Source organism: Halomonas sp. 25-S5 (assembly GCF_029889845.1).
Classification (GTDB): Bacteria; Pseudomonadota; Gammaproteobacteria; order Pseudomonadales; family Halomonadaceae; genus Halomonas.
On record NZ_JARANV010000003.1, the window covers coordinates 169,398 to 223,519 of the forward strand.

58 protein-coding genes (2 of these 58 cut by a window edge) are annotated in these 54,122 nt (G+C 67.7%); 28 read left to right on the forward strand and 30 right to left on the reverse strand.

All coding sequences use genetic code 11. From position 1 onward, the window contains the following. Positions 1-643, forward strand: the 3' portion of a protein-coding gene (gene djlA, locus OP498_RS04020) for a co-chaperone DjlA (RefSeq protein WP_280547149.1). It extends 116 nt beyond the left edge of the window; the window shows 643 of its 759 coding nt (coding positions 117-759); its start codon lies off the left edge, out of view; its stop codon occupies positions 641-643. Between the two features lie 6 nt (positions 644-649). Here djlA and OP498_RS04025 read toward each other — a convergent pair whose 3' ends face one another. Further along, entirely contained in the window at positions 650-1,321 is a 672-nt protein-coding gene (locus OP498_RS04025; protein WP_280547148.1) for a hemolysin III family protein, read from the reverse strand. 49 nt (positions 1,322-1,370) lie between these two features. After that, positions 1,371-2,006: a GTP cyclohydrolase II gene (gene ribA / locus OP498_RS04030; RefSeq protein ID WP_280547146.1), complete on the reverse strand. Its 636-nt coding sequence runs from the start codon at positions 2,004-2,006 to the stop codon at positions 1,371-1,373. Positions 2,007-2,160: 154 nt separating this feature from the next. On the opposite strand from ribA, the gene hemE reads away from it, so the two are divergent. After that, a complete protein-coding gene (hemE, locus tag OP498_RS04035) occupies positions 2,161-3,237 on the forward strand; it encodes a uroporphyrinogen decarboxylase (RefSeq protein WP_280552655.1) in 1,077 nt (358 codons plus the stop codon). Next, a complete protein-coding gene (locus tag OP498_RS04040; RefSeq protein ID WP_280547144.1) occupies positions 3,230-3,637 on the forward strand; it encodes a VanZ family protein in 408 nt (135 codons plus the stop codon). Before hemE ends, OP498_RS04040 begins: the two co-directional genes overlap by 8 nt. Here the strand turns inward: OP498_RS04040 and OP498_RS04045 are convergent. Beyond that, positions 3,634-4,137, reverse strand: a complete 504-nt coding sequence (locus OP498_RS04045) for a hypothetical protein (RefSeq protein ID WP_280547143.1) — start codon at positions 4,135-4,137, stop codon at positions 3,634-3,636. The genes OP498_RS04040 and OP498_RS04045 overlap by 4 nt on opposite strands. Positions 4,138-4,351: 214 nt before the next feature. Here OP498_RS04045 and OP498_RS04050 point away from each other — a divergent pair, with 214 nt between their 5' ends. Then, on the forward strand, positions 4,352-4,780 hold the full coding sequence (locus OP498_RS04050) for a host attachment protein (protein ID WP_280552658.1): 429 nt from the start codon (positions 4,352-4,354) through the stop codon (positions 4,778-4,780). Positions 4,781-4,833: 53 nt separating this feature from the next. Here OP498_RS04050 and OP498_RS04055 read toward each other — a convergent pair whose 3' ends face one another. Further along, positions 4,834-5,760 carry a LysR family transcriptional regulator gene (locus tag OP498_RS04055; protein WP_280547139.1) on the reverse strand — a complete coding sequence of 309 codons (927 nt, stop codon included), beginning with the start codon at positions 5,758-5,760 and terminating at the stop codon, positions 4,834-4,836. A gap of 156 nt (positions 5,761-5,916) precedes the next feature. On the opposite strand from OP498_RS04055, the gene OP498_RS04060 reads away from it, so the two are divergent. After that, a complete protein-coding gene (locus OP498_RS04060) occupies positions 5,917-6,693 on the forward strand; it encodes a ferredoxin--NADP reductase (protein WP_280547137.1) in 777 nt (258 codons plus the stop codon). 213 nt (positions 6,694-6,906) lie between these two features. Here the strand turns inward: OP498_RS04060 and glnK are convergent, their stop codons facing one another. From glnK to OP498_RS04075, 3 genes are all read right to left on the reverse strand, one after another. Next, positions 6,907-7,245 (reverse strand): P-II family nitrogen regulator, encoded by a 339-nt coding sequence (gene glnK, locus OP498_RS04065; protein ID WP_151442144.1) that lies wholly within the window; start codon positions 7,243-7,245, stop codon positions 6,907-6,909. A 153-nt stretch (positions 7,246-7,398) separates the two neighbouring features. Further along, complete coding sequence (locus OP498_RS04070; protein WP_280547135.1) at positions 7,399-8,649, reverse strand: ammonium transporter; 1,251 nt, start codon at positions 8,647-8,649, stop codon at positions 7,399-7,401. A gap of 39 nt (positions 8,650-8,688) precedes the next feature. Then, the gene (locus tag OP498_RS04075) at positions 8,689-9,027 is read right to left on the reverse strand and encodes a P-II family nitrogen regulator (RefSeq protein ID WP_280547134.1); all 339 of its coding nucleotides are present in this window, start codon (positions 9,025-9,027) and stop codon (positions 8,689-8,691) included. Between the two features lie 290 nt (positions 9,028-9,317). On the opposite strand from OP498_RS04075, the gene OP498_RS04080 reads away from it, so the two are divergent. Together OP498_RS04080 and OP498_RS04085 are read left to right on the forward strand one after the other, a co-directional pair. Then, complete coding sequence (locus tag OP498_RS04080; protein ID WP_280552660.1) at positions 9,318-9,659, forward strand: accessory factor UbiK family protein; 342 nt, start codon at positions 9,318-9,320, stop codon at positions 9,657-9,659. A 73-nt stretch (positions 9,660-9,732) separates the two neighbouring features. Continuing rightward, the gene (locus tag OP498_RS04085; RefSeq protein WP_280552662.1) at positions 9,733-11,235 is read left to right on the forward strand and encodes a YifB family Mg chelatase-like AAA ATPase; all 1,503 of its coding nucleotides are present in this window, start codon (positions 9,733-9,735) and stop codon (positions 11,233-11,235) included. Positions 11,236-11,249: 14 nt separating this feature from the next. Here the strand turns inward: OP498_RS04085 and OP498_RS04090 are convergent, their stop codons facing one another. Both OP498_RS04090 and OP498_RS04095 read right to left on the reverse strand, forming a co-directional pair. Next, on the reverse strand, positions 11,250-11,732 hold the full coding sequence (locus OP498_RS04090; RefSeq protein ID WP_280547128.1) for a hypothetical protein: 483 nt from the start codon (positions 11,730-11,732) through the stop codon (positions 11,250-11,252). Next, complete coding sequence (locus OP498_RS04095) at positions 11,729-12,703, reverse strand: alpha/beta hydrolase (protein ID WP_280547126.1); 975 nt, start codon at positions 12,701-12,703, stop codon at positions 11,729-11,731. The genes OP498_RS04090 and OP498_RS04095 overlap by 4 nt, the downstream gene beginning before the upstream one ends. 231 nt (positions 12,704-12,934) lie before the next feature. Here OP498_RS04095 and OP498_RS04100 point away from each other — a divergent pair, with 231 nt between their 5' ends. Together OP498_RS04100 and OP498_RS04105 are read left to right on the forward strand one after the other, a co-directional pair. Then, positions 12,935-15,109, forward strand: a complete 2,175-nt coding sequence (locus OP498_RS04100; RefSeq protein WP_280547124.1) for a malate synthase G — start codon at positions 12,935-12,937, stop codon at positions 15,107-15,109. A 166-nt stretch (positions 15,110-15,275) separates the two neighbouring features. Beyond that, positions 15,276-15,689 carry a PaaI family thioesterase gene (locus tag OP498_RS04105; protein ID WP_280547123.1) on the forward strand — a complete coding sequence of 138 codons (414 nt, stop codon included), beginning with the start codon at positions 15,276-15,278 and terminating at the stop codon, positions 15,687-15,689. On the opposite strand, the gene OP498_RS04110 is transcribed toward OP498_RS04105, so the two are convergent. Next, entirely contained in the window at positions 15,686-16,069 is a 384-nt protein-coding gene (locus OP498_RS04110) for a DUF423 domain-containing protein (RefSeq protein WP_280547121.1), read from the reverse strand. The two genes, OP498_RS04105 and OP498_RS04110, sit on opposite strands and share 4 nt — an antisense overlap. A gap of 340 nt (positions 16,070-16,409) precedes the next feature. Between OP498_RS04110 and trmB the strand changes: the two genes are divergently transcribed. Further along, positions 16,410-17,150, forward strand: a complete 741-nt coding sequence (trmB, locus tag OP498_RS04115) for a tRNA (guanosine(46)-N7)-methyltransferase TrmB (RefSeq protein WP_280552665.1) — start codon at positions 16,410-16,412, stop codon at positions 17,148-17,150. A 198-nt stretch (positions 17,151-17,348) separates the two neighbouring features. Here the strand turns inward: trmB and OP498_RS04120 are convergent, their stop codons facing one another. Then, positions 17,349-18,263 carry an AEC family transporter gene (locus tag OP498_RS04120; RefSeq protein ID WP_280547108.1) on the reverse strand — a complete coding sequence of 305 codons (915 nt, stop codon included), beginning with the start codon at positions 18,261-18,263 and terminating at the stop codon, positions 17,349-17,351. Between the two features lie 111 nt (positions 18,264-18,374). On the opposite strand from OP498_RS04120, the gene OP498_RS04125 reads away from it, so the two are divergent. Then, the gene (locus OP498_RS04125) at positions 18,375-18,884 is read left to right on the forward strand and encodes a hypothetical protein (protein ID WP_280552667.1); all 510 of its coding nucleotides are present in this window, start codon (positions 18,375-18,377) and stop codon (positions 18,882-18,884) included. A 2-nt stretch (positions 18,885-18,886) separates the two neighbouring features. Next, positions 18,887-19,483, forward strand: coding sequence for an SCO family protein (locus OP498_RS04130; protein ID WP_280547106.1), 597 nt, complete (start codon positions 18,887-18,889; stop codon positions 19,481-19,483). Between the two features lie 24 nt (positions 19,484-19,507). Here OP498_RS04130 and OP498_RS04135 read toward each other — a convergent pair whose 3' ends face one another. The 7 genes from OP498_RS04135 to OP498_RS04165 all read right to left on the reverse strand — a co-directional run bounded on the left by OP498_RS04135 (position 19,508) and on the right by OP498_RS04165 (position 25,616). After that, positions 19,508-20,557 (reverse strand): PHB depolymerase family esterase, encoded by a 1,050-nt coding sequence (locus tag OP498_RS04135; protein WP_280552668.1) that lies wholly within the window; start codon positions 20,555-20,557, stop codon positions 19,508-19,510. Between the two features lie 10 nt (positions 20,558-20,567). Next, complete coding sequence (locus OP498_RS04140; protein ID WP_280552670.1) at positions 20,568-21,257, reverse strand: FKBP-type peptidyl-prolyl cis-trans isomerase; 690 nt, start codon at positions 21,255-21,257, stop codon at positions 20,568-20,570. A 147-nt stretch (positions 21,258-21,404) separates the two neighbouring features. Beyond that, positions 21,405-21,848 (reverse strand): universal stress protein, encoded by a 444-nt coding sequence (locus OP498_RS04145; RefSeq protein WP_280552672.1) that lies wholly within the window; start codon positions 21,846-21,848, stop codon positions 21,405-21,407. Between the two features lie 18 nt (positions 21,849-21,866). Next, entirely contained in the window at positions 21,867-23,150 is a 1,284-nt protein-coding gene (locus OP498_RS04150) for a TRAP transporter large permease (RefSeq protein ID WP_280547102.1), read from the reverse strand. A 30-nt stretch (positions 23,151-23,180) separates the two neighbouring features. Continuing rightward, complete coding sequence (locus OP498_RS04155; protein ID WP_280547100.1) at positions 23,181-23,759, reverse strand: TRAP transporter small permease; 579 nt, start codon at positions 23,757-23,759, stop codon at positions 23,181-23,183. Positions 23,760-23,972: 213 nt separating this feature from the next. Beyond that, a complete protein-coding gene (dctP, locus tag OP498_RS04160) occupies positions 23,973-24,995 on the reverse strand; it encodes a TRAP transporter substrate-binding protein DctP (protein ID WP_280547099.1) in 1,023 nt (340 codons plus the stop codon). 93 nt (positions 24,996-25,088) lie between these two features. Beyond that, positions 25,089-25,616: a TIGR02444 family protein gene (locus OP498_RS04165; RefSeq protein WP_280547098.1), complete on the reverse strand. Its 528-nt coding sequence runs from the start codon at positions 25,614-25,616 to the stop codon at positions 25,089-25,091. 56 nt (positions 25,617-25,672) lie between these two features. On the opposite strand from OP498_RS04165, the gene OP498_RS04170 reads away from it, so the two are divergent. Next, positions 25,673-27,616, forward strand: coding sequence for an ATP-binding cassette domain-containing protein (locus OP498_RS04170; RefSeq protein ID WP_280547097.1), 1,944 nt, complete (start codon positions 25,673-25,675; stop codon positions 27,614-27,616). Between the two features lie 136 nt (positions 27,617-27,752). Here the strand turns inward: OP498_RS04170 and dtd are convergent, their stop codons facing one another. The 3 genes from dtd to thiD form a co-directional block, all read right to left on the reverse strand. Beyond that, on the reverse strand, positions 27,753-28,190 hold the full coding sequence (gene dtd / locus OP498_RS04175; protein ID WP_280552674.1) for a D-aminoacyl-tRNA deacylase: 438 nt from the start codon (positions 28,188-28,190) through the stop codon (positions 27,753-27,755). 67 nt (positions 28,191-28,257) lie between these two features. Further along, positions 28,258-29,103 carry a universal stress protein gene (locus tag OP498_RS04180; RefSeq protein ID WP_280547095.1) on the reverse strand — a complete coding sequence of 282 codons (846 nt, stop codon included), beginning with the start codon at positions 29,101-29,103 and terminating at the stop codon, positions 28,258-28,260. Positions 29,104-29,186: 83 nt separating this feature from the next. Then, complete coding sequence (gene thiD / locus OP498_RS04185) at positions 29,187-29,999, reverse strand: bifunctional hydroxymethylpyrimidine kinase/phosphomethylpyrimidine kinase (protein ID WP_280552725.1); 813 nt, start codon at positions 29,997-29,999, stop codon at positions 29,187-29,189. Between the two features lie 63 nt (positions 30,000-30,062). Between thiD and OP498_RS04190 the strand changes: the two genes are divergently transcribed. From OP498_RS04190 to nuoN, 14 genes are all read left to right on the forward strand, one after another. Beyond that, complete coding sequence (locus OP498_RS04190) at positions 30,063-30,491, forward strand: YqaA family protein (RefSeq protein ID WP_280552676.1); 429 nt, start codon at positions 30,063-30,065, stop codon at positions 30,489-30,491. A 186-nt stretch (positions 30,492-30,677) separates the two neighbouring features. Next, complete coding sequence (gene ndhC, locus OP498_RS04195; protein WP_280547093.1) at positions 30,678-31,073, forward strand: NADH-quinone oxidoreductase subunit A; 396 nt, start codon at positions 30,678-30,680, stop codon at positions 31,071-31,073. Between the two features lie 74 nt (positions 31,074-31,147). After that, the gene (locus OP498_RS04200; RefSeq protein ID WP_280547092.1) at positions 31,148-31,828 is read left to right on the forward strand and encodes an NADH-quinone oxidoreductase subunit B; all 681 of its coding nucleotides are present in this window, start codon (positions 31,148-31,150) and stop codon (positions 31,826-31,828) included. 31 nt (positions 31,829-31,859) lie between these two features. Beyond that, the gene (gene nuoC / locus OP498_RS04205) at positions 31,860-33,635 is read left to right on the forward strand and encodes an NADH-quinone oxidoreductase subunit C/D (protein WP_280552678.1); all 1,776 of its coding nucleotides are present in this window, start codon (positions 31,860-31,862) and stop codon (positions 33,633-33,635) included. Between the two features lie 3 nt (positions 33,636-33,638). Further along, positions 33,639-34,148 carry an NADH-quinone oxidoreductase subunit NuoE gene (nuoE, locus tag OP498_RS04210; RefSeq protein WP_280552682.1) on the forward strand — a complete coding sequence of 170 codons (510 nt, stop codon included), beginning with the start codon at positions 33,639-33,641 and terminating at the stop codon, positions 34,146-34,148. Continuing rightward, positions 34,145-35,503 carry an NADH-quinone oxidoreductase subunit NuoF gene (gene nuoF, locus OP498_RS04215; RefSeq protein WP_280552684.1) on the forward strand — a complete coding sequence of 453 codons (1,359 nt, stop codon included), beginning with the start codon at positions 34,145-34,147 and terminating at the stop codon, positions 35,501-35,503. Before nuoE ends, nuoF begins: the two co-directional genes overlap by 4 nt. A 33-nt stretch (positions 35,504-35,536) precedes the next feature. Then, the gene (gene nuoG / locus OP498_RS04220) at positions 35,537-38,287 is read left to right on the forward strand and encodes an NADH-quinone oxidoreductase subunit NuoG (RefSeq protein ID WP_280552687.1); all 2,751 of its coding nucleotides are present in this window, start codon (positions 35,537-35,539) and stop codon (positions 38,285-38,287) included. Next, positions 38,284-39,264: an NADH-quinone oxidoreductase subunit NuoH gene (gene nuoH, locus OP498_RS04225; RefSeq protein ID WP_280552689.1), complete on the forward strand. Its 981-nt coding sequence runs from the start codon at positions 38,284-38,286 to the stop codon at positions 39,262-39,264. The genes nuoG and nuoH overlap by 4 nt, the downstream gene beginning before the upstream one ends. A 16-nt stretch (positions 39,265-39,280) precedes the next feature. After that, positions 39,281-39,820, forward strand: coding sequence for an NADH-quinone oxidoreductase subunit NuoI (gene nuoI / locus OP498_RS04230; RefSeq protein WP_280547085.1), 540 nt, complete (start codon positions 39,281-39,283; stop codon positions 39,818-39,820). Between the two features lie 18 nt (positions 39,821-39,838). Beyond that, positions 39,839-40,381 carry an NADH-quinone oxidoreductase subunit J gene (gene nuoJ, locus OP498_RS04235; RefSeq protein ID WP_280552692.1) on the forward strand — a complete coding sequence of 181 codons (543 nt, stop codon included), beginning with the start codon at positions 39,839-39,841 and terminating at the stop codon, positions 40,379-40,381. Beyond that, positions 40,378-40,686: an NADH-quinone oxidoreductase subunit NuoK gene (gene nuoK, locus OP498_RS04240; protein ID WP_280547083.1), complete on the forward strand. Its 309-nt coding sequence runs from the start codon at positions 40,378-40,380 to the stop codon at positions 40,684-40,686. The genes nuoJ and nuoK overlap by 4 nt, the downstream gene beginning before the upstream one ends. A gap of 10 nt (positions 40,687-40,696) precedes the next feature. After that, on the forward strand, positions 40,697-42,559 hold the full coding sequence (gene nuoL / locus OP498_RS04245; RefSeq protein ID WP_280552694.1) for an NADH-quinone oxidoreductase subunit L: 1,863 nt from the start codon (positions 40,697-40,699) through the stop codon (positions 42,557-42,559). A gap of 70 nt (positions 42,560-42,629) precedes the next feature. Beyond that, the gene (nuoM, locus tag OP498_RS04250) at positions 42,630-44,174 is read left to right on the forward strand and encodes an NADH-quinone oxidoreductase subunit M (protein ID WP_280547081.1); all 1,545 of its coding nucleotides are present in this window, start codon (positions 42,630-42,632) and stop codon (positions 44,172-44,174) included. Beyond that, entirely contained in the window at positions 44,171-45,634 is a 1,464-nt protein-coding gene (gene nuoN / locus OP498_RS04255) for an NADH-quinone oxidoreductase subunit NuoN (protein WP_280547080.1), read from the forward strand. The genes nuoM and nuoN overlap by 4 nt, the downstream gene beginning before the upstream one ends. 64 nt (positions 45,635-45,698) lie before the next feature. Here the strand turns inward: nuoN and OP498_RS04260 are convergent, their stop codons facing one another. The 6 genes from OP498_RS04260 to OP498_RS04285 all read right to left on the reverse strand — a co-directional run bounded on the left by OP498_RS04260 (position 45,699) and on the right by OP498_RS04285 (position 51,311). After that, positions 45,699-46,808, reverse strand: coding sequence for a TRAP transporter substrate-binding protein (locus OP498_RS04260; RefSeq protein WP_280547079.1), 1,110 nt, complete (start codon positions 46,806-46,808; stop codon positions 45,699-45,701). A 175-nt stretch (positions 46,809-46,983) separates the two neighbouring features. Then, complete coding sequence (locus OP498_RS04265; protein WP_280547077.1) at positions 46,984-48,387, reverse strand: TRAP transporter large permease subunit; 1,404 nt, start codon at positions 48,385-48,387, stop codon at positions 46,984-46,986. Next, a complete protein-coding gene (locus OP498_RS04270; RefSeq protein ID WP_280547074.1) occupies positions 48,387-48,947 on the reverse strand; it encodes a TRAP transporter small permease subunit in 561 nt (186 codons plus the stop codon). The genes OP498_RS04265 and OP498_RS04270 overlap by 1 nt, the downstream gene beginning before the upstream one ends. A 116-nt stretch (positions 48,948-49,063) precedes the next feature. After that, positions 49,064-49,909 (reverse strand): endonuclease/exonuclease/phosphatase family protein, encoded by an 846-nt coding sequence (locus tag OP498_RS04275; protein ID WP_280552696.1) that lies wholly within the window; start codon positions 49,907-49,909, stop codon positions 49,064-49,066. A 1-nt stretch (position 49,910) separates the two neighbouring features. Further along, positions 49,911-50,543, reverse strand: a complete 633-nt coding sequence (locus OP498_RS04280; RefSeq protein ID WP_280552698.1) for a thiol:disulfide interchange protein DsbA/DsbL — start codon at positions 50,541-50,543, stop codon at positions 49,911-49,913. 147 nt (positions 50,544-50,690) lie between these two features. Next, positions 50,691-51,311, reverse strand: coding sequence for a c-type cytochrome (locus OP498_RS04285; protein WP_280547070.1), 621 nt, complete (start codon positions 51,309-51,311; stop codon positions 50,691-50,693). Between the two features lie 243 nt (positions 51,312-51,554). Here OP498_RS04285 and yihA point away from each other — a divergent pair, with 243 nt between their 5' ends. After that, positions 51,555-52,196: a ribosome biogenesis GTP-binding protein YihA/YsxC gene (gene yihA / locus OP498_RS04290; protein ID WP_280547068.1), complete on the forward strand. Its 642-nt coding sequence runs from the start codon at positions 51,555-51,557 to the stop codon at positions 52,194-52,196. Between the two features lie 12 nt (positions 52,197-52,208). On the opposite strand, the gene OP498_RS04295 is transcribed toward yihA, so the two are convergent. The 3 genes in view from OP498_RS04295 to OP498_RS04305 are tightly spaced (each overlapping or abutting the next) and all read right to left on the reverse strand, a layout consistent with a single transcriptional unit that may run on beyond the window. Beyond that, positions 52,209-52,952 (reverse strand): HAD family hydrolase, encoded by a 744-nt coding sequence (locus OP498_RS04295; RefSeq protein ID WP_280552700.1) that lies wholly within the window; start codon positions 52,950-52,952, stop codon positions 52,209-52,211. Then, entirely contained in the window at positions 52,949-53,866 is a 918-nt protein-coding gene (locus tag OP498_RS04300; RefSeq protein WP_280547065.1) for a tyrosine recombinase XerC, read from the reverse strand. The genes OP498_RS04295 and OP498_RS04300 overlap by 4 nt, the downstream gene beginning before the upstream one ends. Then, positions 53,863-54,122, reverse strand: the final stretch of a protein-coding gene (locus OP498_RS04305) for a DUF484 family protein (protein WP_280547063.1). 457 nt of this gene lie beyond the right edge of the window; 260 of the gene's 717 nt are visible here — the last part of the coding sequence; the start codon falls outside the window, past its right edge; it ends in the stop codon at positions 53,863-53,865. Before OP498_RS04305 ends, OP498_RS04300 begins: the two co-directional genes overlap by 4 nt.

Below are 54,122 nucleotides of genomic sequence, written 5' to 3' on the forward strand. Positions count from 1 at the left end.
GCTGAACAAGCTGGTTGGCGTCCAGTCACAGTTCCTAGAATCGACCTTCGCCGTCATGGGGTGCCTGTGCAAGGCCGATGGCCAGGTCTCCGAGGACGAGCTGGAAACCTCCCGGCAGCTGTGGGAACGGCTGCGGCTCAGCGAGGTCCAGCGCGCGCAGGCCCGCGCTGACTTTACCCGCGGCAAGGGCGACGACTTCGACCTGGACGCTGAGCTCGCCAGGGTTCGCCGCATTGCGGCACACCAGCCCGCGCTGCGTCAGGTCTTCCTGCAGGTGCAGCTGGCCGCGGTCGCCGCCGATGGCGAGCTGCACCCTGCCGAGCACGAGATGCTGATGCGGGTGGTGCGGGGCCTGGGCTGTTCCGAGGCCGAGATTGCCCAGGTCGAGGCGATGCTGCGCGGTGGCCCTCGGGGGGAGGACGAACAGGGCCCGTCGCTGGAGGATGCCTACCGGGTGCTGGGCGTCGACCAGGACGCCAGCGACGCCGAGATCAAGAAGGCCTACCGCCGCCTGATGAGCGAGAATCATCCTGACAAGCTTGCCGCCAAGGGCCTGCCCGAGAGCATGCGCGAGGTCGCCAAGGAGCGTACCAGCGAGATCGGCAGCGCCTACGAACGCATCCGCAAGGCCCGCGCCGCCTGACGATGCTCAGGCGGCGAAGGGCAGCACCGCGGTGTAGACCGCGAAGTAGTGGCAGGTGCTGCCGCCCATCACGAACAGGTGCCAGATCGCGTGGTTGTAGGGGATGGCGCTGATGGCATAGAAGGCCACGCCCAGGGTGTAGGTGACGCCGCCGGCGACCAGCAGGGCGAGGCTGGTATCGGACAGGCGGGCCGCCAGTTCGTCGCCGGCGAAGACGATCAGCCAGCCCATCAGCAGGTAGATGGCGACCCGCAGCGTGGCGAAACGGTGGGGCCAGGCCAGCTTGCAGGCGATGCCGGCCAGCGCCAGGGACCAGACGGTGGCGAACAGTGTCCAGCCCGTGGGGCCGCGCAGGTTGACCAGCAGGAAGGGCGTGTAGGTGCCGGCGATCAGCAGGTAGATCGCGCAGTGGTCGAGCAACTGGAACAGGCCCTTCAGGCGCGGGTGGCGGACCCCATGGTAGAGGGTAGAGGCGGCGTAGAGCAGCACCAGGCTGACGCCATAGCAGCCGATGCCGACGAGCTTCCAGGGGTCGACCCGGGCAGTCAGGCTGGCCAGCACGAGCAGCACCACGACCCCCGCGAGGCTGAGCGCCGCGCCGATGCCATGGCTGATACTGTGAAGGAGTTCCTCGAGGCTACTGAAGGGCGTCTCGTCGTCGCGGGTGGGATGCGTCATCGGGGGAGCCTCCTGCCGAGGAGCCAGACCGATGCCGGGGTCCGGTGGCTCAGGGCTTGCGTTCGATATCCACATCGCTTGCCTGGGTGAAGTCGCCCAGCGCCATCATGTGGCCCAGTTTGCCGGCCTTGGTGGTGAGGTACTGCTCGTTATGCGGGTTTAGACCGGTGGTCAGCGGGACGCGTTCCACCACCACCACGCCGGCCTGGGTCAGGGCGTCGACCTTGCGGGGGTTGTTGGTCATCAGGCGCAGCGCCTTGACCCCCAGGTGATCGAGCATCGGCACGCAGAGGTCATAGCGGCGCAGGTCGGCGGCGAAGCCCAGCTGCTCGTTGGCTTCCACGGTGTCGGCGCCGGCATCCTGGAGGTGATAGGCGCGGATCTTGTTGAGCAGGCCGATGCCGCGGCCTTCCTGACGCAGGTACAGCAGCACGCCCCGCCCTGCCTCGGCGATGCGCTTGAGCGCTTCCTGCAGCTGGAAGCCACAGTCGCAGCGCATGGAGAAGAGGGCATCGCCGGTCAGGCACTCGGAGTGGACCCGTCCCAGCACCGCTTCGCCATCGGCCACGTCACCCAGGGTCAGGGCGATGTGATCCTTGCCGGTGGCATCATCCTCGAAGCCGTGCATGGTGAAGGTGGCCCAGGGGGTGGGCAGCCGGGAGGCGGCGATGAATCGAATCGTCACGATGTACCTCGGTGGAAGACCACGGCGTTGTCGACGGGTGGAGGGCCATTCTATCAGGAAGGCCGGGCTGGCTCACCGTTGTGTCACGGGGCTCATCCCCGGGCCATTCGATGGGGTACAATGGCGCTCACATTTTCCGTGGACGAGCGAGCGCATGGAACTCAAGAACGACCGCTTTCTGCGCGCCCTGGCGCGTCAACCCGTCGACCGCACGCCGGTGTGGATGATGCGCCAGGCCGGCCGCTACCTGCCGGAGTATCGCGAGGTGCGTGGCCATGCCGGCAGCTTCATGGGCCTGTGCCGCAACCAGGAGCTGGCCTGCGAGGTCACCCTGCAGCCGCTGGAGCGCTACCCCCTGGATGCGGCCATCCTCTTCTCGGACATCCTGACCATCCCCGATGCCATGGGGCTGGGGCTCTACTTCGAGACCGGCGAGGGCCCGAAATTCCGCAAGCCGGTACGCACTTCGGCCGAGGTGGAGGCCCTGCAGGCACCGGACGCCGAGCGAGACCTGGACTACGTGATGCGGGCGGTCGCGACCATCCGCCGCGAACTCAACGGCCGGATGCCGCTGATCGGCTTCTCCGGCAGCCCCTGGACGCTGGCCACCTACATGGTGGAGGGCGCCTCCAGCAAGGACTTCCGTCACGTCAAGACGATGCTCTATGACGCGCCCGACACCATGCACCGGCTGCTCGATACCCTGGCCCATGCGGTCACCGATTACCTCAACGCCCAGATCCGTGCCGGCGCCCAGGCGGTACAGATCTTCGACACCTGGGGCGGGGCGCTCTCCACGCCGGCCTACCTGGAGTTCTCGCTGCGCTACATGGAGCAGATCGTCGCCGGCCTGATCCGCGAGCACGAGGGGCGCCGGGTGCCGGTGATCCTGTTCACCAAGAACGGCGGCCAGTGGCTCGAGGACATCGCGGCGGCCGGTTCCGATGCCGTCGGCCTGGACTGGACGACCGAGCTCGCCGATGCCCGGGCGCGGGTCGGTCATCGCGTCGCCCTGCAGGGCAACCTCGACCCTCACGTGCTGTTTGCCCGCCCCTCGGCGATCCGAGCCGAGGTGGCGCGCACCCTCGACAGCTTCGGCCACGGGCCCGGGCATGTCTTCAACCTGGGGCACGGCATCAACCAGTTCACCGACCCGGACCATGTCACGGCCTTCATGGACGCCCTGCATGACCTGAGCCCGGCCTATCACCGCAACATCGCCCATGGCTGACTGGCTCTACCGGCTGGCCGCCGGGGAGGATAGGCGCTGGCGCCGCCGCTGGGCGCTGCTGGCCTGCCTGGCGGTGTTGGTGATCGCCTGGGGCAGCCTGGCGCCCAGCAGCGAGCTGCCCGAGACGCTGCCCTGGGACAAGGCCAGTCACTTCATCGGCTATGCCGGCCTGGCGGGCCTGATCGGGCTCGCCGGCGTCCGTCTGCCGCTGGCCTTCCTGGCCGCGCTGCTGCTGGGCATCGTCATCGAGTTTGCCCAGCTCCCGGTGCCCGGCCGCAGCGGCGGCGACGGAGCGGACATCCTGGCCAACGGCCTGGGCGCCGCCTCGGCGGCACTGGGGCTGCATGCCTTTCGTCGGGTCTGCCTGCGCCGTCCGCCTCGGGGCATGCCGCGCCACTAGAGGCGCGGCTCCCGGCTGGCGTCGGGCTCTGCCTGGCCGCCGGTCGCCAGGTCCAGGGTCGGCTCGCTGGCGGTGCGCTGGGGGCGGTGGCGTTCGGCAGGGCGCGTCACCCGGGCGCGGCCCAGCACGCTCTCCTCCTCGGGTGCGCTCCTGCTCGCCGCGCTGGTCCAGGCGGCCTCGTGGTCATGCACCGCCGGGCGCCGCTCCCAGGAGCGGGTGACCACGGCGCCGGGGGCGAAGCCGGGGCGCTGTGCGCCCAGGTGGTGGGGCAGCAGCCACAGCTCGGCCAGCAGGCGCAGGGCCACGGCGGCGAGCAGCCAGGTACCCCCGGCCAGGGCCAGGGTCGGCCAGGCGGAGGCCCAGTCGACGGGGGCGAGCCAGGGCGTGCGGGGAGCCAGCCACAGGGCCGCTCCGGCCAGCAGGCCGAGCTGCAGCAGCAGGTGGCAGGTCAGCAGGGTGGTGCGGGCCAGCGGCCGGCGAGGAAACAGGAACTGTCGCATCGGGGTCCTCCCGGGGAATGCACATCGTGGTGATGAGTCGCGCCGACGTCCTTGCCGGCCAGGGCAGGATGCTACCCCAGATCCCGCCGCCCTGCAGTCATTGCGTATCGCCAGGTTGACCAACGGGAGTGCGCTTGCCAATGTGGAACGAGAGGCGGAAGTGGCTGTCCCGTCGGGAGGACTTCCGCCAACTCACCAGCATCAAGGAGCGGCTATGACAACCTATATCGTGGTGGCTGATGCGGCGCGGGCTCGGCTGTTCACCCGCAATGGACTCAAGGTCAGCGAGAAGGACAGCCTCCTCCATGCCGAGGGTCGCATGCACGAGGGGGACCTGGTGACGGACCGCGGTGGCGATGTCCATGAGTCGACCTCGACGACGGCGCGCAGCGCCGGCGGGGAGAATGTCGCGACCCAGCACCACGAGGAGATCTTCGCCCGCGAGGTCGCCGAGCGGCTCTATCGCGCCCGTGTCGACAACACCATGGAGAAGCTGATCCTGGTCGCACCGCCGCGCTTCCTCGGCCAGTTACGGGAGAAGGTCGATGGCCCCACCGCCAAGCTGGTGATCCACACCCTGGCCAAGGATCTCACCAAGGCCTCCCTCGCCGATATCCAGGAGGCCGTCAGCGACCTCCGCTAGCCTCTCGCTGACGCCTTCCCCGCGGCCCGGCTCTGTCGCCGGGCCGCGTCGCGTCAGGGCACCTGGGGCAGAGCGATCTGGTCGCTGCGACGGATGCCTTCGGTCATCTGCCGACACAGCTTGAGGAACTCGCGCATGCCGGTGGCCAGGTACTTGTGGCGATGCCAGATGAAGGTGAACTGGCGACTCAGGTCCAGCTCCGGGGTGGCGATGGGCACCAGGCTGCCGCGGCGGAAGGCGTCGCGCAGGGCCAGTTTCGAGACGCAGCCGATGCCGAGCCCCGATTCCACCGCCCGCTTGATGCCCTCGGTATGCTCCAGTTCCAGCAGGATGTTGAAACGCCCGCGGCGGTGACGTGCCGCCTGCTCCAGGGTCAGCCGGGTGCCGGAGCCCTGCTCGCGCATGATCCAGGCCTCGCGCAGCAGACGGTCCAGCTCCACCGGACCCGCGGTGGCGAGCGGATGACGGGGCGAGCAGAACACCGCCAGCTCATCCTCCACCCAGGGCTGGGTGATCACGTCCTCCTCCTCGCACTGCCCCTCGATCAGCCCCAGGTCGAGCCCGTGCTGGCGAACGCTGTCGATGATGGTCCGGGTGTTGCGCACCGAGAGGCGCACCCGGCTGCCCGGATGGCGCTGCATGAAGTCGCTGATCAGCAGGGTGGCCAGGTAGTTGCCGATGGTCAGGGTGGCGCCCACGTCCAGGGTGCCGATGCCCTGCTGGCCACGCAGCAGCTCCTCCACCTCCTCGGCGCGGTCGAGCAAGGCCACCGCCTTGGGCAGCAGCTGGAAGCCCAGGGCATTGAGCTTCAGGCGCTTGCCGATGCGATCGAGCAGCCGGCAGTCGAACTGCCGCTCCAGCTCGGCGAGGGCGGTACTGGTCGCCGACTGAGAGAGCGCCAGGATGCGGGCCGCCCGGGAGACGCTCTCGTGCTGGGCGACGGTGACGAAGACTTCCAGCTGGCGCAGGGTGTAACGCATGACACTCCTCGGCGGTTTGATATCTAGAGCTGATATCTACAGTATAGATAAGTGTTATCCATACAATCCATTTAACAGATAATGCCTCGTCTCTTAGAATTGCACTCAAAGATTGGCTGTCTTATCTATTCGTTTATGGAATATCTAGGAGTCGGCATGAGCAAGTTTGCGCTTGAGGACGTTCTGAGTGTGCACCACTGGAACGATACCCTGTTCAGTTTCCGGACCACCCGCGAGCGCAGCCTACGCTTCAAGAACGGCCAGTTCGTGATGATCGGCCTCGAGGTGAACGGCAAGCCGCTGATGCGGGCCTACTCCATCGCCAGCCCCAACTACGAGGACCACCTGGAGTTCTTCAGCATCAAGGTGCCCGACGGTCCCCTGACCTCGCGCCTCCAGCACCTCAAGGTGGGGGACCAGATCATGGTCAGCCGCAAGCCCACCGGCACCCTGGTCACCGACGACCTGCTGCCGGGGCGCAACCTCTACCTGCTTTCCACCGGCACCGGCCTGGCGCCGTTCATGGGCCTGATCCAGGACCCGGAAGTCTACGAGCGCTTCGAGAAGGTGGTGCTGGTGCACGGTGTGCGCAACGTCAGCGAGCTGGCCTATGCCGACTTCATCCAGAAGGATCTGCCCGCCCACGAGTACCTCGGCGAAGAGATCAGCGAGAAGCTGGTCTACTACCCCACCGTGACCCGCGAGACCTTCCACACCATGGGGCGGCTGACCGATCATATCCGCAGCGGAAAGCTGGCCGAGGACACCGGCCTGCCGACCATCGATCCCAAGCAGGATCGCGCCATGATCTGCGGCAGCCCGGCGATGCTCGATGACACCAGCCACCTGCTTGACGAGCTCGGCTTCACCATCTCGCCGCGCATGGGCGAGCCCGGCGACTATGTCATCGAGCGGGCCTTCGTCGAGAAATAAGCGCCGAGCTTCAAGCGCCGAGCCGCCAGGCTGTTCGGTGACGGGCGGTAGGTAGCGAGGCAGAAACGCGAAACCCCACCGGGCTAACCGCTGGTGGGGTTTCTTGCGGCTTGTTAGCTGGACCTAGACTCCGCTTGGCCGCTTGGCCGCTTGGCCGCTTGGCCGCTTGGCCGCTTGGCCGCTTGGCCGCTTGGCCGCTTGGCCGCTTAGCGCTTAGACCGCGTCCTTTCCGGTCTCGCCGGTACGAATACGGAGCACCTGCTCCAGGGCGGTGACGAAGATCTTGCCATCGCCGATCTTGCCGGTATTCGCGACCTGGGTGATGGCATCGATCACCTTCTCGGCCATCTCGTCGTCCACGGCCACCTCGAGCTTCACCTTGGGCAGGAAGTCGACCACGTACTCGGCGCCGCGATAGAGCTCGGTGTGGCCCTTCTGGCGACCGAACCCCTTGACCTCGGTGACGGTGATGCCCTGGACACCGATCTCGGAGAGCGACTCCCGTACGTCGTCGAGCTTGAACGGCTTGATGATGGCGGTCACCAGTTTCATGGTCTTGATCCTCGTTGTGTCCGTTGGTCGGTGGCGCTGTCCGCCACCCCTGCTGCATTCATTGTGCCAGAGCATACACCCGCTGCGGGAGGAATAAAAAAGGCCCCCCGAAGGGGGCCAGGAGGAGCACGCCAGCTCACTCGGGGGCCTGCCTCACTTCTTGGAAGCACTGAACTCGGGGTAGGCTTCCAGGCCGCACTCGGTCAGGTCGACGCCTTCGTACTCTTCTTCCTCGGTGACCCGGATGCCCATCACGGCCTTGAGGATCAGCCAGACGATCAGGCTGGCCACGAACACCCAGGTGAAGATGCCGAGGATGCCGATGATCTGGGGGCCGAAGCCGGCCTCGGCGTTGGTAAACGGGACCGCCAGCACGCCCCAGATGCCCACCACGCCGTGGGCGGAGATGGCACCCACCGGGTCGTCCAGCTTGAGCTTGTCGAGGACGACGATCGAGCTGACGACCAGCAGGCCGCCCACGATACCGATCAGCACGGCACCCAGAGCGCTGGGTGACAGCGGGTCGGCAGTGATCGCCACCAGGCCGGCGATGGCACCGTTCAGGGCCATGGTCAGGTCGGCCTTGCGGAACCACAGCTTGGCCAGGATCAGGGCGGCGATCACGCCCCCGGCGGCGGCCGTGTTGGTGTTGACGAACACCTGGGCCACGTTGTTGGCGGAGGCGACGTCGGACATCTTCAGCTCGGAGCCGCCGTTGAAGCCGAACCAGCCCATCCACAGGATGAAGGTACCCAGGGTGGCCAGCGGCAAGTTGGCGCCGGGGATGGCGAAGATGCTGCCGTCCTTGCCGTACTTGCCCTTGCGCGGGCCGAGCACCAGTACGCCAGCCATAGCCGCGGCGGCACCGGCCAGGTGCACGATGCCAGAGCCAGCGTAGTCGGAGTAGCCGATCTCGGCCAGCCAGCCGCCGCCCCAGGTCCAGTAGCCGGACACCGGGTAGATGAAGCCGGTCATGACCACGGCGAAGGCCAGGAAGGCCCACAGCTTCATGCGCTCGGCCACGGCACCGGAGACGATGGACATGGCGGTGGCCACGAACACCACCTGGAAGAAGAAGTCCGAGCGCATCGAATAGTAGGGAGCGTCGTCACCGCCGGCCAGCACTGCATCGACGCCGTTCTCGCTACCGATCAGCATGCCGAGACTCGGCAGGACGCCGCCCGCGCCGCTGGAGTACATCAGGTAGTAGCCCACCAGCAGGTACATGGTGCAGGCGATGGCGAACAGCGCGATGTTCTTGGTGAGGATCTCGGCGGTGTTCTTGGAGCGTACCAGGCCCGCCTCGAGCATCGAGAAGCCGGCGGCCATCCACATCACCAGGACGCCGCAGATCAGGAAGTAGAAGGTATCGAGCGCGTAGCTCAGCTCCGGTAATTCGACCATGGGGTCTCTCCACGTCAGGAAGGGTAAGGGAGGCGTCGGTCAGACGGCATCGGCGCCGCGCTCACCGGTGCGGATGCGGATGACGTCCTCCAGCGGCGTGACGAAGACCTTGCCGTCGCCGATCTTGCCGCTGTTGGCCGCGCTGCAGATGGCATCGAGCACCGCCTCCAGCCGTGAATCGTCTACCGCGACCTCGACCTTCACCTTGGGCAGAAAGTCGACGACGTACTCTGCACCGCGATAGAGCTCGGTGTGGCCCTTCTGGCGCCCGAAGCCCTTGACCTCGGTGACGGTGATGCCCTGGACGCCGTTGTCGGCGAGTGACTCGCGCACGTCGTCGAGCTTGAACGGTTTGATGATGGCAGTAATCAGCTTCATCCCGGATCTCCCCTGCTGGATGTCGGCGGCCTGATGCCGTGCGATGGGTGGCTGTCCTGCTCAAGCGTAAACCGTGCCACATTACGGAATATGGTTTTTATATCAGTGAGATGAGGCGATGTGCGAAGCGGCTTCCCGGCGAGGTGAACCTCGCCGCCACCGCGGCTGCACTCTTGTGGTGCCTTGTCGTGGTACGCATGCCCCATAACAGGGCGCCGGCGGGGAATGCGCCGGGCGGGGGGCTTGCGTATCCTGTGGGGAGGCCCCCATCACGATTGAGGAGAGACACCATGGTGAGCCATGATCGTATCAGCCGCCTGGCCCAGCAGATCGGCGACCGCCTGCAGGGCGCTTCTCAGGCTCCGGAAGAGGTGCAGAAGGGCATTCAGCAGGTGGTGAAGGGCGCCTTCGATCGCCTGGAGCTGGTCTCGCGGGAGGATTTCGACATCCTGATGGACGTGATGCAGCGCACCCGGGCGCGGGTCGAGGCGCTGGAGACGCAGGTAGCGGCCCTTGAGGCGGCGCTGGACGGCAACGCCTCGCAGGAGGCGGCGCCTAGCGAGCCTCCGGCCGCGCTGCCGGAGGAGCCGAGCCCCGAGGAGGATGCCGGCGCCGGCAAGACCGAACGCTGATCCCCGGCCGGTGCCGGGCGCATCCGGCTGGCCTGGGCTAGCCTGAGGGTAGATAGGCTGCGAGGGATCGCCGATGACGCTGGCAATCATCCACACCCGGGCCGGCCTCGGGCTCGAGGCGCCTGAGGTGCTGGTCGAGGTGCACCTGGCCAATGGGTTGCCCGGCATGACCCTGGTGGGGCTGCCGGAAGCCGCCGTCAAGGAGAGCCGCGAGCGGGTGCGCAGTGCCTTGGTGAATGCCGGCTTCGACTTCCCGCTGAGGCGCATCACCCTCAACCTGGCGCCTGCCGACCTGCCCAAGGAGGGGGGCCGCTTCGACCTGCCCATCGCACTGGGCCTGCTGGTGGCGTCTGGCCAGGTACCGCCCGAGGCGCTGGCGGATGTCGAGTGCGCCGGCGAGCTGGCCCTGGACGGCCGGCTGCGCCCGGTGACCGGCGTCCTGCCGCTGGCCATGGCGACGCGTCGCGCCGGCCGGCGACTGATCGTGCCGCGGGCCAATGCCGACGAGGCGGCCCTGGCCGGCGATCTCGAGGTGTTGCCGGCGGATCACCTGCTGGAGGTGGTGGCTCACCTGCTGGGTCAGACGCCCATCGCACCCCATCGGTCACCGAGTATCGTCCCGTCACTCGAGGCGGGCCCTGACCTGGCGGAGGTGCGTGGCCAGCATCAGGCACGGCGCGCCCTGGAGGTGGCCGCCGCCGGCGGGCACAACCTGTTGTTCGCCGGGCCGCCCGGCACCGGCAAGACCATGCTGGCCAGCCGCTTGCCGGGGATCCTGCCGCCGCTTTCCGAGTCGGAGGCCCTCGAGGTGGCGGCGATCCGCTCGGTCAGTGGGCGTTCGCATGCCGAACAGTGGGGTGTGCGCCCCTTCCGCGCCCCGCACCATACCGCCAGTGCCGTGGCCCTGGTGGGCGGTGGTTCGAAGCCGCGGCCTGGCGAGATTTCCCTGGCCCATCACGGGGTGCTGTTTCTCGACGAGCTGCCGGAGTTCTCGCGACACGTGCTGGAGGTGATGCGCGAGCCTATGGAGTCGGGACAGATCCATATCGCCCGGGCCAGCCACGAGCGCCGTTACCCGGCCGGCTTCCAGCTGGTGGCGGCCATGAATCCCTGCCCCTGCGGCCACCTGGGTGACCCTCGCCAGGTCTGCCACTGCACGGCCGCGCAGATCCAACGCTACCAGGCGCGCCTGTCGGGGCCGCTGCTCGACCGCATCGACCTGCAGGTGGAAGTCCCGGCGCTCTCGCCGGAGCAGCTCACCTCCCGCGAAGCGGGGGAGTCCTCGGCGGTGGTGCGCGAGCGGGTGCTGGCGGCCCGGGCACGTCAGGCGGCTCGCGGCGCGCTGAATGCGCGACTGGCCGGGCAGGCCCTGGAGGAGGCCTGCGCCCTGCAGGCGGCGGATCGCGCCTGGCTGGCCAGCGTGCTGGAGCGGCTCAAGCTGTCGGCCCGGGCCTACCACCGGGTCCTGCGGGTGGCCCTGACCCTCGCCGACCTGGCCGACGAGGCGCGTCCCGGGCGTGACCAGCTGATCGAGGCGATCGGCTACCGCCAGCTCGATCGTCTGCTCAAGGGCTGAGGGCCAGCCCGCGCTCAGAGGGCGGTAGCGTCCAGGGCCCCGCTGATCTCGCTGCGCCACGCCGGCGCGTCGCTCCCTGCGCGTCGCAGTTCCAGGCTCAGGCGATAGGGCAGCAACTCGCGGTCGGAGAGCTGCAGCCGGGGGCCGTCGGCCTCGAGGCGGCTGTTCAGGCGCCAGTGGTTGTCGCCGCCCCCCTCGGCCATGGCATCGCGCCACGCCAGCACCTGAGGGCCGTCGGGAACCGCCAGCAGGGCGCGGGTCAGGCTCTCGAGCACGCGTTCTTCGCCGAGCCCCAGGCGGCGGTCGACGTCCGGCCTGGCCAGCAGCAGGACCTGGTCGACCGCCGGTCTGGGCATGGGCGGCGTCGCCGTGAGCCGCTTGGCGGCGCGCTCGCCGAGCCCGAACAGGGCCTGGCGCAGCGTGGTCGGCTGCTCCGGCGCAGCGGCACAGCCGGCGAGCAGCAGGGTCGCCAGCAGCAAAGGCAGGTGGGGTTTCATGGTGAGATCGTCTCCCGGGGCGGGGTGTCGGTCGGCTCCAGTCTGGCAATGAAGCGGTCGAGGACCGTGAACAGCTCGCGGCGAATCGGCTCGGCCTCGTTGACCAGGTGGTGACGGGCCTCGGGGTGGCGATGGATCTCGGCGCCGGGGAACTTGCGCGCCAGCACCTCGAGGTTCCACTCCCAGTCCACGGTCAGGTCCTGCTCACCCTGCAGGATCAGGGTGGGAACCGGGCTCGGTGGCAGTGCCAGCAGCTGCGGCATCCAGCGGCGCATGGCCCCCACCCAGTCCATCGCCAGGCGGTCGGTCTGGAGGGGGTCGCCCTCGCGCAGGAAGTCGGCGAAGTCGGCATCCGTGGAGTTGGCGCGGAACTTGCGCGGGATCGATTCGACGAAGGGCCCCACCAGGCGGTGCAGCCAGCTCGACTGGTTCCAGCCCCAGGGGCGTACCAGCGGCGCCAGCAGCGCCAGTCCCGACCAGGCGCCGTCGTCGCCGCGGGTCAGGGCGTCGGTGGCGAGGATCGCCGCCCCGGTGCTCTGGCCGATGCCCAGCCAGGGCCGGGGGGCCAGTCCCTCGTCCTCGAGATGTTGCTGCAGGTGGTGCAGGCAGCTGCCATAGTCATTGAAATCGTCGATGGAGGCACGGCGGCCGCTGGAGAGGCCATGGCCGGGCAGGTCCCAGAGCACGACCCGCCAGCCCCGCGCGAGCAGGCACTCCAGCAGGTGGCAGTAGAGGCCGAGATGGTCGAAGTAACCGTGCACCACGAAGGCCGTGCCGATGGGCGCCTCGGGACTCCAGACCTGGGTCCAGAGGCGGAAGTCACCGGCCTCCAGGTAGCCCACGTAGAGGCCCACATGCTCGGCAAGCAGGGGTGCCAGGCCGTAGTGGCCCAGGTAGCGCTCGAGGTCTCGGCCGGACAGGTCTGCCGGGGCGAGTGGCCCGAGGGCCTGCAACGGGGTGAAGTCGCTCATCGGTTTCTCCGCAATGCCCGTTCATGCTAGCGCCAAGCCGCCGGCCCGGCCAGCAATGCCTCGGTGGCCGGCCGGCCTCATCATCATATGCGAGCCACGGGCGGTAAGCGGCAGGTATAGGTTTACATGTGGAAGTATTTTCCACAAAATCGACGCTACACCGTCATCTTTCCCTGTCCGGCCGGTCGGTGCCAGGGGGCACCGAGCAGCCAAGCATGAGGAGTACGACCCATGACCCAACGCATCACTCGCCATCGCCTTCAGGTGGCCGCCGAGCTGGACCGTTTCATCAACGAACAGGCCCTGCCGGGCACCGGTGTCGACCCCGAGGCCTTCTGGGCCGGCGTCGACGCGCTCTTCCATGATTTGACCCCCCAGAACCGCGAACTGCTCGCCGAGCGCGATCGCCTGCAGGAGAAGCTCGATGCCTGGCATCGCGAGCACCCCGGCCCGATTCGCGACATGGCCGCCTACCGTGCCTTCCTCGAGGAGATCGGCTATCTGGTGGAAGCACCGGCCAGGGTCGGCGTGACCACCGCCAACGTCGACCGCGAGATTGCCGTCCAGGCCGGCCCGCAGCTGGTGGTGCCGGTCAACAACCCGCGCTATGCACTGAACGCTGGCAATGCCCGCTGGGGCAGCCTCTACGACGCCCTCTACGGCACCGACGCCATCTCCGAGGAGGGCGGTGCCGAGAAGGGCTCGAGCTTCAACCCCAAGCGCGGCGAGAAGGTCATCGGCTATGCCCGCGGTGTGCTCGACCGCGCCGCCCCGCTGGCCACCGGCTCCCACCATGATGCCGTCAACTATGCGCTGCGCGACGGCCACCTGGTGGTCTCCCTGGACGGCGGTCGCGAGACCGGCCTCAAGGACCCGGGCAAGCTGGTGGGCTTCAACGGCCCGGCCGAGAGCCCTGAGTCCGTCCTGCTGGTCAACCACGACCTGCACCTGGAAATCCAGATCGATCCGAGCCACCCGATCGGCAAGACCGACCCGGCCGGCGTCAAGGACCTGGTGGTCGAGGCGGCGCTGACCACCATCATGGACTGCGAGGATTCGGTGGCCGCGGTGGACGCCGAGGACAAGGTCGGGGTCTATGCTAGCTGGCTGGGCCTGATGAAGGGTGACCTGGAAGAGCAGGTCGAGAAGGGTGGAAAGACCCTCACCCGCCGCCTCAATGCCGACCGCACCTGGCACAATACCGACGGGGGGACTGTCACCCTGCCGGGCCGCTCGCTGATGTTCGTGCGCAACGTCGGTCACCTGATGACCACGCCGGCGGTGCTGGATGCCGACGGCAACGAGCTGCCCGAGGGCATCCTCGACGGCATCGTCACCGGCCTGGTCGCCCTGCACGACCTGAAGAAGGGCGAGAACGAGCCGCGCAACTCGCGCACCGGTTCGATGTACATCGTCAAGCCGAAGATGCACGGCCCCAAGGAGGTCGCCTTCTCCAGTGTGCTGTTCGGCCGCATCGAGGACATCCTCGGCATGGCCCGCGATACCCTGAAGATGGGCATCATGGACGAGGAGCGTCGCACCTCGGTCAATCTCAAGGCCTGCATTGCCGAGGCCAGCTCGCGGGTGGTGTTCATCAACACCGGCTTCCTCGACCGCACCGGCGACGAGATGCACACCGCCATGGAGGCGGGCCCGATGATCCGCAAGGGCGACATGAAGGGCTCCGCCTGGATCCAGGCCTACGAGAAGAACAACGTCCAGGTCGGCCTGGCCTGCGGCCTGCGCGGCCGCGCCCAGATCGGCAAGGGCATGTGGGCCATGCCCGAACTGATGGCCGCCATGCTCGAGCAGAAGGTCGGCCATCCCAAGGCCGGGGCCAATACCGCCTGGGTGCCGTCGCCCACCGCCGCCACCCTGCATGCCCTGCACTACCACCAGGTGGATGTGGCGGCCCTGCAGCGCGAGATGGAAGGCCAGGGCGAGGCGGACTTCCTGAATGACCTGCTTACCGTGCCGGTGGCCGAGTCACCGCAATGGAGCGACGAGGAGCGCCAGCAGGAGCTGGACAACAACTGCCAGGGCATCCTCGGCTATGTGGTGCGCTGGGTTGAGCACGGCGTGGGCTGTTCCAAGGTGCCGGACATCCATGACGTGGGCCTGATGGAGGACCGCGCCACCTTGCGGATCTCCAGCCAGCACATCGCCAACTGGCTGCACCATGGCGTGGTCGATGCCGCCCGGGTCCAGGAGACCCTGGAGCGCATGGCCAAGGTGGTCGACCAGCAGAACGCCGGTGACCCGGAATACACGCCGATGAGCGCCGATTTCGCCGCCTCGACTGCCTTCCAGGCCGCTAGCGACCTGATCTTCAAGGGTCGCGAACAGCCCGCCGGCTATACCGAGCCGCTGCTGCACCACTGGCGTGCCGTGCACAAGGCGAAATAAGCGGCTTCGGGCTTCGGGCTTCGGGCTTCGGGCCCAGCTCAGCGGATACATTGATATCCGTAGCTCGTAGCTCGTATGCATCAAGCGCCCCGGGTACCTGCCCGGGGCGCTTTCGGTTATGTTGACGCAAACGTCACCTTCCCAATGAACCGCAAGGAGCCTGCCGATGACCGTGATGACCGCCGCCGCCATCGAGGACTTTCTCGACGAGGTCTTTCCCCAGCGGACCGGGACCATCGAGGGCGTCGACGAGATGCGCGCGACCATGAGCCTGGCCATCGAAGACGAGCACCTGCGCCCCGGGGCCAGTGTCTCCGGCCCCACCCTGATGGGGCTGGCCGACGTCTGTCTCTACGTGGCGATACTGGCCCAGATCGGCCCCGAGCCCATGGCCGTGACCAGCGACCTGCATTGCCGCTTCCTGCGCCGGCCGCGGGGCGATCGCGATGTCATCGCCAACGCCCGCATCCTCAAGCTGGGACGCCGCCTGGTGGTGGGGGAGGTGCAGCTCTTCTCGGCCGGCGACGAGCGGCCGATGGCCCTGGTCACGGCGACCTACGCCCTGCCCGACGGCGACTAACCGCGTGACCTTGCGCGCAGCACCGTCACCGCCAGGGTCAGCCAGCCGCCGATCATCAGCACCCCGCCCAGCGGGGTGACCAAGCCCAGACCGCGCAGGCCCGTCAGCGCCATGGCGTAGAGCGAGCCCGAGAAGAGCGCCATTCCCGCCGCCCAAAGACCCAGGGAGAGCCGCTGGCCGGCGAGCGGTGTGGTGGCGCGCCAGGCCAGCACCGCCAGCAGCGCCAGGGTATGCCACGCCTGGTAGCGCACCCCGGTCTCGAAGGCAGCCGCCAGCCGCGGGGCCAGCTGGCCCTCCAGCGCATGGGCGCCGAAGGCACCGGCCATCACCACCAGGGCGCCGGAGAGCGCCGCACCCAGCCACCATCCCCTATCCTGCATTCTGACCCTCCTTGTCTTGAATGACCGTTGTGGTTGCCCGGGTTCTCGAGAGGCGACGGGGATAGGCCGAAGAGGGGGTCCTATGCCAGGGGTGAGGAGGATCCCTCCGAACGGGCTGGCCATGGATGGCCAGCACCGGCCCTGCAAGCGGAGCGGGACGCGAGAGCGCCGCAGGGCATCGGTAGCGCCCATGGAGGGGTTCACAGCGCCCCCTCGCAGTCCTGTCGCTGGGTCAGCCTCGAGCGTTCGGGACGTTCTTGGTCGCCTACCGTACCCCGGCGAAGCGGAAGCCGCTACAATATTGCCCCGATTCACCGCTGGCAACGAGTGTCCCCGAGCCATGACCGACCCGCGACACGACGACAAGACCACCGCCCCCGAGGGCCCGGATGCCCCGCTGCATCGCCGCGGCATCAAGAGCTATGTGCTGCGCGCCGGCCGCATGACCCAGGCCCAGACCCGGGGACTCGAGGAGGTCTGGCCGCACCTGGGACTGACCCTCGCCGATGGCCGCCAGGACCTCGATGCGCTGTTCGGACGCCGCGCGCCTCGGGTGCTGGAGGTGGGCTTCGGCATGGGGGCCTCGCTGATCGAGCAGGCCGAGCGGTACGCCGATACCGACTTCATCGGCATCGAGGTGCATGCCCCGGGGGTGGGCAAGCTGCTCGACGAAGCCGACAAGCGGGGCCTGACCAACCTGCGGGTCTACCGCGAGGATGCCTTGGCGGTACTCGAGCAGTGCCTGCCCGAGGCGAGCCTCGATACCTTGCAACTATTCTTTCCTGATCCCTGGCCGAAGAAGAGGCATCACAAGCGCCGCATCATCCAGCCGGCCTTCGTCGAACTGGTGCGCACCCGCCTCAAGCCCGGTGGCACCCTGCACATGGCCACCGACTGGGAGGCCTATGCCGAGTGGATGGTCGAGGTGATGGACGCCGCGCCCGGCTTCGCCAACACCGCCGGCCCCGATACGGCCCCCTATGTGCCGCGCCCCGAGTTTCGCCCGTTGACCAAGTTCGAGGCGCGCGGCGAGAAGCTGGGGCACGGCGTCTGGGACCTGATCTTCACGCGGGTCGACTGATCCGCCTTAGCAAAAGAAAGGCCGCCCCGGAAGAGGCGGCAAAAAAGACCGTGACTAGCAATGAGAGGGAGAAACCAGGGCAGGAGACTGGCGGGTTCCTGCCTGGCGTGGCGCCTCATCAACGCCACGGTTCAAGAATAATCATTCTCGTTTGAGCTGTCAATACAAATGCGAACGCTTTTCGTTAGCGATGTATCGTCAACCGGCAAGGCGCAGCCACAGCGGCAGGGTCAGCATGGCCAGCAGCGTCTGGCCGGTGATCAGGGCCGCCATCAGCTCGGCGTCTCCGCCCAGCTGGCGGGCCAGGATATACGCCGAAGTGGCGGTGGGCAGGGCGGCGAACAGCAGGGCCACATCGCGGGTCACTGGATCCAGGCCCAGCAGCAGGGCCAGAATGAGCACCAGGGCCGGCATCAGCCCCAGCTTGACCAGGTTGGCGGTCCAGACCCCGCGATCGCGTCTCAGTAGCGCGGCGGGACGCAGCGCCACGCCCACCGCCACCAGGCCCAGCGGCAGGGCGGCACGGCCCAGCAGCTCCATGCCGGGCTGGCTCCAGCCGGGCAGGCCGATGCCGCTGAGGTTGAGGGCGATGCCGGTCAGGCAGGCCAGGATCAGCGGGTTGCGCGTCAGTGCGGCGAGGCTCCTGCCCAGGCTCGCCGAGCCCAGAGTGCCGGTTGCGATGAAACTGGCCACGCAGAGCACGTTGACCACTGGCACCATCAGCGCCACCGCGACCGCGGCCACCGTGGCCCCGGCACTGCCGTGCAGGGCGGCGGCCCCGGCCACCCCGACATAGGTGTTGAAGCGCAGCGCGCCCTGGAAGGCCGAGGTGAAGGCGGGCGCAGCGAGTCGCAGCCGGCCTCGCAGCCCCCATAGCAGCAGGCCGAACAGGCCCATGGCACCGAGCAGGGCGAGGGCCAGCCGGGCCACCGGCACCTGGGCGACGTCCGCGGTGGCCAGGGTCGAGACCAGCATGGCGGGAAACAGCAGGAAGTAGATCAGCCGTTCCATGCGCGGCCAGAAGTCGCCGCCCGGCTGGCGCCACCAGCCGAGCCCGGCGCCCAGCAGGATCAGCAGGAACAGCGGCCCCAGTGCGTTGCCCACGTCGTCCATGACAGTTCCCTCCTGATGGTCTCCCCTGCGACATCCTTGCGCACTTCGCCGCAGGCAAATGCTGATAAGCTTACCTCTATCCTGCCACCGATGGAGGCCCCGCGCTTCGCCATGCCCCCGCGTATCCCGTCGTCGAGCGGTGCGGCTCGCCCCCCGCTGCTGCCCCTGCTGATCACCGTCACCCTGCTGACCCTCGCCGTGGCGCTCTGGTACTTGACCCGCTACAGCCTGCGCGATGAGGTCGGCGTGCACTGGCATCCGCCGGCGGAGGTCCGCTGCGACCTCCATGCGGGCCCCTGCACGGCGCGCCTGGGGCAGGGCATCACGCTGCGCCTGGCGATCGCGTCGGACGGCCCCATCCGGGCCCTGGAGCGTCTGCCGCTGGAGGTGCGCCTGACCGGCATCCCGGCCGAGTCCGCCCGCGTCGACTTCGTCGGCCGCGACATGGACATGGGGTTGCACCGCTTCCCCCTCGAGGCCGTGGGAGGCGGCGTCTTCCGTGGGGAGGGGCAGGTGACGATCTGTACCGAGGCGGTCATGCCCTGGCGCGCGAAGGTGGTGGTGGACACGCCACAAGGCCGTCTGGGAAGCTGGTTCGACTTCGACGTGGCGAGGCGGTGATCATGCAGCGGCGAGGCATCTGGCTGGGACTGGGCGCGATACTGATGGTGGTCGCGGTCGGCCTCGCCTTCTACCAGCAGCAGCTGAGGGACCCGGCGAAGGGCGAGCCCCAGGGAGGGCCGATCGAGCTGCCGTCGACCGCGGGCGAGTTCTCGCTGAGCCAGCTCGATGATGATCAGCTGGCGGTGATCTTCTTCGGCTACACCTGGTGCCCGGATGTCTGCCCGATGAGCCTCGCCGTGGTGCGTCAGGTGATGGGGCGTCTCGACCCCGAGCAGCGGCGCCGGGTGGTCCCGCTGATGATCTCGCTGGACCCCGAGCGGGATACCCTGACGCGGCTGGAGGAGTACCTGGCCTTCTTCGGGGAGGGGTTCATCGGCGCCACCGGCAGCCAGGACGCGCTCGAGGCACTGGCCGAACGCTACGGGGTGGTCTGGCGCAGGGTGGCGACCCCGGACTCCGCCATGGCCTACACCATCGATCACAGCGCCTCGCTGTTCCTGGTCGACCGCGACGGCGAGATTCGCCGCCGGGTGCTGCATTCCCCCACCTCGGGCCCGCTGCAGGCCGCCCTGGAACAGGCGCTGGCCGAGGGCTGACGCCTCGGCACGGGAACGGCTGGCTTATTTCTCGTCGGGTGCCTGCTGCAGGCGCTCGATCATGGCCATCAACGCCCCCGTCTGGGAGCCCCGGCGGCTGTCATGCAGGGGGTCGAGTTGCCAGGTGCTCTCGGAAAAGCCCCACCAGTCCCAGCAGCCCTGGGGATTGGGCAGGCTGGTTTCCGCCTGGGGGTAGAGCACCACCCGTCGATTGGTGGCGGCCCACTCGTTGAGGCCACTGTGGCGAACGAAGGCCTCGTCGATCTGCTCGACATCCATGGCACAGCCATGCAGCGCCACGCTGAGGTCGCAGCCGCCGTCCTCGCAGCCCGCCGGCACGAACAGGTAACCGGTGTCACCCAGCCCGCGGGCGTCGAAGCTTGACTGGTCGAAGCGCACGAGCTCACCCCGTGGTTCGCCCGGCGCGGGGGGCGCCAGGTCACCGTGCAGCCAGCTCAGCATCTCCCCGGCGATATCCAGGTCGCAGGCCAGCAGGTGGGTGCCGCCGCCGCCGCGACAGTCCGCCAGGGCATCCACGGGCGTGTCCACACTCGCCGCCAGCGGCCAGCCGTGGCCGGCCTCCTCGCTCTCCATGAACCTCAGCTGGCCATCGGGGGAGGCCAGCCAGCCGCGGAATTGCTCGGCCAGGGCTTGGCCCAGTGCGGGGGCCACGGTGTTGTCCTCCGCGCCATGCCAGACGAAGACCCGCAGCTCGGCCAAGGCCTCGGGCTCGCCGACCAGCTCGTGCCGGCGGTACCCCCGGTAGCGGTCCTCGAGCTCCGCCGGGTCCGGCATGCCTCGCTGGGTCGACATGCATTGGCCCAGGGCCAGGCCCAGGGAGCCGCGGGCACAGGCCCAGGGCCCGGCGGCGGCGACGCCCAGCCCGGCGAACCGCTCGGGCCAGGCCACCGCCAGCTGGGTGGCCATGTAGCCCCCCGAGGAGACACCGAGCACGCTGACGCCGTCCCGGTCCACGCCCAGGCTCGGCAGTTGTGCCGGCGGCTCCTGGGCGGCCAGCGGGGCGGCCAGCCCCAGACAGAGACCGGCGGCGGCCAGGCAGCGGAGGGCGTTCATCGGGGCCGGATCATTCACCGGCTACGTCGAGCAGCTCGACCTTGAAGATCAGCGTCTCGTGGGGGCCGATGGGACCCTGTCCCTGGGCGCCGTAGGCCAGCTCGGAGGGAATCACCACCTCCCAGGTGTCGCCCACGCTCATCAGCTGCAGGGCTTCCTGCCAGCCCTCGATGACCTGGCCGACCTGGAAGCTCACCGGCTCGCCGCGATCATAGGAGCTGTCGAAGACGGTGCCGTCGATCAGGGTGCCCTCGTAATGGACCTCCACGGTGTCGGCGGCGGTGGGGGTCGCACCGTCGCCGGATTCCAGCTCGCGATACTGCAGGCCCGAGTCGGTGACCGTCACCCCGTCCTGTTCGGCGTTCTCGGCCAGGTAGGCCTCGCCCTCGGCGCGGTTGGCCGCGGCCTGCTGTTCGGTCTCGGCCTCGCGGGCGGCCATGGCCTCCTGCTGGAACGTTGTCAGGGCCTTGGCCATCTCCTCGTCGCTCATTTCCAGCTCGCCGTCGTCGAAGACGTCGCGGATGGCCTGGGTGAAGGCATCGACGTCCAGGTCCTCGACATCCTGCTGGATGCTCTGGCCCAGGGTCACGCCGAGGCTGTAGCCCAGCTTTTCGTCGTCGGTCTCCGGGGCGGCGGCCAGTGCCAGGGGGGCGGCGGCCAGCAGGGCTGTCAGGGAGGCGGAGGTCAGCAGTGTCTTCATGAAAGAACCTTGTGCTTTGGCGCGCAGGCGCCTTGGGTGGATGTCCGAGAATGCATGGAAATCATGGGACTCTAACAGGGCCGGGCCAGTTCCGCACCCGCATGACATACAGGGGGAAACCGGCCCGGCGAGGGGTGCCCGCGAGGGTCAGACGATCAGGGTCGGGCAGTGGGCGGAGCCGGCCACCCGCTGGGCGACGCTGCCCAGCAGCAGGCTCTTGTCGCCGTTGGTGCCCTGGGAGCCGATCACGATCAAGTCACACTCGCGCTTGCGGGCAAAGCGCACGATGATGCGCGACGGCCGCCCCCCCTTGACGAAGGAGCGTACCTTCTCGGCCGGCACCCCGAGCTCCACGGCATGAGACTTGGCATGGACCGCGATCTCGGTGGCGTACTCCTTGAGCGCGTCATCGGGCAGGTCGAGCTGCTCGGGCCTCACCATGGAGAGCGAGGCCTCGAGCAGGCTGTGGTGCTTGAAGACGCACAGGATGTAGAGCTCGGCCCCGGTCAGCAGCTGCAGGCCAGCACCTTTCTCCAGCGCCTTGAGGGCGCCCTTGGAGCCATCCACCGGGACCAGTATCCGATTGAACATGGTCGTTTACTCCTTGGGTCAGGCGAACGCCAGGTCACGCAGGAACAGGGCGATCTGCGGGAACATGATCAGCAGGGCCGCGGCCATGATCAGCATCAGCACGAAGGGCGGCGTGCCCTTGATCACGTCCAGGTAGGGGCGCTTGAAGATGGCGATGGCGGTGAAGATGTCGCACCCGAAGGGTGGCGTCGCCGAACCGATGGCCACCTGCAGGGTGATCAGGATGCCCACCAGCACTGGATCGAGCCCGGTAGCCGCCACGGCCGGGGCGAAGATCGGCGTCAGCACCAATATCACCACGATGGGATCGACGAACATGCAGGCCACGAAAAAGGCGACGCAGATGGCGATCAGCACGCCCGTGGGGCCCGCCTCGTGGACGCCCGCTGCCGCCAGGATCTCCTGGGGGATCTGGGCGAAGGAGATGATCCACGAGAAGCTATTGCCCACCGCGACCAGGATGAACACCACGGCGGTGATCAGGCCGGTGGACTTGGCGATGGCATAGATGTCGTTGATCTTCAGCGAGCGGAAGATCAAAAACTCCAGGAAGATGGCGTAAAGCACACAGGCGGCCGCTGCCTCGGTGGGGCTGAAGATGCCGCCGTAGATGCCGCCAACGATGATCACCGGGAAGCCCAGCGGCCACAGGGCCAGGCGGACCGCGGTGAGGCGTTCGCCCCAGCTCGATTTCGGCTCGGTAGGGACCTTGCGCACGGTGGCGTAGATCACGCAGTAGATCGAGAACATCACCAGGATCAACAGCCCGGGCCCGATGCCGGCGATGAACAGTTCGGCGATGGAGGTTCCCGAGATAACCCCGTAGATGATCATGCCGATGCTGGGCGGGATCAGGAAGGCGATATCGCTGGAGTTGATGATCAGCGCCAGGGTGAAGGAGTCCGAGTAGCCGGCCTTGAGCATCTTGGGACGCAGTGGCGACCCGACGGCCACCACCGTGGCCTGGGTAGAGCCCGAGACGGCGCCGAACAAGGTACAGGAGGCCGCGGTGGAGACCGCCAGACCGCCCTTAACGTGGCCAATGAAGGACATCACCATGTTGATCAGACGATCGGCCGAATGCCCACGCGTCATGATATCGGCGGCCAGGATGAACATCGGCACCGCAATCAGCGAGGCGGGGCGGATGCCGGCCATCATCTGCTGGATGAGCGTGTCCATCTGGCCCAGGCCGTTGAACATCATGTAGAAACCGATGACCGCCGCGGTGATCAGCGGGATCATCATGGGAAAGCCCAGCAGCAGCAGGGCGATCATGGTGGTAACCATTATTGTCGTCATCGTGCGTTCCCCCGGGCGTTCTGCCCTCCGTCAGACTTCCGTTTCCGTGTCCTTGTAGCCGTCGAGCACGCCAGTCGACAGATAGACGTCCCGTGACGTCAGGTTCTTGATCGCGGTGAGCAGGTACTGGATCCCGGTGATCAGAAAGCCCAGGGGTGCCCAGATGTAGATGATCCAGATCGGGAAGCCCAGCGCCGGCAGGATCCTGCCCTTGGACTGCAGGTCCAGGATGTAGACGATCGAGTAGTAGAGCAGGAAGAACATCACCAGCGAGGTGACCAGAGAGATGAAGATCATCAGCGCCTTGCGGCCGCCGACCGGCAGGGCATCGTAGATCGCCGACATGCGGATATGGCGACCGTGGCGGGCGGCATAGCCGATGCCGGCGAAGGTGATCATGATGATCAGGATGCGGTTGATCTCGCCGGAAAAGAAGATGCTGTCACCGAACACGAAGCGGGCGATGACGTTGGCGATGGTGTTGAAGGCCATCAGCAGCACGCCGAGTGCCAGGATCGCCGCCTCCAACTTGCTTATCAGGGTGTCGATGACCCCGAGCGGGCCAGGAAGGCCCGAGCGATAGTGCTTTTCGGACTCGTCGTCGGTCATGTCCGTACTCCCCTTCGGCTGCGATGAGGGAAAATCAGGAATCCCTTATGGCCAGCATACGCGTGGATGCCTGGCCCGGTGGCCGCCGACATCAACGCTGGGTGCACGCTGCCATGTTCGGAAACCTCATGTCCACAAACCTCATGTCCATAAACAACAGGAGGGGGGCGGCCCGGGCAGGCCACCCCCCTTCAAGGTCGAAGCCGGTGGTGATTACTCCACGTCTTCGGTTACGGCCTCGAGGTCGGCCTTGAACTGCTCGAGCAGTTGCTTGCCACGCTCGCCGGTCATGTCGATGAATTCTTCTTCGACCTGGGGCGCGCGCTCCTTGAAGGCCTGGATCTGCTCATCGTTGAGCCGTGTCACGGTGCACTCGTCGCAGGCTTCCATGATCTTGTCGAGCGATTCTTCGGCCAGGCCCTGGATGTGATCGATGGTATGATCGTAGGCCGCTTCGGATGCCTTACGCACCAGCGCCTGGTCCTCGTCGGAGAGGCCTTCGAAGAAGTCCTGGTTGGCCATCATCGCGGTGGTGAACCAGCCATGGCTGGTGAAGGTCAGGTGCGGGGAGACCTCGTAGAGGCCGCCGGACTCGATCCAGAAGATCGGGTTCTCCTGGCCGTCGATGATGCCGGTCTGCAGGCCGCCATAGACCTCGCCCCAGGGCAGCGGCGTGGGCGTCGCACCGAAGGCGTTGTAGGTCTCCGCCAGCAGCGGGTTGGTCATGGTGCGGATCTTCTTGTTATTGAAGTCCTTGGGCGAGGTGATCGGCTCGTCGGCGGTGACCACCATCTCGCCTTCCGGATACATCTGAAGTAGCTCCAGGCCTTGCTCGGCATAGAGCTCCGGAAACACCTCGTTGATGGCCTTGCTCTCGTCGAAGAACTCGAGCACCTGGTCCATGTCGGTGGGCATCAGATAGGGAATGAAGAAGATCTGCGCCTCGGGAATCAGCGAGCCGGTGAAGCCGGGCGACTGGTTGACGAACTGCAGGATGCCGTTCTGGGTCTGCTCCATGATGTCGTCGGACTCGCCGAGCTCGCCGAAACGGTAGATCTGCAGCGAGTGGTCGGAGTTGGCCTCGATGTAGTCCTTGAAGGCGACCGCGAAGACGTCCTGGACGTCACCCTCGTATTCCTCGTGGGCGTAGCGCCAGTTGTCGGCGAAAGCAGCGGTGGACATGCCGAACATCAGTGCGCCGATACCGGCGCCCGTCAACAGCTTGTGTGACTTCATTCTTGTGATCCCTCTGCAGGTTTGTCCCGTGATGGAGGATGCGGCCATCAGCAGGTGTCAGGTGAACATGACATTCACTCGGCTGATTTCAGGCTAGCGTGGCCGCCAAGAGGGGTCAAGCTGGCTTTCTAGGGTTTGCAGGGCACTAAGATGAGGTTTTTTCTGCACTTGCAGACGCGTGGCGAGGCGTTCCGCCAGGCGGGGAGAGGGGCTCGGCAGGGCAGATAGCCGGTCGCTCTCGAACGCCAGCCGCTCCAGGCGCGAGAGGGCCTCGCGCTCCGCCTGGAGCTCGGCTTGCTGGAGCGTCCGGCGCAGCGCGGCCACGGACTCGCTCTCCTGGGCCTCCGGCTTCAGCTCCCGGCGCAGCCGGCGAAGGGGGATCGTGACACGGCGCTGCCAGCGGCGGACCGGGTCGGGGCACGCGTCGCACGCCAGCCCGTGCTGATAGAGCCAGCAGTGCCAGAGCAGCTCGCAGACATCGACCCCGGCCTCGTCCTGGAGCACCAGGCAGGCCGCCTCGACGCCGTCGCGCCCGTAGAGGGCGAGGGCAAACTCCCATAGGGGGGCGTCGAGCAGTCGGGCCCGCAGAGCGGACGGCAATTGGGTAGAATCGTGGGTCATGACACGGCTGTCGTCCCGGTGGGCGGCAGCCTCACGGACTGCCGAGTGGAGCCTGCATGATCGCACTGCGCCAAGTTTCCCTGCAACGCGGCACCCAGACCCTGCTCGAGGGAGCCGACCTGACCCTGCATGCTGGCCACAAGGCGGGCATCGTCGGGCCCAACGGGGCGGGCAAGTCGAGCCTGTTCAAGCTGCTGCTCGGCGAGCTCTCCCCGGACCAGGGGGAGATGGAGATGAGCGGTGGCCAGCGCATCGCCCACATGGACCAGGAGGTGGCGGCGCTGGAGCGCTCCATCATCGACTACGTGCTGGACGGCGACCGCGAGCTGCGCCACACCGAGGCGGCCCTCGAGGCCGCCCGCGAGCAGGACGCCGCCCATCGCGAGGCGGAACTGCATGGCGCCATCGAGGCATTGGATGGCTACAGCGCCCCGGCCCGGGCGGCTCAGCTGCTGGTGGGGCTGGGCTTCGTCCAGGCCGACCTGGAGCGGCCGCTGGCCGCGTTCTCCGGTGGCTGGCGGATGCGCGTCAACCTGGCGCGCACGCTGTTCAAGCCCTCCGACCTGCTGCTGCTGGACGAACCCACCAACCACCTCGACCTGGATGCCCTGCTGTGGCTCGAGCAGTGGCTCACCCGCTACCCCGGCACCCTGCTGCTGATCTCCCACGACCGCGACTTCCTCGATGCGGTGTGCGATCACATCGTGCACTTCGATCACCGCAGCCTGGTGCTCTATCGTGGCAACTACTCCACCTTCGAGCGCACCCGCGCCGAGAAGCTGGCCCTGCAGCAGGCCGAGGCCGCCAAGCAGCAGGCGCGCCGCGAGGAGATCGAGCGCTTCGTGGCCCGCTTCCGCTACCAGGCGACCAAGGCGCGCGCCGCCCAGAGCCGGCTCAAGACCCTCGAGCGCATGGGGGATATCGCCGTGGCCCATGCCGACTCGCCCTTCCACTTCACCATTCCGGCGTCCGACAAGGTGTCCCACCCGCTGCTGGTGCTCGACGAGGCGCGCCTGGGCTACCGTAACGAGGCCGGCCAGGAGGCGGTGCAGCTCGAGGGCGTCAAGCTGAGCCTGCTGCCCGGCCAGCGCATCGGCCTGCTGGGCCCCAACGGGGCCGGCAAGTCGACCCTGATCAAGTCGCTGACTGGCGATCTGCCGTTACTCTCCGGCCGGCGGGTAGCCGGCGAGCACCTGGCGATCGGCTACTTCGCCCAGCACCAGCTGGAGGGGCTGGACCTGGCCGCCACGCCCTTCATGCACGTGCAGCGTCTCTCGCCTACCGCCGCCGACCTGGACATTCGCAAGTTCCTGGGCGGCTTCGGTTTCCACGGCGACGACGCCTTCGCCGAGGTGGGGCGCTTCTCCGGCGGCGAGAAGGCGCGCCTGGCCCTGGCGCTGGTCGCCTGGCAGAAGCCCAACCTGCTGCTGCTGGATGAGCCCACCAACCACCTGGACCTGGAGATGCGCGAGGCGCTCACCGAAGCGCTGGCGAGCTTCGCGGGGACGGTGATCATCGTCTCCCACGACCGGCACCTGTTGCGCGCCACCGTGGACGAGTTCTGGCGGGTGGCCGACCATCGCGTCGAGCCCTTTGATGGCGACCTGGAGGACTATCGGGCCTGGCTCAAGGCGCGCTTGGAGGGCGAGCGCCGCGAGGCCCGGGCCGACAAGGCCGACCGCCAGGCCGAGGGGGAGGCTCCCAGGGAGGATCGCAAGACGGCCCGTCGCGCCGCCGCCGAACTGCGTGAGAAGCTGCGGCCCCTGAAGAAGACGCGCGACCGCGCCGAGCAGGCCATGGAGAAGGTCCAGAAGGAACTCGCCGCGGTGGAGGAGACGCTCGGCGACGCCGAGCTCTATACCGACCCGGCGCGCAAGGACGAGCTCACCGAGCGCCTCGGTCGCCAGGGCGAGCTCAAGTCGCGTCTGGAAGACCTGGAACAGGCCTGGCTGGAGGCTGAGGAGGCGTTGGAGGCCGCCGCGCTGCGCGCGGAGCTATGAGCCATAAGCTTGAAGCTGAAAGATAACCTGGTCCGGCTTCGCCGGGAGCTGGAAGCCCCCCTTGAATGAGACACCTGTGGGCGCGCGCTGCCTTCCAGCTTCCAGCTTCCAGCTTCCAGCTTCCAGCTTCCAGCTTTCAGCTTTCGAGCAGGAACGTCACCGGTCCATCGTTGATCAGCGAGACCTGCATGTTGGCGGCGAACTCGCCGCTGGCGACCTGCGGCCAGGCGTCTCGGGCGCGCCTGAGCAGGTAGTGGAAGAGGCGCTCGCCCTCGGCGGGCGGTGCAGCGCTGGAGAAGCTGGGTCTCAGCCCCTTGCGGGTGTCGGCGGCCAGGGTGAACTGGGAGACCAGCAGCAGGCCGCCTTCGGCCTGCTGCAGATTGCGGTTCATCTTGCCCGCCGCGTCGGGGAACACCCGATAGTGCAGTAGCCTGTGCAGCAGCCGGTCGGCTGCCGCCTGGTCGTCGCCCTTCTCGACGCCCACCAGGGCCAGCAGCCCCGGGCCGATGGCGCCCACCTCGCGATCGTCGACCGCCACGCTGGCACGTTTGACGCGCTGGATCAGGGCGCGCATGGCTCTCCTCCACTGGTTGAGTCGGGGCGACAGAGGGTAGCACCTTGGGCGGGTCTCAGGCGTCCGGTCACCAGGCGCGGCAGAGCATGATGTCGCAGTGGGGCTCGCAGAGCAGGCGCTCGGTGATCTGGCTGTGGCGGCCCAGCTGACCGCGGCTGCCCAGGGCGAGCAGGTCCGGCGGCTGGCGGCGCAGGCGGGTCATCAGGACCTCGAGGGGCTCGCCCTGCTCCAGCACCAGCTCGAGCTCCGGCACGTCGTCGAGCTCGCTCATCAGCTGCTCGGTCTCGCGCTCGAGCTGGGTGCGCAGGCGTTCCACCTCGCGGTCGCGCCAGCGGGCATAGTCGCCGTCGGAGCCCAGCTCCCGCTCGCCGGGGATGTCCCAGGCATGGAGCAGGGTTAGCCGGGCGCCGGGGAAGCGCTTGAGGGTCTCGCGCAGGGTGTGGCGCGAGGTCAGCGAGAAGTCCACCGGCACCAGGATGTCCTGCCACTCCTGGGTGGCCAGGTGGCTGACCGAGAGCACCGGGCAGGGGGCGCTGCGCAGCACCCGGGCGAGGGTGGTGCCGGCGACCAGGTCGGGCTGGCCGCGCTTGCGATGGGCGCCGAGGATGATCATGTCCGCCTCGCGCTCATGGGCCTCGCGGATGATCTCGGCATAGGGGGCGCCGGCCATGGTCTGGATCAGGCACTGGGGCTCGGGCAGGGCATAGTCCTCACGGATGTCGACGAGGGTGGCGCGGATGTCCTCCACCACGGCCGCTTCCAGGTCATGCAGGACCCGTCGCGGCAGGTAGGGGTCGAGCACATGGATGACATCGAGTCGGGCACCGCTCTCCACCGCCAGGCGTATGGCGCGGGCGAAGGCGGCGCGGTTCTCGGCGGAAAGGTCGCTGGCGAAGAGCAGGGTCTGGCTCATGATGGCTCACTCCCGGGAAGGTTGATCCCCACGGCACAGCCTTCAGCATGGGCGGCAGGGGGGGAGCGCGCAAGCCTGGCGGGTTACCACCAAGCGTGGAAGTGGTGCACCGGACCGTGGCCCTGACCCACGTCAAGCCGGTGGCTCTCCTCGAGGGCCCGCGAGAGCCAGGCCTTGGCGGCGGCCACCGCCTCGCGGGGAGCGTCGCCAAGGGCCAGGCGGGCGGTGATCGCCGAGGAGAGGGTACAGCCGGTGCCGTGCAGGTTGGTGGTGTCGACCCGGAAGCCTTCGATCCAGGTGGCCGCGTCGGTGGTGATCAGCAGGTCGGGGCAGTCCTCGCCACGCAGGTGGCCACCCTTGAGCAGCACGGCGCCGGCGCCCAAGGCACGCAGGCCGGGGGCCAGCGCCTCCATGCCGGCGCGGTCCTCGGGTACCGGGCAGCCCAGCAGCACCGCGGCCTCCGGCAGGTTGGGGGTGATCAGGTCGGCCAGCGGCACGAGAATATCCCGCACTGCACGGATGCCGGCATCGTCGACCAGGATGTCGCCGCTCTTGGCCACCATCACCGGGTCGAGCACGATCCAGCCCGGCCGCCGCCGAGTCAGGGCCTCGCGGATCACCTCGGCGACCTCCCGGCTGGCCACCATCCCGATCTTCACGGCATCGATGTCGATGTCATCGAGCAGCGTCTCGAGCTGGGCGGCGATGAAGTCCGCCGGCACCGGGTGAACTCCGGTGACGCCGCGGGTGTTCTGGGCGGTCAGGGCGGTGATCACGCTGGTAGCATAGGTCCCCAGGGCCGAGAGGGTCTTGAGGTCGGCCTGGATGCCGGCGCCGCCACTGGGGTCGGAGCCGGCGATGGTCAGGGTGTTGGGTATGCAGCGGGAGGCGGCCATCAGCGTCACGTCATTGCGGTCGAAGAGAGCCAACAGCCTACTGCAGGGACGGGGGGCGGTGCCATGCTGACCCTGTTCCTGGTGGCGCTGGCCAGCGCCACCCTGCTGCCCGGTGGCTCCGAAGTGTGGCTGGCCCGGCTGTGGTGCGCCGGCGAGCCGGCCATGCTGCTGTGGGCGGTGGCCAGTCTCGGCAATACGTTGGGCAGCCTGTTCAATGTGGGGCTGGGGCGCTACGCGCGACACTTCCAGGATCGCCGCTGGTTCCCGGTGTCCCGTCGGGGGCTGGAGCGGGCCGAGCGCTGGTACCTGCGTTTCGGGGAGTGGAGCCTGCTGGCCTCCTGGGCGCCGCTGGTCGGCGACCCGCTCACCGTACTGGCCGGCATCCTGCGGCTGCCATGGTGGCGCGCCATCCTGCTGATCACCCTGGCCAAGGCGGCGCGCTATGCCGTGGTGCTGTGGCTCGCGAAGGCCTGGCTGGCTCCCTGGTGTTGAGTGCCGATGCGTTGAGACGCATCGCTGGCCGGGTTTCGGCAAAAGGCCGATAATCCTCTAGGCTAGTTATTAGCCTGCAATCCTGAGCGGCTGTCTCCGGTCCGCAGCGATGAGGGAACGAGGTCGGCGTTTGACCGCCAGCCTAGGGATACGCGATTCGAGAGGTCATTCGTGGAGCACGACAGCATGGCAGTGGTTTCCGACTACTGGGCGACGGGATTCTTCATCCTGGCGGTACTCGTGCTGTGTGTGCTGATGATCGGCCTCTCCGCCTTGCTTGGCGGGCGCAGTACAGGGCGCAGCAAGTCTCTCCCCTTCGAGTCCGGGGTGATCGGCGCTGGCAACGCGCGTCAACGCTTTTCCGTCAAGTTCTATCTGGTCGCCATGCTGTTCGTGATCTTCGATCTCGAAGCCGTTTTCCTGTTCGCCTGGGCCGTATCCGTCCGTGAGGTGAGCTGGGCGGGCTTTGCCGGGGCGGCCGTGTTCATCGTTATCCTGCTGGCCGGGCTGGTCTACGATAGCCGCGTCGGTGCCCTCGACTGGGCGCCTCCCGGGAGCAGGCCACGTGACGGGCAAGGCTGACGCCGTGCCAGAGGCTGGTATCGCCCCGGGTAGCCGTCACATTATCATCTGCCGAATGTCGCTGGAGGAGTCGCATGCCCTATACCTTGACGCGTGCCGAGGAGGCGGTGTCCGCCGATGCCCGCTATCCGCTCGGCCGCACCCAGCGGGTCGAGGACGACCCACTGAGGCAGCAGGTGCATCGCAGCGTGTTCACCGGCAAGCTGGAAGAGGTACTCAACTCGGCGGTCAACTGGGGACGCAAGAACTCCCTGTGGCCCTACAACTTCGGCCTGTCCTGCTGTTATGTGGAGATGACCACCGCCTTCACCGCGCCGCACGACATCGCCCGCTTCGGCGCCGAGGTGATCCGCGCCTCGCCGCGCCAGGCCGATTTCATGGTCATCGCCGGGACCTGTTTCATCAAGATGGCCCCCGTGATCCAGCAGCTCTACGACCAGATGCTCGAGCCCAAGTGGGTGATCTCGATGGGTTCCTGCGCCAACTCCGGCGGCATGTACGACATCTACTCGGTGGTTCAGGGGGTCGACAAGTTCCTGCCGGTGGATGTCTATGTGCCGGGCTGTCCGCCGCGTCCGGAGGCCTTCCTGCAGGGACTGCAACTGCTGCAGGATTCGATTCAGGAGGAGCGTCGGCCGCTGTCGTGGGTAGTCGGCGACCAGGGCGTGTACCGTGCCGAGATGCCCTCGCAACGCGAGAGGCATCGCGACCGGCGCATCCAGGCCACCGAACTGCGCAGTCCCGACCGCCTCTGAGTTCGTTTTTTGCAGGAGCTTGCCGACGTCCATGAGCGACGCTATCCCGACCACCGCCCCTTCAGCCACCGACGATCCACTCGTCGGTGCGCTCAGGCAGCGCTTCGGTGATCATGCCCTTGTCGAGCAGCCGACTCTCACCGGGCTGCCGGTGGTGTGGATCGCCCGTGAGTCCCTCGGCGACATGCTGCGCTTCCTGCGCGACATGCCTGAACCGTTCGAGATGCTCTATGATCTCTCGGCGATCGACGAGCGGCTGCGCACCCATCGTCGCGACCTGCCCGCGGCCGATTTCACGGTCTTCTACCACGTGCTGTCGGTGTCACGAAACCGCGACGTGATGCTCAAGGTAGCCCTGCAGGAGGGCGACCTGGCACTGCCCAGCGTGGTTTCGCTCTATCCCAACGCCAACTGGTACGAGCGTGAGGTGTGGGACATGTTCGGCATCGACTTCGTCGGCCACCCGCACCTCACGCGGATCCTCATGCCACCGACCTGGCAAGGGCATCCGCTGCGCAAGGATCACGGCGCCAGGGCCACCGAGTTCGACCCTTACACCCTCACCGTGGAGGGCCAGGATGTCGAGCAGCGGGCGCTGCAGTTCAAGCCCGAGGAGTGGGGGATGCGGCGCGAGCGGGAGGGCGCCGAGTTCATGTTCCTCAACCTCGGCCCCAATCACCCCTCGGCACACGGCGCCTTCCGCCTCGTACTGCAGCTCGACGGCGAGGAGATCATCGACTGCGTCCCGGATATCGGCTATCACCACCGCGGCGCCGAGAAGATGGGCGAGCGCCAGTCCTGGCATAGCTACATCCCCTACACCGACCGGGTCGACTACACCGGCGGGGTGATGAACAACCTCCCTTACATCCTGGCGGTGGAGAAGCTGGCCGGTATTGACGTGCCCGCGAGGGTCGAAACCATTCGCGTAATGATGGCCGAGATGTTCCGCATCTCCAGCCACCTGCTGTTCCTGGGCACCTATCTCCAGGATCTGGGTGCCATGACGCCGGTGTTCTTTACCTTCACCGATCGCCAGAAGGCCTATGAAGTCATCGAGGGTATTACCGGCTTTCGCATGCACCCGGCCTGGTACCGAATCGGCGGAGTCATGCAGGATCTGCCCAAAGGCTGGGACCGGCTGGTGCAGGGGTTCCTCGACTGGATGCCGCGCCGGCTTCGGGAATACGAACGGGCGATGATGGACAACGCCATCGTCAAGGAGCGCACCCAACACATTGCCGCGTTCAACACTGACGAGGCGCTAAAGTGGGGTGTCACAGGCCCCAACCTGCGCGCCACCGGGTGCAACTTCGATCTGCGCAAGCAGCGCCCCTATGGCGGTTACGAGAATTTCGACTTCGAGGTGCCGCTGGGCCGCCACGGCGATGCCTTCGACCGCGGCCAGCTGCGCATCGAGGAGATGCGCCAGAGCCTCAAGATCATCCAGCAGTGCGTCGATCACATGCCGGCAGGCGACTATAAGGCCGACCACCCGTTGACCACGCCGCCGCCGCGCGAGCGGATGCTCCAGCATATCGAGACGCTGATCACCCACTTCCTGCAGGTGTCGTGGGGGCCGGTGCTCGAGCCGGGCGAGTCGCTGGCGATGATCGAGGCGACCAAGGGCATCAACAGCTACTACCTGACCAGCGACGGCAACACCATGAGCTACCGAACCCGTATCCGCACGCCGAGCTTCCCGCACCTGCAGCAGATTCCGGCGGTGATGCGCGGCGGCTTCGTGCCCGACCTGATCGCCCACCTGGGCAGTATCGATTTCGTGATGGCTGACGTGGACCGCTGACCCATGACCGAGAGCGCACGACGGATCGCCAGCGACGCTGAGGGCTTCATTCTCGAGGCCGAAGACCGGCGCGCCATCGCGCACGAGCGCGATCACTACGAGCAGCCCCAGGCGGCCTGCATCGAGGCGTTGAAGATCGTCCAGCATCGTCACGGCTGGGTGCCCGACGCGGCGATCCCGGCGATCGCCGAGGTGCTGGGGGTGGGGCCCGCCGATGTCGAGGGCGTGGCAACCTTCTACAGCCTGATCTTCCGCCAGCCGGTGGGGCGGCACGTGATTCTGGTCTGCGACAGCAGCTCGTGCTTTCTCAATGACTATGAGGAACTGCGCGACACGTTGTCCGAGCGGCTCGGCATCGGCTTCGGCCAGACCACCGCCGATGGCCGCTTCACGCTGCTGCCGGTGTGCTGCCTGGGCGCCTGCGATCGCGGCCCGGCGCTGATGATCGACGATCATACCTACGGCCCCGTCGACCCGGGGGATGTGGCCGACCTGCTGGAGGGTTATGCATGAGCGCAAGCCGCTATCATTGCCAGCTGCGCCAGGGTGCCGCCGAACGCCGCGCCGAAACCCACCCGCTGACCTGGCGGCTGCGCGAGGATGGCGCCATGCTGGGGCTCGACGACTATGTCGAGAAGGACGGCTATGCCGCGGTCCGCGAGGTGCTCAATCACCGCACCGCCGACGACGTGATCAAGACCATGAAAGAGGCCAACGTGCGCGGGCGTGGCGGTGCCGGCTTCTCGGCGGGCCTCAAGTGGAGCCTGACCATGAAGGGGCCGGACATCCCGCGTGGTTACCTGGTCTGCAACGCCGACGAGATGGAGCCCGGCACCTTCAAGGATCGCTTGCTGCTCGAGCAACAGCCGCATCTGCTGATCGAGGGAATGATCCTCGCCGGCTACGCCAATGATTCGTGCTTCGGTTACATCTTCCTGCGTGGCGAGTACCTCGAGGCGGCGCGCGCCGTGCAGCAGGCGCTCGACGAGGCGCGCGCCGCCGGCTGGCTGGGCCCCGATATCGCCGGCAGCGGTTTCGACTTCGATATCGCCCTGCACACCGGCGCCGGACGCTACATCTGCGGCGAGGAGACCGCGCTGATCAACTCGCTGGAGGGCAAGCGCGCCAACCCCCGGGACAAACCGCCGTTCCCCGGTCAGTCCGGTGCCTGGGGCAAGCCCACCGTGGTCAACAACGTCGAGACCCTGTGCAACGCGCCGGGCGTGATGCACCACGGCGCCCAGTGGTACCAGGATCTCTCCGGCGACTTGAGCGACGACGGCGGCACCAAGCTCTACGGCGTTTCCGGCAAGGTCAACAAGCCCGGCCTGTGGGAGCTGCCGATCGGCACCCCGGCGAGCGAGCTGCTCGAGCGGGCCGGCGGCATGCGCGACGGCCGGGCGCTCAAGACCTGGCTGCCCGGCGGCGGCAGCACCGGCTTCCTGTTGCCCGAGCACCTCGACGAGGCGCTCGACTTCGACACCATCGGCAAGCTGGGCAGCCGCCTGGGCACCGGGCTTATGACGGTGGTCAACGAGGACCAGAGCGTGCTGTCGCTGATGCGCAACCTCGAGCAGTTCTTCGCCCGCGAGTCGTGTGGCTGGTGTACACCGTGTCGCGATGGGCTACCGTGGATCGTCAAGCTGCTCCAGGCGCTGGAGCGCGGCGAGGGTGAGCGCGGCGACATCGAGATGCTCGACAAGCTGGCCGACGACCTGGGGCCGGGCAAGACCTTCTGCGCCCATGCGCCCGGCGCGGCGATGCCGCTGCAGTCGGCGCTCAAGTACTTCCGCGACGAGTTCGAGCGCGGCGTGACGCATCCGGCGGGGGTGGCCCATGCCGAGCCGATTCCGGTGGGCGAGGCATGAAGCGGACCATCAACCAGGAGGCGAGGTAGCGCCATGGCGACGATTCACGTGGACGGGCAGCGCTACGACGTGGAAGGGTCCGACAACCTGCTGGATGCCTGCCTGTCGCAGGGCCTCGACGTGCCCTATTTTTGCTGGCATCCGGCGATGGGCAGTGTCGGTGCCTGCCGGCAATGCGCGGTCAAGCAGTTCAAGGACGAGGACGACACCCAAGGCAAGCTGGTGATGTCGTGCATGACCCCCGCGGCCGATGGTACCCGGATCTCGATCGATGACGAGCAGGCGCGCGAATTCCGTGCCAGCGTCATCGAGTGGCTGATGACCTATCATCCCCACGACTGCCCGGTGTGCGAGGAGGGCGGCCACTGCCACCTGCAGGACATGACGGTGATGACCGGCCACGACCGTCGGCGCTATCGCTTCCGCAAGCGTACCCACCGCAACCAGTACCTGGGGCCGTTCATCGCCCACGAGATGAACCGCTGCATCAACTGCTATCGCTGCGTGCGCTTCTACCGGGATTATGCCGGCGGCACCGATCTGGGCGTCTTCGGCATGAACAACAATCTCTATTTCGGTCGTCATCAGGAAGGCACGCTGGAAAGCCCCTTCTCCGGCAACCTCAGCGAGGTCTGCCCCACCGGGGTGTTTACCGACCAGACCCACTCCGAGCAATACACCCGCAAGTGGGACCTGCAGTTCGCACCGAGCATCTGCCACCAGTGTGCGGTGGGCTGCAACATCAGCCCCGGTGAACGCTATGGCGATATCCGGCGCATCGAGAATCGCTACCACGGCGAGGTCAACCGCTTCTTCCTCTGCGACCGCGGGCGCTTCGGCTATGGCTACGTCAACCGTGACGACCGCCCGCGCCAGCCCGAATGGCGTAGCGATCGCGATGATGCCTGGGTGACCCTGGAGGTTGATGCCGCCCTGGATCACGGCGCCGATCGACTGAGAAGCGCCCGTCGGGTGATCGGTATCGGCTCCCCCCGTGCCAGCCTGGAAAGCAACCATCAACTGCGTGAGCTGGTCGGCGAGGAGGCTTTCTCCACCGGCATCGCCGCCGCCGAACAGCGTTGCCTGGACGAGATGCACTCGCTCAACCAGCGCTGTGGGCTGCCCACGCCGACGCTTCGCGAGGTCGAGCACCACGACGCGCTGCTGATTCTCGGCGAGGATCTGATCGAAAGCGCCGCCCGCGTCGGCCTGGCAGTGCGCCAGGCCGCCCAGGCACGACGCGAGACGCTGGCCGCCGAGCGCGATATCCCCGCCTGGAATGATGCCGCGGTACGCACCCTGGGGCAGGATCGCTACCATCCGGTGTTCATCGCCTATCCGATTGCCACGGAGCTCGACGACGTCACCGCGGCGCGCTTCACGCTGGCCCCGGACGACATCGCCCGGCTGGGGTTTGCGGTAGCCCACGAGATCGACGACAAGGCGCCGGCCGTCGCCGGCCTCGACCCCGCCACCCGCGAGGCGGCCCGCGACATCGCTGCGCAGTTGATGGCCGCCGAGCGCCCGCTGGTGATCAGCGGCGGCTCACTGGGCTGCGAGGCCATCCTCCAGGCTGCCGGCAACGTGGCCCGGGCCCTGGCGCGCCGTGCCCGCCGAGGGGGGGTCTTGCTGGTGCGTCGCGAGGCCAACAGCACGGGGCTAACGATGATCGGCGGCAAGCCGCTGGAATGGGCGCTCGACGAGCTCGCCAGCCGGCGGGCCGATGCCGTGGTGATCCTCGAGAATGACCTCTACCAACGCCTGCCCGCGACGCTCATCGACGTAGCCCTCGCCACCGCCGAAACGGTGGTGGTACTCGACCATCAGCGCACCGCCACCTGGGCACAGGCCCATCTGGGCCTGCCCGCGGCCAGCTTCGCCGAGGCCGACGGCACACTGGTCAGCCTCGAGGGCCGGGCCCAACGTTTCTTCCAGGTCTTCGATCCCACCTACCTGCGCCCCGCGACGCGCATCCACGAGAGCTGGCGCTGGCTGCATGTGTTGCGTGGCGACATCCGGCGTCACCCGGTGGCCGACATCGCACTCGATGCCGTGACCCGCGACTGTGCCCGTGCCAATCCTGCGCTGGGCGCCATCGTCGATGCCGCGCCGGACGCCGACTACCGGGTGCACGGCCTCAAGCTGGCGCGCGAGCCGCACCGTTACAGCGGGCGAACCGCCATGCGCGCCCATCTCGATGTCAGCGAGCCGCGGGTTCCCCAGGACCCGGATTCACCCTTTACCTTCTCGATGGAAGGCTACAACGGCATCGGCCGTCCCCGCGAGGAGGTGGCCTTCGCCTGGGCGCCGGGATGGAACTCGCCCCAGGCCTGGAACAAGTTCACCGATGAGGTCGGCGGCCACCTGCGCGCCGGCGATCCGGGAGTGCGCCTGATCGCCCCGAGCCCCGGCGCTCATGCCTACGCGACCTCGATTCCCGAGGGCTTTCGTGGCCGCGACGGCGAGTGGCAGCTGGTGATCCTGGCGCGGCTGTTCGGCGGCGACGAGACCTCCTCGCGGGCCGCGCCGATCGTCGCCCGGGCGGCGCCGGCCACCCTCGCAGTGGCTGCCGATGATGCCACGCGGCTGGGCGTGGATGACGGCGACCGGCTCGAGATAACCGGCCAGGCCGGGTCGCTGACGCTCGCGGTGCGTCGCGAGGCGACCCTGCCCGGCGGGGTGGTCGGCTTGCCGGCCGGTCTCGCGCCAGTGCTGGTCGCCGGGGAGTGGGTACGCCTGGCCGTGTCTCGTGGCGGGGGCGGCGATGAAGGGGGGCACTCATGAGCTGGCTGTCAGCGTCACTCATCGCCACCTTGTTGGCCATGCTGCAGGCGGGAGTGATCCTGCTGGGCGTGGTGCTGCTGGGCGCGGTGCTGACGATAGTCGAGCGTCGCCTGCTGGGGCTCTGGCAGGATCGCTACGGGCCAAATCGGGTGGGCCCGTTCGGCTCGCTGCAGCTGGTCGCCGACATGATCAAGATCTTCTTCAAGGAGGACTGGATCCCGCCATTCGCCGACCGAGCGCTATTCGTGCTGGCGCCGGCGATCGCCATGGCCTCGTTGCTGCTGTCGTTCATGATCATTCCCATCACCCCCGGCTGGGGGGTGGCGGACTTCAATATCGGGCTGTTGTTCTTCCTCGCCATGGCCGGCATCAACGTCTACGCGGTGCTATTCGGCGGATGGTCGAGCGGCAACAAGTATGCCCTGCTCGGCGCCATGCGCGCCTCGGCGCAGACGCTCTCCTACGAGGTGTTCATGGGCCTTTCGCTGATGGGTGTGGTGGCGATGGCGGGCACCTTCAACATGCGCGAGATCGTCAACGCCCAGCAGGGCCTGTGGTTCGTCGTCCCGCAGTTCTTCGGCTTCGCTACCTTCCTGATCGCCGGCATCGCGGTGACCCACCGCCATCCCTTCGACCAGCCCGAAGCCGAGCAGGAGCTGGCCGACGGCTACCACATCGAGTACTCGAGCATGAAGTTCGGCATGTTCTTCATCGGCGAGTACGTGGGCATGGCGCTGATCTCGGCGTTGATCGTCACGCTGTTCTTCGGCGGCTGGCATGGCCCCTGGCTGCCGCCGATCGTGTGGTTCGCGCTGAAGACGGGGGCCTTGCTGGTGCTGTTTATCCTGCTGCGCGCCTCGTTGCCCAGGCCGCGCTATGACCGAGTGATGAGCTTCGGCTGGAAGTTCTGCCTGCCGCTGACCCTGATCAATCTGCTGGTGACCGGGGCGCTGATCCTGCTCACCGACCCGCTGTAACCGAGGAGCGACCACCATGTTCATGAAGGTGATCGAAGGCACGATCTCGCAACTGCGCACCCTGGGCATGATCTTCATGCACAGCTTCCGCAAGCGCGAGACGGTCAACTATCCCGAACAGCCGGTGTATCTGCCGCCGCGCTACCGCGGGCGCATCGTGCTGACCCGCGACCCCGACGGCGAGGAGCGTTGCGTGGCCTGCAACCTCTGCGCGGTGGCCTGTCCGGTGGCCTGCATCTCGCTGCAGAAGGGCGAGCGCGAGGATGGGCGCTGGTACCCGGAGTTCTTTCGCATCAACTTCTCGCGCTGCATCTTCTGCGGGATGTGTGAGGAGGCCTGCCCGACCTCGGCGATCCAGCTCACCCCGGACTTCGAAATGAGTGAGTACCGGCGCCAGGAGCTGGTCTACGAGAAGCAAGACCTGCTGATCAATGGGCCGGGCAAGGATCACGACTACCACTTCTACAAGGTGGCGGGGCTGGCGATCGCCGGTAAGGACAAGGGCAAGGCGCAGGACGAGGCCGAGCCGATCGACGTCAAGACACTGCTGCCCTGAGGCGCAGGAGGAAATGCCATGGACATCGCCTTCTATCTGAGTGGCCTGGTCGCGGTGCTGGCCACCCTGGGGGTGGTCACCAACACCAATCCGGTCCACGCCCTGCTCTACCTGATCGTCTCGCTGATCAGTGTGGCGCTGGTGTTCTTCGCGCTGGGCGCGCCCTTCGCCGGGGCGCTGGAGGTGATCGTCTATGCCGGGGCGATCATGGTGCTGTTCGTGTTCGTGGTGATGATGCTCAACCTCGGTCATGAAGGCACTGCCCAGGAACGCTTGTGGCTGCGACCGCGGGTCTGGCTGGGGCCGGCGGTGCTCTCGGCGGTGCTGCTGGTGACCCTGATCGCCACGCTGTGGAGCGGAGATAATGGGCGCATGATCGCCGGCGAGACGCTGACCGCCAAGGCCGTGGGCACCCTGCTGTTCGGTCCCTGGCTGCTGGTTGTCGAACTCGCCGCCATGCTGCTGCTGGCGGCATTGGTGACCGCTTCGCATGTCGGGCGTGTGCCGGGGCCGACGCCTTCCGGCAGTCGCGACACCCAGCCCCGCAAGGAGGGCGCATGAGCGGCATTCCCATGGAGCACGGCCTGGTATTGGCCGCCATCCTCTTCGTGCTGGGGATCGCCGGACTGATCTGCCGGCGCAACCTGGTGTTCGTGCTGATGAGCCTGGAGATCATGCTCAATGCCGCAGCACTGGCGTTCATCGTCGCCGGCACCGCCTGGGGTCAGCCGGAGGGGCAGGCGATGTTCCTGCTGGTGATCACCCTGGCGGCGGCGGAAGCCAGTATCGCCCTGGCGCTGTTGATCCAGCTCCATCATCGTTTCAAGACGCTGGACGTGGACGCGGCCAGTCGCATGCACGGATGAGGCACCGCCGATGTCGTTACTGCCACTGACCTTCCTGTTGCCGCTCGCCGGCACCCTGATCCTCGCGCTGTCGCGGGGCCGGCTCGACGCGCGAGCCTGCACGAGGGTCGGCGTGACCAGCGTGGGGCTGGCGGTGCTGGTGTCGCTGTGGGTGGGCTGGCGATTCCTGGCCGCTGGCGGGCAGGGCCTCGGCATCACGCTGTGGACCTGGGTGACGGTCGGCGATTTTCGCCCGACCATCGGCCTGGCGCTGGACGGCCTGTCGCTGACCATGGTCGGCATCATCACCGGCGTGGGCTTCCTCATCCACCTGTTCGCCGCCTGGTACATGCAGGGCGAGGCCGGGGTAAGGCGCTTCTACGCCTACATGAACCTGTTCGTGGCCAGCATGCTGCTGCTGGTGCTCGGCGACAACCTGCTGCTGCTCTACCTGGGCTGGGAAGGCGTCGGCCTGTGCAGCTACCTGCTGATCGGTTACTACTACCGGACCGCGGCCAATGGCTGGGCGGCCTTCAAGGCGTTCATCGTCACCCGCCTGGGCGATGTCTTCCTGGCGATCGGCCTGTTCCTGCTGTTCCGCGAGCTGGGCACGCTGGACATCACCGAGATTCTCGCCCGGGCGCCTGAGGTGTGGGCCGAGGGCGCCTGGCAGGCGCAGCTCGCGTCGCTGCTGATCCTCGGCGGGGCGCTGGGCAAGTCGGCGCAACTGCCGCTGCACACCTGGCTGGCCGATGCCATGGCGGGCCCCACGCCGGTCTCGGCGCTGATCCACGCCGCGACCATGGTCACCGCCGGCGTCTATCTGATCGCCCGCCTGCACGGGATCTTCGAGCTGGCGCCGGCGGTACTCACCCTGGTCGGCGTGATCGGTGCGCTGACGCTGCTGATGGCCGGTTTCGCCGCACTCGCCCAGACCGACATCAAGCGCGTGCTGGCCTACTCGACCATGAGCCAGATCGGCTACATGTTCCTGGCACTGGGTGTCGGCGCCTATCAGGCGGCGATCTTCCACCTGATGACCCACGCCTTCTTCAAGGCACTGCTGTTCCTCTCCGCCGGGGCGGTGATCGTCAGCTGCCATCACGAGCAGGACATGCGCCGCCTCGGCGGGTTATGGCGTCGCCTGCCGCTGGCCTATGCCGGCTTCGTGATCGGCGGGGCGGCGCTGGCCGCGCTGCCGCTGGTCACCGCCGGCTACTACAGCAAGGATGAGATCCTCTGGGAGGCGCTGGCTGCCGGCCATGGCGGGCTGATGCTGGCCGGCCTGATCGGCGCATTGCTGACCTCGCTGTATACCCTGCGGCTGATCATCGCCACCTTCCATGGCGAGATGAAGAGCGACAACGCCCGCCATGCCGAGCCCGGCCGCGGCCCGGCGCACGGCCTGCCGTTGCTGGTGCTGGCGGTACTCTCTACCTTCCTCGGTGCCTGGATCCATCCGCCGCTCGCGGGCGTGCTGCCGGCCAGCGGCGGGGCGGAGGTACATGGTGTCGGTCACGGCGTGCTGGCCAGCGTCGCGGCACTGGTGTCGCTGGGCGGGCTGGTCATCGCCGCCTGGCTGTTCCTGTGGCGCCGGCGCTGGCTGGCCGAGCGCGTGGCGGGCGGCTGGGAGGCACGCCTTTGGCGGTTCTGGCACCAGGCCTGGGGCTTCGATATCGCCTACGACAGGCTGTTCGTGCGGCCCTACCGTGGCCTGGTCCGAGTGCTGCGCAGCGACTTCCTCGACCGCCTGCTGCTGCTGGCGGGCTGGCTGTCGTGGGTGCTGCATCGTGGTCTGAGCGGGACCCAGACCGGCAAGCTGCGCCTCTACGCCGGGACCATGGTGGCCGGCATGACGCTGGTGCTGATGGTATTGGTGCTGAGGGGCTTATGAGAGTGACACCGCACGCGTGCGCCGACGGGCAAGTGCCACCGAGGGTTCAACGACAGGGAAGGCACCATCTATGACGCTGTTCTGGCTGATCCTGATCCCCTTCATCGGGGGCCTGCTGTGCTGGCAGGCAGAACGCTTCGGTGACCTGCTGCCGCGCTGGATCGCGCTGGCGACGATGCTGATCGAACTGGCGATCACCCTGGGGCTATGGTTCCACGGCGACTATCACCTGGCCAATGCCGGGATGGCCAGCGATTCAGTGCGCTGGTCGATGGAGTGGCGGGTGGCCTGGATTCCGCGCTTCGGCATCGAGGTACACCTGGCGCTCGACGGCCTGTCGCTGGTGCTGATCGCGCTGACCGGCTTCCTGGGCGTGCTGGCGGTGCTCTGCTCGTGGCACGAGATCGTGCGCCGTGTGGGCTTCTTCCATCTCAACCTGCTGTGGATCCTCGGTGGGGTGGTCGGGGTGTTCCTGGCCATCGACCTTTTCCTGTTCTTCTTCTTCTGGGAAATGATGCTGGTGCCGATGTACTTCCTGATCGCGCTGTGGGGGCACAGCGGCTCGGAAGGACGTACCCGCATCCGCGCGGCGACCAAGTTCTTCATCTACACCCAGGCCAGCGGACTTGTGATGCTGGTGTCGATCCTCGGCCTGGTATTCGCGCACCATGCCAACACCGGCGAATACTCCTTTGCCTATGCCACGCTGATGCAGACGCCACTCTCCGAATCCACGGCGATGTGGCTGATGCTGGGCTTCTTCGTGGCCTTCGCCGTCAAGCTGCCGGTGGTGCCGGTGCATGGCTGGCTGCCCGATGCCCATGCCCAGGCCCCCACCGCCGGCAGCGTCGATCTGGCGGGTATCCTGCTCAAGACCGCGGCCTATGGCATGCTGCGCTTCGCCCTGCCGCTGTTTCCCGAAGCCTCCCAGGCGTTCGCCCCGGTGGCCATGACCCTGGGCGTGATCGGGATCTTCTATGGCGCACTGCTGGCCTGCGGCCAGCAGGACATCAAGCGGCTGATCGCCTATACCAGTATCGCCCACATGGGCTTCGTGCTGATCGGCATCTACGCCGGTACCCCGCTGGCCCTGCAGGGCGTCGTACTGATGATGGTCGCCCATGCCTTCTCGGCGGCGGGGTTGTTCATTCTCAGCGGGCAGCTCTACGAGCGCCTGCACACCCGTGACATGCGCGAGATGGGTGGCCTCTGGGGGCGCCTGGGCAGCCTGCCGGGCTTCTCGCTGTGCTTCGTCGCCGCTTCGCTGGGCATGCCGGGGACCGCCAACTTCCTGGGCGAATTCCTGATCCTGTTCGGCAGCTTTCCGGTGGCCCCCTGGGTGGTGGTGATCGCCAGCGTCGGCCTGGTTCTGGCGGCGATCTATTCCCTGTTGCTGATGCAGCGGGTGTACTTCGGCCCCCCGCAGGGAGAGGGGATGTTGGCCGACCTCGACCACCGTGAATACGTGATGTTGCTGACGCTGCTGGTGTTAGTGTTGCTGTTCGGGCTCTATCCCCAGCCCCTGCTGGATACCACCGCGGCAGCCATGGGTGAGGTACAGCGCCTGTTCGGTGCCGTGCCTCAGTCGACCACTCTGCTGACGGGAATGCCATGACGTTGACCGCGACGCACCTGCTGGCCCTGGCACCACCGATCCTGGTCTGCATCACGGCCATCGTGGTGATGCTGGCGATCGCCTGGCGACGCCATCACACGGGTATCGCCATCGTCACCGTGGTGGGCCTCAACCTGGCGCTGCTGTCGCTGATCGGCGTGTGGCGCATGGCGCCGCTGGCGGCGCCGATGCTGGCCATCGACGGTCTGGCGATCTTCGCTGCGGTGCTGATCCTGGTGGCGGCGTTGGCCTGCGCGACCCTGGCGCATGCCTATCTGGCACAGCACAGCGGTCCTCGGGAAGAGTTCTATCTGCTGCTGCTGTGCGCCACGGCCGGTGGCTTGGTGCTGTCGGCCAGTACCCACCTGGCGACGCTGTTCTTCGGCCTGGAGCTATTGTCGATCCCCCTCTATGGCATGCTGGCCTATGTCTACGGCGAGCGCCGCTCCCTCGAGGCGGGGGTCAAGTATCTGGTGCTGTCGGCCACGGCGACCACTTTCCTGCTGTTCGGCATGGCACTGCTGTACGCCGAGACCGGTCATCTTGATGTCGCCGGGCTGGCGGCGCGACTCGGTGGCGAGCTCGGTGCCTGGGGGCTGGCCGGGGCTGCCCTGATGATGATGGGTCTGGCCTTCAAGCTCTCGGTCGTGCCGTTTCACATGTGGACCCCAGACGTCTACCAGGGTGGGCCTGGTCCGGCGGCCACCTTCCTGGCCACGGCCAGCAAGGTGGCCGTATTCGTGGTGCTGCTGCGCCTGGTGATAACGGCCCCGGCCTTCCAGGATGGCTGGTTGCACAACGTGCTGGCGGTGCTGGCGATTCTCACGATGCTGGTCGGCAATCTGCTGGCGCTGACCCAGTCGAACCTCAAGCGCCTGCTGGGCTATTCGTCGATCGCCCACTTCGGCTACCTGCTCACCGCGCTGGTGATCGGCGATGGCCTGTCGGTCGAGGCCTCCGCTGTCTACCTGGTGACCTACCTGCTTGCCACCCTGGGTGCCTTCGGGGTAGTCACGCTGCTCTCCAGCCCCTATGTCACCGGCACCCAGGGCGGCGAGGACACGGCAGCGCTGCACCACTATCGCGGGCTGTTCTGGCGGCGTCCCTACCTGACCGCGGTGCTGACGATCACCCTGCTGTCACTGGCGGGGATTCCCTTCACCGCCGGCTTCATCGGCAAGTTCTATATCATCGCCCTGGGCGTCGAGGCCGAGCGCTGGTGGCTGGTTGCCGCCGTGATCCTGGGCAGTGCCATCGGGCTTTTCTACTACCTGCGGGTGATGGTCACGCTGTTCCTCGCCGAGGCGGGCATGCAGCGGCGTGATGCGCCCGAGAACTGGGCGATCCAGGCCGGTGGCGTGGTGGTGCTGGGGGCGGCCGCCCTGGTGGTGGTGCTGGGGATCTATCCGGCCCCGATGATCGACTGGATGCACCATATCGAGGTGCTGGTCGGCGGTTGAGGAAACCGCCGGGCCCCCCGTGGGGGATGCGCTACCGGGCCAGGGCCCGGTAGCGCTCAGGCGATCATTCGCTGGTGGAGTCGCCTTCCGGGTTGCGGGCGTTGTAGTAGGCCTGCTCGGAGATGGCGTGATAGTCCACCACCTTGTTCTGGAAGGCCTGGTAGGAGTCGTAGATCTTCCGGGCCATGTCGCTTGACTCGGCGAGCTCGGCAACCACGTCGGCGGAGTGCTTCTTGGCTTGGGCCAGGACGTCGTCCGGCAGGCGGCGCAGTTCCACGTCGTGCTCGTTGACCAGGGTTTCCAGGGCGTCGTTGTTGCGGGCGGTGTACTCATCCAGCACATCGGCATTGATGTCGCGCACCGCGGTGCGCAGGATCGCCTGCAGGTCGGCGGGCAGCGAGGCATAGGCCTCTTCGTTGATGATCGCCTCGAACATCACGGTCGGCTCGTGCCAGCCTGGGTAGTAGTAATAGTCGGCGGCCTGGTGCAGGCCGAAGGCCAGGTCGTTGTAGGGGCCGATCCACTCGGTGGCGTCGATGGCGCCGGACTGCAGTGACGTGAAGATCTCGCCGCCCGGCATGTTGACGATGGCCACGCCCATGCGGTCCATCACCTCGCCGCCCAGGCCCGGCATGCGCATCTTCAGGCCGTTCAGGTCGTCGACGGAGTTGATCTCCTTGTTGTACCAGCCGCCCATCTGCACGCCGGAGGCGCCAGCGACCAGCACGTCGACGCCGAAGTCGTCGTAGAGCTCATTCCAGAGCTCCATACCGCCACCGTAGTGCAACCAGGCGTTCATCTCCTGGGCATTCATGCCGAAGGGCACGGCGGCGAAGAACTGGGCGGCCGGCGCCTTGCCCTTCCAGTAGTAGGAGGCGGAATGGCCCAGCTCCGCGGTGCCCTCGGAGACGGCGTCGAACACCTCGAAGCCCGGCACCAGCTGGCCGGCGCCGAAGACCTCGATGGTCAGGCGCCCGTCGGACATCTCCTCGACGAGTGTCGACAGGCGCTCGGGCCCCTGGCCGACGCCCGGAAAGTTCTTCGGCCAGGAGGTGACCATCTTCCACTCGAAGGTTTCCTGGGCCTGCGCCGTGTTGCCGACGCTGGAGACCAGCATCAGGCCGGAGACGGCACCGCTCATGGCTACGGCGACGGCGAGTGATCTGAGTTTCATGTGCTTTCCCTCTGGGTATTGTGGGTCTTGTCGTTGAAAGCCCTCGCGAGGGCTGGCGTGTGTCCGGCGGCCACGGGGGCCAGCCGGGTGGCACCGCAGGCGGTGCCGGAAAACGGCCTGTCCTGGCGTCGCCGGTCCGCGCGGGCCGGGAACCCTTGCGTGTCCCCTCGGCCGGTTAGAACTGCCCCGGCAGCCAGGTGGCGAGCCCCGGGAAGAAGGCCAGAGCCAGCAGCATGCACAGCTGCAGCCCGATGAACGGGATCACCCCCTTGTAGATCGCCGAGGTGGGCACTGACTCCGGGGCCACACCGCGCAAGTAGAAGAGCGCGAAGCCGAAGGGCGGCGTCAGGAAGGAGGTCTGCAGGTTGATGGCGATCATGATGCCCAGCCAGATGGGGTCGAGCCCCATCGCCAGCAGGATCGGCCCGACGATGGGTACCACCACGAAGGTGATCTCGATGAAGTCGAGGATGAAGCCGAGCAGGAAGATCACCAGCATCACGACCAGGGTGGCGCCCACCACGCCGCCGGGCATGTTGTTGAAGACCTCGTGGATCAGCTCCTCGCCGCCATAGGCGCGGAACACCAGCGAGAAGAGCGCGGCACCGATCAGGATCATGAACACCATGGTGGTGACATGGGTCGTCGAGCGCAGCACCTCCCTGAGGGTGGCGAGGTCCAGGCGCCGATAGGCCAGCGACAGGACAAGGGCGCCGAAGGCACCGACGCCCGCTGCCTCGGTGGGCGTGGCGAAGCCGCCGAGAATCGAGCCCAGCACGGCCACTATCAGCACGATGGGCGGCACCAGCCCCTTGAGCACCAAGAGCCCCAGGCCCCCTTCATGACCCAGCTCGGCCATCAGTTCCTTGCGGTCAGCAGGCGGGGCGGAAGCTGGCCTGAGCCAGGCGACCACGGAGACATAGGCGATGTAGAGCACCACCAGGATCAGCCCTGGCACCAGGGCACCCATGAACAGATCGCCCACCGAGACCGTCTTGGGGCTGAAGATGCCCATCGAGAGCTGGGCCTGCTGGTAGGCGGAGGAGAGCACGTCACCGAGCAGCACCAGGGCGATGGAGGGCGGGATGATCTGTCCCAGGGTGCCGGTGGCGCAGATGGTGCCGGTGGCCAGCGGCATGCTGTAGCCGCGCTTGAGCATGGTTGGCAGCGACATCAAGCCCATGGTCACCACGGTGGCGCCGACGATGCCGGTAGAGGCCGCCAGCAGCATCCCCACCAGGGTCACCGAGATGCCCAGGCCGCCGCGCAGCGAGCCGAACAGCAGCGCCATGGCATCGAGCAGGTTCTCGGCGACCTTGGACTTCTCCAGCAGCACCCCCATCAGCACGAACAGCGGCACCGCCAGCAGGGTCTGGTTGGTCATGATGCCGTAGAGACGATTGGGGAAGGCGCCCAGGTAGCCAGCGTCGAAGTTGGCATCGATCCCCAGGGCCTCGAAGCCCAGCCCCAGGCCCGCGAAGGCCAGCGCGGTGCCGGCCAGCGACAGGGCGACGGGATAACCGGCCATCAGCACCATGCAGATGACGACGAACAGCACCAGCGGCATGAACTCCAGCATCACAGGCGCTCCTCGGCGTGGTCGTGGTCATGGGCGGGGGGATCCATGCGTCCGGTGAGGACCAGGAAGTGGCGGGTGGCTTCCACCAGGCCCTGCAGAAGCATCAGGCCGGCGAACAGCGGAATCAGGGTCTTGAGCAGGAAGACGCCGGGGATGCCGCCGGAATCGGGCGAGCCCTCGAGAATGCTCCATGACCGGCCGACGTAGCTCAGGCTCGTGAGGATCACGAAGGCCATCACCGGCAGCAGCAGGAAGAGGGTGCCGCAGAGATCGACCAGCGCCTTGCGCCTCGGCGTCATGGCGCGGTAGAAGATATCCACTCGCACATGGCCGTCATGTTTGAGGGTCCAGGCCGCGGCCAGCATGAACACCGTGGCATGCATGTACATCACCGACTCTTGCATGGGGATGCTGTTGAAGCTGAAGGCGTAGCGCAGCACCACGATCAGGAACTGGATCAGCATCATCGCCAGGACAAGCCAGGAGAGGCTCCTGCCGAGCCATTCCGAGGCACGGTCGAGCCAGGCAATGACGCCTGGCAGCTCGCGGGATTGGGCCATGGGTGTGGGTCTCGCTGTTCGGTCTTCGCGTCTGGTGGGGCATCATGGTCGCACATCGGCGGGCCGGCAGCAGCCACTCGAACCAACGTTGCCTATACGGTAGTGCGCGGTGACCGTCAGCGTCGCCGCCGGGCGGCGCCGTGGGTGGCGCCGTGGGTGGCGGCCCGGCAGGTTTCCAGGCAGGCCTCGGGCAGCCGGATATCCACGGCGATGGGCAGGTGGTCCGAGAAGAGGTGGTCGAGCACTCGCACCTCGTCGGCCTGGAGGGACTTCGAGAGTAGGATGTGGTCCAGGGCCCGGCGGGGCTGCCAGGAAGGATAGCTGAGCGGCGGGCGTACCGGATGCAGCGGCAGCGAGGCACAGAAGCGCGCGTGGCCGTGGAGCTGGTCGGGGGTGCAGTTGAGGTCCCCCATCACCACCACATGGCGCAGCGGCTGGATGATCTCGCTGAGGTAGTCGAGCTGGCGCACCCGGCCGCGGTGGCTCAGCGCCAGGTGGGCGACGAACAGGTGCAGGGCATCGGGACCCTCGCCGTAGCGGGCATGGATGGCGCCGCGGCCGGGCAGGGTGCCGGGCAGGCGATACTCCTCGATGCGGGCCGGGGGCAGTCGCGACAGCAGCCCGTTGCTGTGTTGGGCGATGCGGCCCAAGTTGCGGTTGAGCTGCTGGAAATGGTGGGGAAAGCCGGCATGGCTGGCCAGGTACGCCACCTGGTTGACCTGGCTCGAGCGGAAGCTCCCGCCGTCGGCCTCCTGGAGGCCGACGATGTCGAAGCGACCGAGCACCTCGCCGATCATGTCCAGACGCCGCAGCCGGTTCGGGTGCGGTAGCAGGTGCTGCCAGCTGCGCGTCAGGTAGTGGTGGTAGGCCGAGGTCTGTATGCCCACCTGCAGATTGAAGGTGAGCAGCTTCAGGTGGCCACCCTCGAGCAGCGGCGTCCTTGCCTCGGCCAGATGGGACATCTCAGTCAGCACGCTCCTCGCGGACCCGCTCGACCAGGGCACCGGCCACCTGCGGCATGTTGTCGAGGCTACCGGCCGAGCTCGGCGTGACCAGGTAGCGGCCATCGACGATCAGTGCTGGCACGCCCATCAGCTGCATCTGGCGCATGCGGGCATGGGCCTGGTTCACCTTGCCCTTGACGCCGAAAGAGCCCAGCGCCTCGCGGGCCTCCTTCTCGCTGACGCCATAGTCGCTGAAGAAGGCGGTGATGGCCTCGGGCTCGGTCAGGCTGCGCCCCTCCTCGTGGATGGCGTGGAAGAAGTCGTCATGCAGGGCGTCGAGGATCCCCAGTTGCTGGGCCGCATAGAAGGCGAACGCATGCGTGTTCCAGTCGCCGCCCATGGTGGCTGGCATGCGCTGGAAGGCGACATCCTCGGGCTGCTCGGCGACCCAGGCGTTGAGCGGGTCCTCCAGGTTGTAGCAGTGGGGACAGCCGTACCAGAAGGCCTCGGTCACCTCGATGCGCTGGTCCTCGACCTGGGTCTCCACCGGGTTGTCGAGCACCTCGTAGTGCTCGCCCTCGACGAGGGACTGGGCGGTGGCCAGGCCCGGCAGGGCGAGGCCGGCGAGGACGAGCATCAGGGGCTTGAGCATGGGGTTCTCCTTGAAAGAATCGTGATCCAGTGCCGATGGAGGGCACATCGCTGGCTTTGAGTCTCGCCCGCGGCTGGGGTTCCCCGCAGACACCGAGGGCGGCCAAAGGCCGCCCTCGGCGTGCCAGCGCGGTGCGCCGGGTCGGCCTCAGTGCAGGCCGAGCACGTAGTTGGCCACGGCTTCCATGTCGCGATCGCTCAGCTTGGAGGCGATGTCGCCCATCATGTTGGCCGGGTCGTTGTTGCGCGCGCCGGAGGCGAAGGCCTTCAGGTTGGCTACCACGTAGTCGTGCTTCTGGCCGGAGAGCGCCGGGTAGACGGCGCTGCCGATGCCCCCGCCGGTGGGTGTGTGGCAGGCGGCGCAGGCGGGGACGCCCTTGGCCATGTCGCCGGCACGGTACAGTTCACGGCCACGTTCGATCAGCGCCTCGTCGGCGTCGGCCTGGCCCAGGGCGGGGTCCATGTCGGAGAAGTAGACCGCCACGTCCCAGGCGTCCTGGTCGGAGAAGTTGTCCACCTGGCCGGCCATCTGGGGCACCATGCGGTTGCCGTCACGGATGTCCATGATCTGCTTGGCCAGGTAGGAGGCCTGCTGACCGGCCAGGTTGGGGAAGATGCCGGACGGGCTGATGCCCTGCTGCCCGTGGCAGGCGGCGCATGCCTGCGCCTTGTTCTTGCCCGCCGCGGCATCGGCATCCGCTTGAAGGTCTGCATGGGCCATGCCGACGGCGCCCATGGTGATTGCCAGGCTTGCCAGTAGCTTTCTCATCGCTGTTCCACTATCCCGTTACGTTGTTGGCCGGTACGTACCCCGGGTGCCGCCCGATCCTCGAGGCCGGGTGCCCTCTGGCCGGTCGTCGCCGACGCCCTGTGGTCGGTCGCTGACGGCCGGAGCACGGTGGTATACTGGTGCGCCCCGGGTCGCAGACAAAGACACTGCATTATAACGGAACACCCGAGCCGCGGGAATGCAAGCCGTGGCGCCCTTGATCAACGTCAGGATTTTCCCGCCATGTCGCGACTCAACACTCGCCTCAACTCTCGCTTCAATTATCAGGCCTCCCGTTTCCTCACCAGCGCCCCGACCCTGGCCAAGTGCCCGCCGGACGAGGGGGCCGAGGTGGCCTTCGCCGGCCGTTCCAATGCCGGAAAGTCCAGCGCCATCAATGCCCTGACGCGGCAGAAGGCGCTGGCCCGTACCTCCAAGACGCCAGGGCGTACCCAGCTGATCAACTTCTTCGTGCTGGGCGAGGACGCCGGCCACCGGCTGGTCGACCTGCCGGGCTACGGCTATGCCAAGGTGCCCGAGCAGGTCAAGCTGGAGTGGCAGCGCCATCTCTCCGACTACCTGCGGCGCCGCGGCTCGCTGCGCGGGCTGGTGTTGGTGATGGACGTGCGCCACCCGCTGACGGAGTTCGACCAGACCCTGCTCGGCTGGGCCGACGAGGCCGGCATGCCCGTTCATATCCTGCTGACCAAGGCCGACAAGCTGAAGAGCGGCGCGGCGAAGGCGGCACTGCAGCAGGTGCGCACGCGGCTGCGTGAGTGGGAGGACCTGGTCAGCATTCAGCTCTTCTCCGCCCTCAAGAAGCAGGGCATCGAGGAGGTGCACGAACGCCTCGATGGTTGGCTGCTCGATCCCGAGCAGGGCTGACCCCGGAGGGCCCTAGCCCTTACGCTCCAGGCGGTCGATCAACGCCGGCAGCTCTCGCACGTGGCCAAGGCGGTACACCCCCGTGGGGAGCTCGCCGGCATGGGGCGTGTCGGCGGCGATCCAGGCCGCGCGCATGCCCAGGCGCAGGGCCGGCAGCACGTCCTCCTGCCAGGAATCCCCCACGTGCAGCGCCCGGGAGGGCGGCGTGGCGAGCCGCGCCAGGGCGGCGAGGAAGGGGCGGGCGTCCGGCTTGGGCGCCTGGATCTCGCCGGCGGCGATGGCTACCCGGAAATGCCGGTGCAGCGCCAGGCGGTGCAGCGCCAGGTTGCCGTTGGTGATGGCCCCCAGCCGGTAGCGGCCGCCGAGCCCCTCGAGCAGCGGCTCCACCTCGGGATGGGGCGAGACCGCGAGGCGCAGTTCGTGGAAGCGCGCCAGGGTCGCGGCGGCCCACAGCCAGGCGGCGCTGCGCGGCAGCCCGAAGGCCTCCAGCAGCTCGACGAGGGCGCGTTCGCGCAGCCAGCTGAAGTCACCGCGACGCAGCGGGTGTCGCTCGGCGAGGCGTCGGCGGCTGGCCTGGTAGGCCGCCAGGGGGAAACGCTCGGCGAAGCGGCCGAGGTGCGTCTCGCCGCGGTTGGCCAGCCAGTCGCTCAGGGCCTCGTCGAGCCAGGCGTAGTGGCCGGCCTCGGTGCGCGCCATCACGCCGCGGTTGTCCCACAGGGTGTCATCCAGATCGAAGGTGATCGCCCGCAGGGTCATGACGGCTTTCCGCCATCGTCGGAGCGGCGTCGTGCCCGGGGGTGGGCCGCGTCGTAGCTCGCCGCCAGGTGCTGCCAGTCGAGCCGGGTGTAGACCTGGGTGGTGGCGAGGTCCGCATGGCCCAGCAGCTCCTGCACGGCCCGCAGGTCCTGGCTCGACTCTAGCAGGTGGCTGGCGAAGGAGTGGCGCAGCCGGTGCGGATGGAGGTGCTCGGCTAGGCCCCTGGCCCTGGCCAGCTCGGCCAGCCGCTTCTGGATGGCGCGATGGCCCAGCCGGGCGCCGCGCACTCCGACGAACAGCGCCGGCGTGTCGCGGTCGGCCAGCTGGACGCGCACCGCCCGCCAGGCGTCCAGGGCCTGGCGCGCCCGGCGCCCCACCGGCACCTGGCGGGGCTTGCCGCCCTTGCCCAGCACCCGCACCCGCTGCGGCTGGAGGTCGCCGAGGTCCAGCGCCGCCAGCTCGGCCAGGCGCAGGCCGCTCGAATAGAAGAGTTCCAGCATCGCCTGGTCGCGCCGGGCCAGGGGCGAGCCATCGTGGGGGGTGTCGAGGAAGCGGGCCAGCTGGTCCACGTCCAGGGGGCGCGGCAAGTGCCGGGGCTGGCGCGGCGTGCGCACCAGGGGCACCGGGTTGTGGCGCAGCCGGCCGGCCTGCACCAGGTGGCGGGCGAAGCCCGAGATGGCCGCTCGCCGCCGGGCCAGGCTGCGCGGGGCCTGCCCCCGCATGCGCTCGCTGCCCAGGAAGCGGCGCAGCAGGGCGGCATCCAGCGCTGACCAGTCGTCGATGGCCTCGGCCTCGAGGAAGGCCACCAGGGCCGCCAGGTCACGCCGGTAGGCGTCCACCGTGGCCGGACTGGCAGTGCGGGCCAGCCCGGCCAGGAAGACCTCGACCTCGGCGCCCAGCGCACGACCGGTCACGGCGAGGCCGGGGCCAGGCGCACCAGCAGCCGCGCCACCACCTCGGCCACGTACTCGGTGAACAGGGTATCCATGCTGGCGCGGAAGTGGTCCGGGTCGGGGCTCGCCAGCACCAGGTAGCCCAGCGGCTCGCCCAGGGTCAGCCGCGACAGGGCGCAGGAGCCGGCCTTGTCGGGCGCCGGCACATGGGGCAGCAGGCGCTTCCAGTCGGTCGGCGTCAGTCGCGTGCAGCGGCTGGGGCGGCCGTCGAGCAGGG

Excerpts from the sequence above, each read along its gene's own strand:
- OP498_RS04285 (WP_280547070.1), bottom strand. The coding sequence starts at position 51,311 with ATGAGAAAGCTACTGGCAAGCCTGGCAATCACCATGGGCGCCGTCGGC.
- OP498_RS04090 (WP_280547128.1), bottom strand. The coding sequence starts at position 11,732 with ATGAAACCCCACCTGCCTTTGCTGCTGGCGACCCTGCTGCTCGCCGGC.
- OP498_RS04270 (WP_280547074.1), bottom strand. The coding sequence starts at position 48,947 with ATGGCCCAATCCCGCGAGCTGCCAGGCGTCATTGCCTGGCTCGACCGT.
- OP498_RS04025 (WP_280547148.1), bottom strand. The coding sequence starts at position 1,321 with ATGACGCATCCCACCCGCGACGACGAGACGCCCTTCAGTAGCCTCGAG.
- OP498_RS04165 (WP_280547098.1), bottom strand. The coding sequence starts at position 25,616 with ATGACCCACGATTCTACCCAATTGCCGTCCGCTCTGCGGGCCCGACTG.
- OP498_RS04120 (WP_280547108.1), bottom strand. The coding sequence starts at position 18,263 with ATGGACGACGTGGGCAACGCACTGGGGCCGCTGTTCCTGCTGATCCTG.
- OP498_RS04040 (WP_280547144.1), top strand. The coding sequence starts at position 3,230 with ATGGCTGACTGGCTCTACCGGCTGGCCGCCGGGGAGGATAGGCGCTGG.
- OP498_RS04130 (WP_280547106.1), top strand. The coding sequence starts at position 18,887 with ATGCAGCGGCGAGGCATCTGGCTGGGACTGGGCGCGATACTGATGGTG.
- nuoN (WP_280547080.1), top strand. The coding sequence starts at position 44,171 with ATGACGTTGACCGCGACGCACCTGCTGGCCCTGGCACCACCGATCCTG.
- nuoM (WP_280547081.1), top strand. The coding sequence starts at position 42,630 with ATGACGCTGTTCTGGCTGATCCTGATCCCCTTCATCGGGGGCCTGCTG.
- OP498_RS04050 (WP_280552658.1), top strand. The coding sequence starts at position 4,352 with ATGACAACCTATATCGTGGTGGCTGATGCGGCGCGGGCTCGGCTGTTC.
- OP498_RS04060 (WP_280547137.1), top strand. The coding sequence starts at position 5,917 with ATGAGCAAGTTTGCGCTTGAGGACGTTCTGAGTGTGCACCACTGGAAC.
- nuoC (WP_280552678.1), top strand. The coding sequence starts at position 31,860 with ATGAGCGACGCTATCCCGACCACCGCCCCTTCAGCCACCGACGATCCA.
- nuoG (WP_280552687.1), top strand. The coding sequence starts at position 35,537 with ATGGCGACGATTCACGTGGACGGGCAGCGCTACGACGTGGAAGGGTCC.
- OP498_RS04045 (WP_280547143.1), bottom strand. The coding sequence starts at position 4,137 with ATGCGACAGTTCCTGTTTCCTCGCCGGCCGCTGGCCCGCACCACCCTG.
- OP498_RS04055 (WP_280547139.1), bottom strand. The coding sequence starts at position 5,760 with ATGCGTTACACCCTGCGCCAGCTGGAAGTCTTCGTCACCGTCGCCCAG.
- nuoH (WP_280552689.1), top strand. The coding sequence starts at position 38,284 with ATGAGCTGGCTGTCAGCGTCACTCATCGCCACCTTGTTGGCCATGCTG.
- OP498_RS04140 (WP_280552670.1), bottom strand. The coding sequence starts at position 21,257 with ATGAAGACACTGCTGACCTCCGCCTCCCTGACAGCCCTGCTGGCCGCC.
- OP498_RS04070 (WP_280547135.1), bottom strand. The coding sequence starts at position 8,649 with ATGGTCGAATTACCGGAGCTGAGCTACGCGCTCGATACCTTCTACTTC.
- OP498_RS04075 (WP_280547134.1), bottom strand. The coding sequence starts at position 9,027 with ATGAAGCTGATTACTGCCATCATCAAACCGTTCAAGCTCGACGACGTG.
- dtd (WP_280552674.1), bottom strand. The coding sequence starts at position 28,190 with ATGCGCGCCCTGATCCAGCGCGTCAAACGTGCCAGCGTGGCGGTCGAC.
- OP498_RS04135 (WP_280552668.1), bottom strand. The coding sequence starts at position 20,557 with ATGAACGCCCTCCGCTGCCTGGCCGCCGCCGGTCTCTGTCTGGGGCTG.
- trmB (WP_280552665.1), top strand. The coding sequence starts at position 16,410 with ATGACCGACCCGCGACACGACGACAAGACCACCGCCCCCGAGGGCCCG.
- OP498_RS04150 (WP_280547102.1), bottom strand. The coding sequence starts at position 23,150 with ATGACGACAATAATGGTTACCACCATGATCGCCCTGCTGCTGCTGGGC.
- OP498_RS04180 (WP_280547095.1), bottom strand. The coding sequence starts at position 29,103 with ATGAGCCAGACCCTGCTCTTCGCCAGCGACCTTTCCGCCGAGAACCGC.
- yihA (WP_280547068.1), top strand. The coding sequence starts at position 51,555 with ATGTCGCGACTCAACACTCGCCTCAACTCTCGCTTCAATTATCAGGCC.
- OP498_RS04155 (WP_280547100.1), bottom strand. The coding sequence starts at position 23,759 with ATGACCGACGACGAGTCCGAAAAGCACTATCGCTCGGGCCTTCCTGGC.
- OP498_RS04105 (WP_280547123.1), top strand. The coding sequence starts at position 15,276 with ATGACCGTGATGACCGCCGCCGCCATCGAGGACTTTCTCGACGAGGTC.
- hemE (WP_280552655.1), top strand. The coding sequence starts at position 2,161 with ATGGAACTCAAGAACGACCGCTTTCTGCGCGCCCTGGCGCGTCAACCC.
- OP498_RS04260 (WP_280547079.1), bottom strand. The coding sequence starts at position 46,808 with ATGAAACTCAGATCACTCGCCGTCGCCGTAGCCATGAGCGGTGCCGTC.
- OP498_RS04280 (WP_280552698.1), bottom strand. The coding sequence starts at position 50,543 with ATGCTCAAGCCCCTGATGCTCGTCCTCGCCGGCCTCGCCCTGCCGGGC.
- OP498_RS04295 (WP_280552700.1), bottom strand. The coding sequence starts at position 52,952 with ATGACCCTGCGGGCGATCACCTTCGATCTGGATGACACCCTGTGGGAC.
- nuoL (WP_280552694.1), top strand. The coding sequence starts at position 40,697 with ATGTCGTTACTGCCACTGACCTTCCTGTTGCCGCTCGCCGGCACCCTG.
- OP498_RS04095 (WP_280547126.1), bottom strand. The coding sequence starts at position 12,703 with ATGAGCGACTTCACCCCGTTGCAGGCCCTCGGGCCACTCGCCCCGGCA.
- OP498_RS04145 (WP_280552672.1), bottom strand. The coding sequence starts at position 21,848 with ATGTTCAATCGGATACTGGTCCCGGTGGATGGCTCCAAGGGCGCCCTC.
- OP498_RS04275 (WP_280552696.1), bottom strand. The coding sequence starts at position 49,909 with ATGTCCCATCTGGCCGAGGCAAGGACGCCGCTGCTCGAGGGTGGCCAC.
- OP498_RS04265 (WP_280547077.1), bottom strand. The coding sequence starts at position 48,387 with ATGCTGGAGTTCATGCCGCTGGTGCTGTTCGTCGTCATCTGCATGGTG.
- nuoJ (WP_280552692.1), top strand. The coding sequence starts at position 39,839 with ATGGACATCGCCTTCTATCTGAGTGGCCTGGTCGCGGTGCTGGCCACC.
- OP498_RS04200 (WP_280547092.1), top strand. The coding sequence starts at position 31,148 with ATGCCCTATACCTTGACGCGTGCCGAGGAGGCGGTGTCCGCCGATGCC.
- thiD (WP_280552725.1), bottom strand. The coding sequence starts at position 29,999 with ATGGCCGCCTCCCGCTGCATACCCAACACCCTGACCATCGCCGGCTCC.
- OP498_RS04110 (WP_280547121.1), bottom strand. The coding sequence starts at position 16,069 with ATGCAGGATAGGGGATGGTGGCTGGGTGCGGCGCTCTCCGGCGCCCTG.
- OP498_RS04100 (WP_280547124.1), top strand. The coding sequence starts at position 12,935 with ATGACCCAACGCATCACTCGCCATCGCCTTCAGGTGGCCGCCGAGCTG.
- dctP (WP_280547099.1), bottom strand. The coding sequence starts at position 24,995 with ATGAAGTCACACAAGCTGTTGACGGGCGCCGGTATCGGCGCACTGATG.
- nuoF (WP_280552684.1), top strand. The coding sequence starts at position 34,145 with ATGAGCGCAAGCCGCTATCATTGCCAGCTGCGCCAGGGTGCCGCCGAA.
- OP498_RS04125 (WP_280552667.1), top strand. The coding sequence starts at position 18,375 with ATGCCCCCGCGTATCCCGTCGTCGAGCGGTGCGGCTCGCCCCCCGCTG.
- OP498_RS04080 (WP_280552660.1), top strand. The coding sequence starts at position 9,318 with ATGGTGAGCCATGATCGTATCAGCCGCCTGGCCCAGCAGATCGGCGAC.
- OP498_RS04170 (WP_280547097.1), top strand. The coding sequence starts at position 25,673 with ATGATCGCACTGCGCCAAGTTTCCCTGCAACGCGGCACCCAGACCCTG.
- OP498_RS04085 (WP_280552662.1), top strand. The coding sequence starts at position 9,733 with ATGACGCTGGCAATCATCCACACCCGGGCCGGCCTCGGGCTCGAGGCG.
- OP498_RS04190 (WP_280552676.1), top strand. The coding sequence starts at position 30,063 with ATGCTGACCCTGTTCCTGGTGGCGCTGGCCAGCGCCACCCTGCTGCCC.
- nuoE (WP_280552682.1), top strand. The coding sequence starts at position 33,639 with ATGACCGAGAGCGCACGACGGATCGCCAGCGACGCTGAGGGCTTCATT.
- ndhC (WP_280547093.1), top strand. The coding sequence starts at position 30,678 with ATGGCAGTGGTTTCCGACTACTGGGCGACGGGATTCTTCATCCTGGCG.
- glnK (WP_151442144.1), bottom strand. The coding sequence starts at position 7,245 with ATGAAACTGGTGACCGCCATCATCAAGCCGTTCAAGCTCGACGACGTA.
- nuoK (WP_280547083.1), top strand. The coding sequence starts at position 40,378 with ATGAGCGGCATTCCCATGGAGCACGGCCTGGTATTGGCCGCCATCCTC.
- nuoI (WP_280547085.1), top strand. The coding sequence starts at position 39,281 with ATGTTCATGAAGGTGATCGAAGGCACGATCTCGCAACTGCGCACCCTG.